This window comes from Algoriphagus sp. UBA3586 (assembly GCF_002376385.1).
GTDB classification, from domain to species: Bacteria; Bacteroidota; Bacteroidia; order Cytophagales; family Cyclobacteriaceae; genus Algoriphagus; species Algoriphagus ornithinivorans.
Genome location: NZ_DFMT01000033.1, coordinates 72,174 through 128,493 on the forward strand (window position 1 = coordinate 72,174; position 56,320 = coordinate 128,493).

At 37.6% G+C, this 56,320-nt stretch carries 39 protein-coding genes; 6 read left to right on the forward strand and 33 right to left on the reverse strand.

From position 1 onward, the window contains the following. Positions 1-589 precede the first annotated feature (589 nt). The 4 genes from B2906_RS12605 to cas6 all read left to right on the forward strand — a co-directional run bounded on the left by B2906_RS12605 (position 590) and on the right by cas6 (position 4,179). Positions 590-919: a DUF3276 family protein gene (locus B2906_RS12605; RefSeq protein WP_286939929.1), complete on the forward strand. Its 330-nt coding sequence runs from the start codon at positions 590-592 to the stop codon at positions 917-919. An 80-nt stretch (positions 920-999) separates the two neighbouring features. Beyond that, a complete protein-coding gene (locus tag B2906_RS12610; protein WP_286939931.1) occupies positions 1,000-2,094 on the forward strand; it encodes an AI-2E family transporter in 1,095 nt (364 codons plus the stop codon). Then, a complete protein-coding gene (ychF, locus tag B2906_RS12615) occupies positions 2,094-3,191 on the forward strand; it encodes a redox-regulated ATPase YchF (protein WP_286939933.1) in 1,098 nt (365 codons plus the stop codon). The genes B2906_RS12610 and ychF overlap by 1 nt, the downstream gene beginning before the upstream one ends. Positions 3,192-3,288: 97 nt before the next feature. Continuing rightward, positions 3,289-4,179: a CRISPR-associated endoribonuclease Cas6 gene (gene cas6 / locus B2906_RS12620; RefSeq protein ID WP_286939934.1), complete on the forward strand. Its 891-nt coding sequence runs from the start codon at positions 3,289-3,291 to the stop codon at positions 4,177-4,179. Between the two features lie 670 nt (positions 4,180-4,849). On the opposite strand, the gene tnpA is transcribed toward cas6, so the two are convergent. From tnpA to B2906_RS12635, 3 genes are all read right to left on the reverse strand, one after another. Next, positions 4,850-5,311, reverse strand: coding sequence for an IS200/IS605 family transposase (tnpA, locus tag B2906_RS12625; RefSeq protein ID WP_144603020.1), 462 nt, complete (start codon positions 5,309-5,311; stop codon positions 4,850-4,852). A 659-nt stretch (positions 5,312-5,970) separates the two neighbouring features. Then, a complete protein-coding gene (locus tag B2906_RS12630; RefSeq protein ID WP_286939936.1) occupies positions 5,971-7,242 on the reverse strand; it encodes a DUF5103 domain-containing protein in 1,272 nt (423 codons plus the stop codon). A gap of 38 nt (positions 7,243-7,280) precedes the next feature. Further along, positions 7,281-9,212 carry an ABC-F family ATP-binding cassette domain-containing protein gene (locus B2906_RS12635; protein ID WP_286939937.1) on the reverse strand — a complete coding sequence of 644 codons (1,932 nt, stop codon included), beginning with the start codon at positions 9,210-9,212 and terminating at the stop codon, positions 7,281-7,283. Positions 9,213-9,299: 87 nt separating this feature from the next. Here B2906_RS12635 and B2906_RS12640 point away from each other — a divergent pair, with 87 nt between their 5' ends. Next, the gene (locus tag B2906_RS12640; protein WP_286939938.1) at positions 9,300-10,493 is read left to right on the forward strand and encodes a PQQ-dependent sugar dehydrogenase; all 1,194 of its coding nucleotides are present in this window, start codon (positions 9,300-9,302) and stop codon (positions 10,491-10,493) included. A gap of 357 nt (positions 10,494-10,850) precedes the next feature. Here B2906_RS12640 and B2906_RS12645 read toward each other — a convergent pair whose 3' ends face one another. The 30 genes from B2906_RS12645 to B2906_RS12790 all read right to left on the reverse strand — a co-directional run bounded on the left by B2906_RS12645 (position 10,851) and on the right by B2906_RS12790 (position 53,800). Beyond that, the gene (locus tag B2906_RS12645; RefSeq protein WP_286939939.1) at positions 10,851-12,230 is read right to left on the reverse strand and encodes an exonuclease domain-containing protein; all 1,380 of its coding nucleotides are present in this window, start codon (positions 12,228-12,230) and stop codon (positions 10,851-10,853) included. A 60-nt stretch (positions 12,231-12,290) separates the two neighbouring features. Next, positions 12,291-13,871 carry an NAD(P)/FAD-dependent oxidoreductase gene (locus B2906_RS12650; RefSeq protein ID WP_144603005.1) on the reverse strand — a complete coding sequence of 527 codons (1,581 nt, stop codon included), beginning with the start codon at positions 13,869-13,871 and terminating at the stop codon, positions 12,291-12,293. A gap of 437 nt (positions 13,872-14,308) precedes the next feature. After that, positions 14,309-16,219, reverse strand: coding sequence for a polysaccharide biosynthesis protein (locus B2906_RS12655; protein ID WP_144603003.1), 1,911 nt, complete (start codon positions 16,217-16,219; stop codon positions 14,309-14,311). A 575-nt stretch (positions 16,220-16,794) separates the two neighbouring features. After that, the gene (locus tag B2906_RS12660) at positions 16,795-17,424 is read right to left on the reverse strand and encodes a sugar transferase (RefSeq protein WP_339816477.1); all 630 of its coding nucleotides are present in this window, start codon (positions 17,422-17,424) and stop codon (positions 16,795-16,797) included. Between the two features lie 4 nt (positions 17,425-17,428). Beyond that, a complete protein-coding gene (locus B2906_RS12665) occupies positions 17,429-18,565 on the reverse strand; it encodes an aminotransferase class I/II-fold pyridoxal phosphate-dependent enzyme (protein ID WP_286939941.1) in 1,137 nt (378 codons plus the stop codon). Positions 18,566-18,694: 129 nt separating this feature from the next. Further along, positions 18,695-19,852: a glycosyltransferase family 4 protein gene (locus tag B2906_RS12670; protein WP_286939942.1), complete on the reverse strand. Its 1,158-nt coding sequence runs from the start codon at positions 19,850-19,852 to the stop codon at positions 18,695-18,697. Between the two features lie 1,110 nt (positions 19,853-20,962). Next, positions 20,963-22,669, reverse strand: coding sequence for a capsule assembly Wzi family protein (locus B2906_RS12675; protein ID WP_144604272.1), 1,707 nt, complete (start codon positions 22,667-22,669; stop codon positions 20,963-20,965). Continuing rightward, positions 22,656-23,765 carry a glycosyltransferase gene (locus tag B2906_RS12680; RefSeq protein ID WP_144604273.1) on the reverse strand — a complete coding sequence of 370 codons (1,110 nt, stop codon included), beginning with the start codon at positions 23,763-23,765 and terminating at the stop codon, positions 22,656-22,658. The genes B2906_RS12675 and B2906_RS12680 overlap by 14 nt, the downstream gene beginning before the upstream one ends. After that, positions 23,765-25,021, reverse strand: coding sequence for a hypothetical protein (locus tag B2906_RS12685; protein WP_286939946.1), 1,257 nt, complete (start codon positions 25,019-25,021; stop codon positions 23,765-23,767). The genes B2906_RS12680 and B2906_RS12685 overlap by 1 nt, the downstream gene beginning before the upstream one ends. Positions 25,022-25,027: 6 nt before the next feature. Continuing rightward, on the reverse strand, positions 25,028-25,774 hold the full coding sequence (locus B2906_RS12690) for an acyltransferase (RefSeq protein ID WP_144604275.1): 747 nt from the start codon (positions 25,772-25,774) through the stop codon (positions 25,028-25,030). Positions 25,775-25,901: 127 nt separating this feature from the next. After that, on the reverse strand, positions 25,902-27,170 hold the full coding sequence (locus tag B2906_RS12695; protein ID WP_144604276.1) for an O-antigen polymerase: 1,269 nt from the start codon (positions 27,168-27,170) through the stop codon (positions 25,902-25,904). After that, positions 27,160-28,479: a hypothetical protein gene (locus tag B2906_RS12700; protein ID WP_144604277.1), complete on the reverse strand. Its 1,320-nt coding sequence runs from the start codon at positions 28,477-28,479 to the stop codon at positions 27,160-27,162. The genes B2906_RS12695 and B2906_RS12700 overlap by 11 nt, the downstream gene beginning before the upstream one ends. Beyond that, positions 28,476-29,519, reverse strand: a complete 1,044-nt coding sequence (gene pseI, locus B2906_RS12705; RefSeq protein ID WP_144604278.1) for a pseudaminic acid synthase — start codon at positions 29,517-29,519, stop codon at positions 28,476-28,478. Before pseI ends, B2906_RS12700 begins: the two co-directional genes overlap by 4 nt. Next, positions 29,503-30,525 (reverse strand): GNAT family N-acetyltransferase, encoded by a 1,023-nt coding sequence (locus tag B2906_RS12710; protein WP_144604279.1) that lies wholly within the window; start codon positions 30,523-30,525, stop codon positions 29,503-29,505. Before B2906_RS12710 ends, pseI begins: the two co-directional genes overlap by 17 nt. Beyond that, on the reverse strand, positions 30,526-31,833 hold the full coding sequence (locus B2906_RS12715; RefSeq protein WP_222116009.1) for an aminotransferase class III-fold pyridoxal phosphate-dependent enzyme: 1,308 nt from the start codon (positions 31,831-31,833) through the stop codon (positions 30,526-30,528). A gap of 2 nt (positions 31,834-31,835) precedes the next feature. Beyond that, positions 31,836-32,606, reverse strand: coding sequence for a cytidylyltransferase domain-containing protein (locus tag B2906_RS12720; RefSeq protein ID WP_186300034.1), 771 nt, complete (start codon positions 32,604-32,606; stop codon positions 31,836-31,838). Next, positions 32,594-33,463 (reverse strand): aldo/keto reductase, encoded by an 870-nt coding sequence (locus B2906_RS12725; RefSeq protein WP_144604280.1) that lies wholly within the window; start codon positions 33,461-33,463, stop codon positions 32,594-32,596. The genes B2906_RS12720 and B2906_RS12725 overlap by 13 nt, the downstream gene beginning before the upstream one ends. Then, positions 33,456-33,998, reverse strand: a complete 543-nt coding sequence (locus tag B2906_RS12730; RefSeq protein ID WP_144604281.1) for a GNAT family N-acetyltransferase — start codon at positions 33,996-33,998, stop codon at positions 33,456-33,458. The genes B2906_RS12725 and B2906_RS12730 overlap by 8 nt, the downstream gene beginning before the upstream one ends. Further along, positions 33,988-35,196, reverse strand: coding sequence for a UDP-4-amino-4,6-dideoxy-N-acetyl-beta-L-altrosamine transaminase (gene pseC, locus B2906_RS12735; RefSeq protein ID WP_144604282.1), 1,209 nt, complete (start codon positions 35,194-35,196; stop codon positions 33,988-33,990). The genes B2906_RS12730 and pseC overlap by 11 nt, the downstream gene beginning before the upstream one ends. A 4-nt stretch (positions 35,197-35,200) precedes the next feature. After that, positions 35,201-36,211 carry a UDP-N-acetylglucosamine 4,6-dehydratase (inverting) gene (gene pseB / locus B2906_RS12740; RefSeq protein ID WP_144604283.1) on the reverse strand — a complete coding sequence of 337 codons (1,011 nt, stop codon included), beginning with the start codon at positions 36,209-36,211 and terminating at the stop codon, positions 35,201-35,203. A gap of 379 nt (positions 36,212-36,590) precedes the next feature. Further along, positions 36,591-37,589 carry a mannose-1-phosphate guanylyltransferase gene (locus tag B2906_RS12745; RefSeq protein ID WP_286939957.1) on the reverse strand — a complete coding sequence of 333 codons (999 nt, stop codon included), beginning with the start codon at positions 37,587-37,589 and terminating at the stop codon, positions 36,591-36,593. Between the two features lie 96 nt (positions 37,590-37,685). Further along, entirely contained in the window at positions 37,686-38,099 is a 414-nt protein-coding gene (locus B2906_RS12750) for a four helix bundle protein (protein WP_286939959.1), read from the reverse strand. A 379-nt stretch (positions 38,100-38,478) separates the two neighbouring features. Further along, positions 38,479-39,084 (reverse strand): hypothetical protein, encoded by a 606-nt coding sequence (locus B2906_RS12755; RefSeq protein ID WP_286939961.1) that lies wholly within the window; start codon positions 39,082-39,084, stop codon positions 38,479-38,481. Positions 39,085-39,289: 205 nt separating this feature from the next. Continuing rightward, the gene (locus tag B2906_RS12760) at positions 39,290-40,567 is read right to left on the reverse strand and encodes a hypothetical protein (protein ID WP_286939963.1); all 1,278 of its coding nucleotides are present in this window, start codon (positions 40,565-40,567) and stop codon (positions 39,290-39,292) included. A 2,030-nt stretch (positions 40,568-42,597) separates the two neighbouring features. Beyond that, positions 42,598-45,042, reverse strand: coding sequence for a GumC family protein (locus tag B2906_RS12765; RefSeq protein ID WP_286939965.1), 2,445 nt, complete (start codon positions 45,040-45,042; stop codon positions 42,598-42,600). A gap of 2 nt (positions 45,043-45,044) precedes the next feature. Further along, positions 45,045-45,854, reverse strand: coding sequence for a polysaccharide biosynthesis/export family protein (locus tag B2906_RS12770; RefSeq protein WP_286939967.1), 810 nt, complete (start codon positions 45,852-45,854; stop codon positions 45,045-45,047). An 882-nt stretch (positions 45,855-46,736) separates the two neighbouring features. Further along, entirely contained in the window at positions 46,737-48,293 is a 1,557-nt protein-coding gene (locus B2906_RS12775; protein WP_414631666.1) for an alpha-amylase family glycosyl hydrolase, read from the reverse strand. A gap of 423 nt (positions 48,294-48,716) precedes the next feature. Then, positions 48,717-49,778, reverse strand: coding sequence for a class II fructose-bisphosphate aldolase (gene fbaA / locus B2906_RS12780; RefSeq protein ID WP_286939969.1), 1,062 nt, complete (start codon positions 49,776-49,778; stop codon positions 48,717-48,719). 14 nt (positions 49,779-49,792) lie between these two features. After that, positions 49,793-52,591: an alpha-amylase family glycosyl hydrolase gene (locus B2906_RS12785; protein ID WP_286939970.1), complete on the reverse strand. Its 2,799-nt coding sequence runs from the start codon at positions 52,589-52,591 to the stop codon at positions 49,793-49,795. Positions 52,592-52,765: 174 nt separating this feature from the next. Next, positions 52,766-53,800 (reverse strand): SusE domain-containing protein, encoded by a 1,035-nt coding sequence (locus B2906_RS12790; RefSeq protein WP_286939972.1) that lies wholly within the window; start codon positions 53,798-53,800, stop codon positions 52,766-52,768. A 344-nt stretch (positions 53,801-54,144) separates the two neighbouring features. On the opposite strand from B2906_RS12790, the gene B2906_RS12795 reads away from it, so the two are divergent. Beyond that, entirely contained in the window at positions 54,145-55,182 is a 1,038-nt protein-coding gene (locus B2906_RS12795) for a LacI family DNA-binding transcriptional regulator (protein WP_144607061.1), read from the forward strand. The last annotated feature ends 1,138 nt before the right edge of the window (positions 55,183-56,320 follow it).

Genomic DNA, 56,320 nt, shown 5'->3' on the forward strand with positions numbered 1-56,320 from the left:
ATCTCGGGCCAGCGCTGGGGAATTTGTTGCTCATATCTTTACCCCGAGTTGCACTCGGGGCTAAAATATTGTCGCTCCTTTGGAGCTTTTGCTATTAGTTTGACTTGAGGTCTATCTTACCAAATGCTTTTCTTGGTAATATCTTAAGGAATATTCTTTCAAAATATCGAGAGTTCTGTAGTATTTCGCCGAAGGCGTATTTCTATCTATTTCTACTGTTTTTCTTTAGATAAATATCTCGCCGAAGGCGTATCTTAATCATATCTTGAAAAGTATCTTTTTAAATATTTCGCCGAAGGCGTATTTCTATCTATTTCTACTGTATTTCTTTATCCATTTCGCCGCAGGCATATTTCTATTTATTTCAATTTTTATTTCTTTAAAAAAATACCTTTCAAAGTGATTAATAAACTTCAAATCAAGCCCTCTTTTATCATCCAATGTCTTTTTTCATAACTGATTTTTAACCACTTATCCTCATAATTTAACTTTTTCTTGAAAATATTCCTTTTTCAGCTTGAAATCTAAAAATGATTTATGCTATCTTAGTTTTCAAATAAAATACCCCAGCAACTAAAACTAAAGCATTGTGGAAGATCGAAGAGGATACGACAGAGATGAAATTTTCTCTAAAAAAGTGAAAGCAGGTAAACGCACCTATTTTTTCGACATCAAATCTACCAGGGCAAATGATTATTATTTGACCATCACTGAGAGCAAAAGAAAAGTAAATGGAGATTCATTTACTTACGAGAAGCACAAAATTTTCCTTTATAAGGAAGATTTTCACAAATTTGTGGAAGCATTGAATGAATCTGTCGAGCATGTCAAAACTGAATTAATGCCGGAAGTGGATTTTACTCAGTTTGAAAATGAGGATTCAGAAAACGAATATCGGGATGAATTAAAATGGGAATAGAAAATTTCCGAAAATTCAAATCACGTTGAGTAAATAGTATATTAGAGGAGGCCATTTAGCCTCCTTTTACTTTATCCGCTATGCAGAGGTTTTTTATTTATTTATTCTTATTCATTGGCGCCTTCCTACTATTTGGTTGGTACTTTTCAAATATTACTGCTTACCTAATTTTATCCTTAATTCTAGCTGCATTGTTGCGCCCTTTAACCAATCGATTGAATGATTTCCACATTGGCGGACAACATGTGCCACGTTGGACAGCAATTCTTATTTCATATTCTGCGATTGTTATACTTCTGATTCTTTTAGGCTTGCTCTTTTTCCCTTTGATCAATAATCAACTGATCATTCTGAGCAACTTAGACTTAGAAGGTATTTACCAACAAATTCAAATTCCAATAGCTCGGATTGAAAATTTTCTGCTGAAATATCAGTTAATCGAGTCACAACCTGGTTACCTATTTGAAGAATTTAAGTCATTTATCGTGAGGGCCATTACCGGTTTTGATTTTGGTTCCTTTATCAGTCAGGTATTCAGTACCGCCAGCTCCTTATTTATAGGATTGATTGCCGTAGCATTCATCACCTTTTTCCTGCTTCTGGAAAATGGTTTATTAAGAAGGAATTTACTCAACTTGATTCCCAATCCCTATTTTGAGCTATCTGTGGCAACTTTCACCAAGGTAGAAAAGCTATTATCCAACTACCTATCAGGGCTTTTATTACAGATTTTGGCCATCTTCACAATTGCAAGTTTAGGGCTGTCTCTAATGAGAATAGAATACGCACTCACCATTGCGCTATTTGCAGCAATTGCCAATTTGATTCCTTATGCAGGACCTATATTGGGTGCTATGTTTGGAATTATTGTCGGAATTTCTACGGGCAGTTACTCTCAGGATTCAGAACTCACCTATTTATTAATCAAAATTCTTTCGGTTTTTTCCATTGTTCAGATCATAGATAATATCCTTTTACAGCCAATGATTTTTTCGAAATCAGTAAAAGCGCATCCCCTTGAAATTTTTGTTGTTATCTTTGCCGGGGCAAAAATCGCCGGAGTACTGGGGATGATTTTTGCGATACCGGTTTATACCATTTTTAGAGTTTCTGTAATGGAATTTTATAAGGGGTATAAATCCTATAGAATATTTAAAATAAAAACATCTAATTAATGGCTTTACAATGTGGCATAGTTGGACTCCCTAATGTAGGAAAGTCCACTTTGTTCAATTCCCTTTCCAGCGCGAAAGCTGAGGCGGCAAATTTCCCTTTTTGTACGATTGAACCCAATGTGGGTGTGGTGACTGTTCCGGATAAAAGACTCAAAGCTTTGGAGCAACTTGTAAATCCTCAGCGGGTTTTACCAACAGTCATCGAGTTTGTTGATATCGCCGGATTGGTAAAAGGAGCTTCTAAAGGAGAAGGTTTGGGAAATAAGTTTCTGGCAAATATCCGTGAAGTCGATGCAATCATCCATGTAATCAGATGCTTTGAGGATGATAATATCGTCCATGTCGCAGGAAGCGTTGACCCCATTTTCGATAAAGAAGTAATCGATACTGAGCTCCAATTGAAGGACCTAGAATCAGTAGAGAAAAAAATCCTTAGAATAGAAAAGGTAGCCAAATCAGGGGATGCCAAAGCCAAAAAGGAGCTTGAAGTTTTGGTTAGATTCAGAGATGGATTGAAATCCGGTTTGAATGCCAGAGCGATCGAAATCGAGAAGGAGGATCTAGAAATTATCCGTGACTTACAACTTTTAACCATCAAGCCCGTGCTATATGTAGCCAACGTGGATGAAGGAAGCATTCAAACTGGCAACAAGTACGTAGAAGAGCTTAGAAATAAAGTTCAGGAAGAAAATGCTGAGGTCATTGTTTTATGCGCAGCATTAGAATCTCAAATTGCTGAATTTGAGGACCCTGAAGAAAAGGAATTATTTTTGAGTGAGTACGGTTTAGAAGAAAGTGGTCTTAATAAACTGATTTCTGCCGCCTATTCCTTGCTGGATTTAATCACCTATTTTACAGCGGGACCGCAGGAGGTAAGAGCTTGGACCATTAAAAAAGGTTGGAAGGCACCTCAGGCTGCCGGGGTAATCCACACTGATTTTGAACGTGGATTTATTAAAGCAGAAGTAATCAAGCTTGCGGACTATCAGCAATTCAAAACAGAAGCTGCATGTCGAGAAAATGGAAAAATAGCGATAGAAGGGAAAGAATATATCGTAAAAGATGGAGATATCATGCATTTTAGATTCAATGTTTAAGATATTATCAAAATTTAATGTAATTTTACCTCGCTTATCCACCCAAAAACGTTATCTGTTTTCAATAATTTATTGTCTCATTTATTTTTAATTTATCGTGAGAGTTAGACTAATATTTTCATTAAAAAACAAAGGTTCTTATTTACCTTTCCATCATCAGTACATCCTTGCACAATTCCTTAAAGGTTTAATTGTCAAAGGTGGAAGAGAAGAGTTCTTCAACTACAACTTCTTTAATTTTTCTGGTCTTAAAGGTCAGACGAAAGTAAGTAGAAGCGGTTTGCACTACTACTCTAGCTTAGTAACTCTTGTGTTATCTTCCCAAAGTGAAGATTTCATGGATTACTTGTTGGAGCAGGTATTTGCAACTCCCAAAATTGAGTTGGGAAATTTGATTCTCTCTCCAGAGTACACTGAATTGGAAGTAGAGCCTGAGTTGGAAACTTCAAACAAATTTGTTTGTATTTCCCCGTTGGTTTTAATCACCCCTGCATTCAACGAGGAGATTGGCAAAAGATTCATCAGCCCAGATAGCGATGAATTTTCAGACTTATTGTATGAGTCTACCCTAACTAGAATGGAGCGATCCGGCTGGTATACACCAGAGCAAATGGAAAGTTTCTACAAGTTTCAGGTAGTTCCAGACATGGTCTATGTCAATAAACTCAAAGAACAACAGAAAAAATTCGCAAGAATCTATGCCGTCTATGACATGGATGTGAAATATGAAGTAAGAGGTTACACCCTTCCTTTCACTTTGTATGCCGCTCCGGAAGTTCAAGACTTCGTATTTAAATGCGGGTTGGGTGCCTTTACACACAAAGGTTTTGGTATGTTGGACTTGGCAAATCACCCTGCCGGTAACAGAACAACTACTTACAAATTCAAGAGAGAAGGCTTTGTGCCTTACAGACCTACTGAAAGAGTTCGTCAAAATGTAGCTCCAGAGGAAACAGAAGGTTCCTCAGACGAGAGCACAGAAGATTAAAACATAAAATCCCCGCTAGCTAGTGGGGATTTTTTTTGACCTTTGTTTTTATTCCTACTTTTTATAAAAAAAATTAACAAGAATTTTCATCTCTGATAATTCTGTTGGTAAAATCGTCCATGCCTATGGCATTTTTAACCTAATTAGCTATTCGGCATCCCAGCCATTAAAATGGCTGGCTAGGAAATCATTCATGCCTACGGCATTCTGAGCCATACCATAAACTTCATATTTATTTTTTGAAATTGAGTTTTTTGTAAAATGCCTCACACTTTGGGCATTTTGACCGCACCTAAAATATTTGAATTAGCAATTAGTCGCGTAGCGATGATAGATATCCTAGCTCCACCGCGGTGGGCGGGCAAAGATTTTAATCTCTGGATATTTTAGCGATCTACTTTTAAATCATAGAAGTCCCATAGGGACGATCCATTTGAAATCCGTCATTTCGACAGAATTCTGACCCACGCCATAAACATAATATTCATCTTTTGAAATTGAGCTTTTTGTTACAAGCCTTAATCAAACGGCGTTTTAGTGGAACCATCTTTATTAGGGAAATAGTCGCGTAGCGACGATAGATGTCCTAGCCAGAGATTTTAATCTCTGGATATTTTAGTTATTTACCTTTTAATCATAGAAGTCCCATAGGGACGACCGATTTATTCAATCATTCCAACTCCTTAAATAAATATTCAGGCAAAAATTCAATTTGATGAGCTTTTAACAAATTCAAATATTCCTCCCTGAAGGTTATTTTTTCATGATGTTCATCTTGATTTTTTATATAATCAAATAGTTTCCCAATCTGATTCTGGCTATTGGTGAAAGAACCAAATCCTGTTTGCCACTCAAATCTATAATTCAAAAAACCATTCTCATTTATCCATTTAGAGGATTTAGCCTTCACGCCTTTCATTACTTCTGAAATAGAGTTCTTCGGATAAAACTTAAATAAGGCATGAACGTGATCTGAAACCCCATTTACAATTACGGTACTACATCCCGATTCATTTATAAGGTTTCCTAATACACCAAATAACTCTTTTTTAAAAGAGTTTTGGATGGCAGCATGTCTAAACTTAACCGCGAAAATGGTGTGGCAATAAAGAGAAGAATATGTGTTTGGCATAAAAATTTAGATTAAAAATTTAAAATTCAAATCAAACTAACGATTATTTATGTTTTTGGTTTCATTAGTATCGGCCATGCCTACGGCATTTTTAACCTAATTAGCTATTCGGCATCCCAGCCATTAAAATGGCTGCCTGTCTGTCGAAGACAGGGCTAGGATATACTTCATGCCTACGGCATTTTGGCCGAACCTAAAATATTCGAATAAGCCATCGGTCGCGTAGCAACGATAGATATCCTAGCCCCACCCCGGCGGACGGGCAGAGATTTTGATATATGAGAATAAAAATCGAATGAACTGAAGTCCTAAATTCAAAAAGAAGTCCATATCAAAATTGGTCATGCCTACGGCATTCAAAACCCTTTCGATATTTCTAATTTCCAGCCATTAAAATGGCTGCCTGCCTGTCGAAGACAGGGCTAGGATATACTTCATGCCTACGGCATTCTGGCCGCACCAAAATATTTGAAAAAGCGATTAGTCGCGTAGCGACGATAGATATCCTAGCCCCACCCCGGCGGACGGGCAGAGATTTTAATCTCTGGATATTTTAGCGATCTACCTTTTAATCATAGAGGTCCCATAGGGACGAAAGATATAATCAATCAATGGTATGATATGAGGAACTAACATGGACTATCGGTTTTCAATCCCAATTACAATCTTCTTCTATTGGGATGTAAATACACATAGCCTACCAATTGATCATATCTAGAACCCAGATTTCTGAAGTAAATCAATACTTCGTATTCATTTTCTGTTTCAAAATGGGCTCCTTCAAATGCCTCGGTTGAGAACTGGTTTCCATCTTTGTAACCATATTGGTAATCATACCATCCTTGCTTCAATAACAACGTAGTTTCATAAACTCTCATTTCGGCATTCCACTGCATTTTAGCTTCCGGATTTTTTCCCCAATTGGTTAGGGCTCCCAACAAATAAACAGGATTGGAGCTTTGAGGATGATACAATCGAAAAGTGGTCAGCATATACTCACTTTCTATCTCGGGATTACCACCTGGTCTATCATTGGTATTTACCAAGTATTGCCCATTGAGATCTAGGTATTGAGAGTAAATCTCAGCAGGTCTAGGTCTATCCACTTGTGCTTCTGCATAAATAATATCGTCCAGCACCTCCACAGAAGCCACATTCACCCCTGTTGCCCGAATAAATCTCAAATCCACAAACCTGAATTCATTCCCGGCACTAAAAGCATTTTCTCCATCAAAACTCTCGAATCGCATCGTTTTTGAGCTCTCATTAAGAAATGTTGGCCTACTTAAAAATCGGGCATTATCCCAACGCTGATTTTGTCTGATGACCACTTTAACCTGAGAGTTAGGATCCATCACCTCCCCTTTTGAGTAATTGACTGCTAGGTTTATCTGCTGTGAATTTCTTCTTTGAGAAGTTTGGGATGGCGGTACAATAGAAGCTCCTACCGCAAATAATTCCTCATAAACCATGAATCGCTTGGTGAGAACTACATTGTTTTCATCACGATTTGCATAAACTTTGACTACATAATTCCCTGACTTGGTAACTCTTGGAATTTGAAAATAATAATGGATAAAAGGTACTCGGGTATTATTGGAATAATCAAAATCCTGGATATTGAATTCATTGAAAGTGGGTAAAAAATCATTGTCTTTCAGTTGACTTGGCTGCCAATCCGCATCACAGTGAATCAGTTTAGCAGCATACAATTCCGGATCATAGGCCAAATCATCAAAGAACAACATCAAAGGCCGAGAATCCGACATGGATATTACCGACGCATCCAACTGACTGTCAAAGGCAGCACCAACAGGAAATATCCTTACTGACTGAATATGATCTTTGTAAACTTTGTCCTCTACCTGTCCAAAGGCATGAATGGATATGAAGCAAAAAAGTAAAAGCGTATATTTAAAGAAATTAAGCATCTTTCAAAATAGAGATTTTAGCATCCAAAACGAAAAGCTCAGCTGAGAGTTTCCTGCAATTTTGAAATCTCATCCACCAGCTCTTCCCATTCCGCATTTTTCTGGTCCAATTGACCCTTAACCGACTGGTATTTATCCTGTACTTTTGCAGCCTTCTCATCATCATTGTATAGCTCGGGGTCAGCCAACTCTTTTTCTACTGTAGCCAGATTTCCTTCTAACTTCTCCACTTCTTTCTCAACCGACTCCAACTGGTTTTCTAATTTCTTTAGGTTCTTTTTAGCCTGCTGAACTTCAGGATCCTGAGGATTGACAGTTTTTTTCTGTTCTTTCTTTACTGCCTTTTCCTGGGCCTGATTCGTTCCCTCCTCTTTTACCTGCTGGCTTTTCCAAAATTCATACTCTTCGTATGTTCCAGGGTATTCTTTTATCTGATTATCCTCTATGTACCAGATTTTGTTTGCTACCCCTTTGATGAAATGCCTATCGTGAGAAACTGTAATAAATGTGCCTTCATATTGCTGCAAAGCTTGGATCAAAATATTAACAGACTGGAAATCCAGGTGGTTGGTCGGCTCATCCAGCAATAGGAAATTCGCTTCCGAAATCAGTGTTTTAGCCAAAGCAACTCTGGATTTTTCACCTCCCGAAAGAACCTTGATTTTTTTAAAAACTTCCTCATTTGTAAACAGAAAGCAACCCAAAACATTCCTTAATTCAGTCTCGGTTTTGGCACTTCCTGCCTGTGACATCTCTTGGATAATTTCATTATCCAAAGTCAAAGCTTCCAACTGATGCTGAGCAAAAAAGGACTTGATAACATTATAGCCTTCGGTTCTCTCACCCTGGATTTTTTCAGTACCATCAATGATCCTCAGCAAAGTAGACTTCCCTTTTCCATTAGCACCGATTAAAGCAATTTTATCTCCTCGTTCTATTCTGGCAGAAGTATTCTTCAAAATGGTCAAATCGCCATAACTTTTGCTCACATGATCCAATACGACCACGTCCCGACCCGATTTTTGAGAAAATTTGAACTTGAAATTGACAAATGCCTCATCATCCACCACCTCATGCACCCGTTCCATTCTATCCAATGCCTTTACTCTTGATTGAACCTGATTGGACTTGGAAGCTTTCGCACGGAAACGCTCAATAAATCGCTCAGTTTGCTTAATCATCTGTTGCTGATTTTCATAAGCATTCTGCTGAATCTCCATTCTTTCTTTCTTTTCTTCCTTGTAGAAAGAGTAATTCCCTGCATAAGTCGTCAAAGTCTGATTGGCTACCTCAACTGTTGTTGAAATGCAATTATCTAGGAAGGTTTGATCGTGAGAAACCACAATCACCGCACCTTCATAGGTTTTAAGATAATTTTCAACCCACTGAATGGATGGAAGATCCAAGTGGTTGGTCGGTTCATCCAACATCAAAAGCGAAGGCTTTTCCAAAAGTAATTTGGCCAGCATCACTCGCATTCTCCATCCTCCGGAGAAAGTTCGTAAAGGTTTTTCCAAATCTTCGGTCTTGAAACCAATTCCTTCTAGGACCTCCTCTGCTTTGGCTTTGATGGTATATCCTTCATTTGCCTCAAATCTATCCTGTAAAAAAGCCAATCTATTGATAATCTCTTCAGAATGGTCAGTTTCCATTTTTTTCAACACTTCATCAATTTCATCCTGGAGAGCCAATGTTTCCTTGAATGCAGCCAGAGCAACATTCAAGATACTTTCGTCAGATTGATAGGAAAGCAAATCCTGATTCAAAAAACCAATAGTACAATCTTTGGCTTTTTGAACTTCCCCGCTGCTAGGCTGGTAGTCTCCGCTGATAATTTTTAATAAAGTTGATTTCCCTGTACCGTTTTGACCCACCAAGCCGATTTTATCTTTTGGCTTGATGTGTAAGTTGGCATTTTCATACAAGGCACGTCCGCCGATGAAATAGGAAAGGTTTGAAATTGAAAGCATGGCGCAAAAATAAGGATTCAACCGTTTATTGAGGAAGACTATAGAAAGTATCTCAAAAGAATTAAATTGTAAGTAAATAATGATACTATGAACTCAATCAATAAAATATGTCTTTTAGCAGCCCTTACTATAGGAAGTTTGGGGGCAAGCTGTCAGCAAAAGGGGAAGCTTAGTGAAATCAAAACACCTGACTCCAGTAATAAAGTAGATATTAGAACTGCCAGTGCGGAAGTTCAGCTCGATAAAATCAAGCTACCAGAAGGATTTAAAATTGATGTTTGGGCAGCAGATGTACCTAATGCCCGATCTATGGCGATTTCAGATAATGGAATCATCTTCGTTGGAAACCGCCAAGAAAATAATGTATATGCCTTGGTGGATGAAAATGCGGATGGAAAAGCTGATTTTAAATTCATTTTGGCTGAGGGTCTTCGAATGCCCAACGGGGTTGCCTACAAAGACGGTGATTTATACGTAGCAGAAGTAAGTAGAATCTTAAGGTTTAAGGATATCAAAAATACCTTGAGCAATCCTAGCTATGAAGTGGTTTATGATGCTTATCCAACGGAAGGACATCATGGCTGGAAATTCATAGCCTTCGGTCCAGACGGGATGTTGTATGTGCCAGTGGGTGCTCCTTGCAATATCTGCGATCCAGAAGATGAGATTTATGCATCCATCACCAGATTAGATGTGAGCAAACCTAACCCTACCCCTGAAGTCTATGCTCATGGAGTGAGAAATACAGTTGGATTTGACTGGCATCCTCAGACTGGTAATCTATGGTTTACCGATAATGGAAGAGATATGATGGGAGATGATATCCCTGATTGCGAGTTGAATAGAGCAACAGAAAAAGGCCAACATTTTGGATATCCTTACTGGCATGCCGGAACTGTCAAAGATCCTGAGTTTGGAGATAGTGGAAAGGCAGCCAATGAATATGTGCAACCTGCAGCAAAAATGGGAGCTCACGTTGCTCCTTTGGGAATCCGTTTTTATGAGGGGGGAATGTTCCCGGGCAACTTTAAAAACAATGCGATCATCGCAAAACATGGATCTTGGAATAGAAGCAAAAAATCAGGTTATGAAGTAGTTCTGGCTGAAATTGATGGATCTGGAAATGTAACCGGTCAAAAAGTCTTTGCAAGCGGATGGTTAGATGATGCAACTCAGGAAGTATGGGGAAGACCAGTGGATGTTCAGGAATTACCAGATGGAAGCTTGCTCATTTCAGATGATATGGCGGGATGTATTTATAGAGTGACTTATGGGGATTAATCTTTGGAGAGTAATTGAGTAACAGGGTAATTGATTAATTGTTATTAGTTATTGGTTATTAGATACTTCGCTATTCAAAGTTCATCATTCGATGTTCGATATTTGTGAGTAATTAAGTAGCTGAGGAGGAGCAGTAATTTGTTATAAGTTATTAGTTAATAAGCACTTCGCTATTCGACGTTCATCATTCGATGTTCGATTGCTGAGTAAAGGGTAATTGATTAATTGGGTGTCCTCGCTCTTCAAATTCTTGCATCTTGCATCCCGTCTCTCGCTTCTCATCTTTTGTTCAAGAGTTCAATGTTATCCCAACCCTAAATAGCTTAGATAAGTTACTGAGCGAGTCCATTTGCGTCTTTAAAACTCAAAGCTCAGTACTTCTTGGTTGTTTCTTCTTGAACCTATGACTTGAATCTGCTGGGCTGAAAACTGATGTAAAAATTGCCTCAGCACGTAGGACGTTTCGGGATATGGCTTAACCGCTTCCAACTTTTCTGATTCATCTTTGATAAATCCATATTCCCGAAGCATTCCTCCCTCAAAAACACAGACAGCTCTTTCATCTTCCGTTCTACCCTCTAACTCTAGTCGAATTGCGCCTTTGCTGTCTTTCACCTTTTGTATAAATACCTGAGCTCTTTGGTTGTATATGAGAGTATCTTCCTTTTCTGCACATGCACCTTGGCAAATTGTATCATTCACCACCTCACAGTTCACCTTTCGAATACCGCACAATTTGGAACAAAGTTCATAGGTCTGAATCGCATCTGTTAAAAAGGCCTTCGCTTCCTCGGAAGAGAAAAAAGTTTCTAATGGCTGTAGGGATTTATTCACTTTTGCGATCTGAAATCTAATGAACCCTCTCCCATCCTGATAGGAAAATAGACCCCAAATATTCCTAGGACTTTTCAGCGCCGCATTGTACTTCGGCCAAATTCGTTTGATTTCCAAAGTTTCCAGAAGCAATGCCATAAACTCCGAACCTGTCAATTTCCATTTTAAATCTACAACTTCAGCTTTCAACTCCTGCTTGATGCTTGGATGGCTCTGACCGGTAAAATGACCTCGGAAACGATCTCTAATATTATTCGCTTTGCCTACATAGATGACCTTTCCCTTTTGATCCAGCATGTAGTAGACTCCGCATTTTTCCGGTATTTCACGAAACCTCTGAGATGAAAAATTTGGAGGCAAAAAACTCTCACCAGAATTCTTCTTTAAACCAGAATAGATAACCTCCGGATTTTCTTCCAGCATCTGACCAAACAATATGGCAGTTGCCTTAGCATCACCCATCGCTCTATGCCTAGCAAGGATGGGAATATTTCTTTGTTCACAAATTCTTCCCAAACTGTAGGAACGCATCCCCGGAAAAATCTTCCTGCTTAACCTGACTGTGCAGAGTTTCGGATTCTTCAATTCATAGCCTGACCTACCTAAAAACTCACGGATAAAACCGAAATCAAAATTGACTTGGTGGGCGACGAAAACCTTTCCTTCCAATAATTCATAAATCTCCTCAGCGATTTCATCAAAAGTAGGTGATTCTCTCACCATGGCATCATCTATCCCTGTAAGACCGGTGATGTAAGCTGGAATATTTTGCTGAGGATTGATCAGGCTTTGGTATTCATGCACGATTTGTTGTCCATCATGGATGACAATAGCAACTTCAGTGATCCCTCCATTTCTGAAGTTTCCTCCTGTTGTCTCAATATCCACAATGGCAAATTCCATGATCGAATTTAGGGAATGATTTTGAAGGAATAGTATTTCTGACGATAAGAGTCAGAAAGCTTAGCGCTTCACGTAGGTTCCAATCAGATGCTCAGCACAGCGTTCACCATCCATAGCAGCCGATACAATCCCACCTGCATAGCCAGCTCCTTCCCCACATGGATACAATCGCTTGATCTGAGGGTGTTCAAAGCTCTCCCTATCTCTTGGAATTCTAACAGGCGAGGAAGTTCGGCTCTCCACCCCTATTAACTGTGCCTCATTAGTCAAGTATCCTCTCATCTTTTGACCAAAAGCCTTAAAGGCCATAGCCAGTCTCTCAGAGATAAAGTCCGGAAGCACAGCATGCATATCTACCGAATTGAGTCCGGGCTGGTAGGAAGTGTCCAAAAGGCTGGAACTAACCCTTTTTTGAACAAAGTCAACCATTCTTTGAGCTGGTGCCACCTGGGTTTCTCCTCCGGCCTCCCATGCCCTTTTTTCAATATCTGCCTGAAAGTGCATGGCAGCTAGAGGACCATATTGATGATAGGCTCCTAAATCTTCCAGTTCCACCGAGGCCACCATTCCAGAATTGGCAAAGCGGCTATCTCTTCGGCTTGGACTCATGCCATTAACCACCAATTCTCCAGGAGAAGTGGCAGCAGGAACAATAAAGCCTCCAGGGCACATACAAAAGCTAAAAACTCCTCTTTGTTTTCCTTTAAATTGGGTTTGCTGAACCAAAGAATAGGAAGAAGCGGGAAGATAAGGTCCGCGGTCAACTTCACAATGGTATTGGATTTTATCGATCAGATTTTGGCTGTGCTCTATTCTGACTCCTAAGGCAAAAGGTTTTGCTTCAATCAAAACCTCTCTCTTATGTAGTAATTCAAAAATATCTCTGGCAGAATGACCTGTTGCCAAAATGACACCCTTACCGGTAATTTTCTCCCCGTTTTGGGTCACTACCCCTTTGATCTCTCCATCATTTAAAATCAAATCCTCAACTCTGGTTTCAAAAGCAATTTCTCCACCTGCGTTGAGAATACTTTGTCTGAGTTCGGCTACTAAAACCGGGAGCTTGTTTGTTCCAATATGAGGATGAGCATCGACTAGGATTTCTTCCGTAGCACCATGTGCCACCAAAATCTCCATGATTCTCCGAATATCTCCTCTTTTTTTGGATCGGGTGTACAGTTTCCCATCAGAGTATGTACCTGCACCACCTTCTCCAAAACAATAATTGGAGTCAGGGTTTACCACATGATGCTTATTGATAGCGGCAAGGTCTCTTCTTCTAGCCCTAACATCCTTTCCTCTTTCTATTAGGATAGGCTTAACTCCCAGTTCAATCGCTCTCAATGCAGCAAATAAACCTGCAGGTCCTGCTCCTACAATGATAATGGCTTCAGCATTTTTGACATTGGGATATTCAGGGATAGCATCCAGTAACGGCTTAGGAGATTCTTTTATAAAAAGTTCTGCCTCCACATTAACCCGCACTCTTCTTCCTCGGGCGTCTATGGATCTTCGGGTTTGCCGGGCAAAGGCCTCTGCTGTTTCGGTTGAAAGTCCAGCTTTATTTAGTAGAACTTTTTTAAAAAGTTCGGGGTCATAAGCCTCTTCCGGGCTCAGTTGCAAGGTGAAATTCTTCTTCATGGTAAGGTATTTATCCTTAAATCAATTGCAAAGGTAGGAAAGGGAGATGGGAATTACGAGGGACGAGGTACGATTAAAGGCGATGAGAGGCGAGAGACGAGAAGCGAGAGACGAGAATTAAAATGGCGGCGACACTCGATTAAACAATTACACAATTACACTTCCAAAAAATATCGAACATCGAATGATGAACGTCGAATAGCAAAGTATCTAATAACTAATAACCAATAACAATTAACTGATCATCAATTACTCGATTACACAATCACCAATGTCGAATAATGAAGTAACTAATAAATATCAACCAATAACAATTAACTGATCCTCAATTACACTTTACACTTCCAAAAAAAAATATCGAACATCGAATGATGAACGTCGAATAGCGAAGTATCTAATAACAATTAACTAATCTTACTTAGTCACACTTCAAAAAATCAATTCATCCTATCCAAAACCTCAAATCGGGAGGAATTGGAAATAAACTCAGGCACTATCACCTTTAAATGAGCCACCAATTCATTTTCTGAATTTTTATTGATTAGCTCTTGAAAAAGCTCCACTTGCCCGTCTATTTTGTGATAAGCGGAAGGAAGTACTTGGGCAATTTTAATCTTAGGATGATGGGTAATCTTCACTGTTTCAAAATCATTCAACAGCTCTTCATAGAGCTTTTCTCCTTCTCTCAATCCTGTAAATACAATACTGATATCCTCATCTACTTTCTTACCGGAAAGCTGAATCATTTTCTTGGCCAAATCGAGAATCTTTACAGGTTCCCCCATGTCAAATACATAAATCTCGCCTCCATGCCCCATTACAGCTGCTTCCAAAACCAATTGGCAAGCCTCAGGAATGGTCATAAAGAATCGAGTAATTTCTGGATGGGTTACCGTAATAGGGCCACCGTGCAAAATCTGCTTCTTAAATAACGGTATAACCGAACCATTGGAACCCAAAACGTTTCCGAATCGAGTGGTAATGAATTTAGTATGGTACTTCTTGTGATTAACTTCCAAATATTCATTTAAAGCCTGCACATACATTTCCGCAGCTCTTTTGCTAGCTCCCATCACGTTGGTTGGGTTCACTGCTTTATCTGTAGATACAAACACAAACTTATCTACCTGAGCCAAAACTGAGAGATCTGCCAGAATTTTGGTTCCTATCACATTGGAATGAATTGCTTCTTCCGGATAGTTCTCCATCATCGGCACATGCTTATAGGCTGCAGCATGGAATACTACCTGAGGTTTGAAGTTTTTGAAGACTTCCTTCATCTTCTTCTTATTCCTCACATCTCCCAAAATGATTTTGATCGGGCAGGATGGATAAGATTCTCTAAACTCGTTCTCCACATCATACAATGCTGATTCAGCAATGTCTAGCATGATTAGAAGCTTCGGTTGATAATAAGAGATTTGTCGGCAAAGCTCGGAACCTATAGAGCCCGCAGCTCCTGTAACCAATACAACCTTGTCTATCAGATCTTCATGTATTCTTGGATTATCCAATTGAATCTGATCTCTGGATAACAGATCTTCGATTTTAATTTCACGGATTGCACCGGCTGTCAAACCTCCATTGATCCATTGATCCACAGGAGGAACGATAGAAACAGAAATCTTTAACCTCAGGCATTCGTCTATAATTTCTCTTTTTCTCTGAACGGATAGATCTCTAACAGCAATAATCAGTTCGGTTACACCATACTGGCTGACTAACTTCTCCAAGTGGGAAAGACCATGATAGATCCTTGTTCCTGAAAGGTTCTTCCCATCCTTTTTTGGATCATCATCCAAAAAGGCTACAGTATTGAAATAGGATTTACTGTCTGTTTTAATAGCCTCCTGCGCTATGATCCCAGCCTCCCCGGCACCAAAAATGACTCCGTTTCGCTGCTCCTTCGCTATAAATCCATTTTTCAAATAAACAAATAGCTCTTTCACAAGCAGTCTATAGAAAACGAGCATGAAGAGCGAGGACAAACTCGCAATAATTAAAACAGAGGTCGGAAGTAGAAATCTATCATTCAGAAAACTTCCATGGAAAAAATTAAGAAAGAGAAATAAAATAAAATTGATAAGAACCGTTTTAAAGATATTGGAACCATCCTTAAAACCGGTATGTCTTACTATTCCTTCATAGCTTCTGGTATTTTGCATAACCAATAGTCCACCTATCATAAAGGTGAAACTTCCGGCTATAGCGTCATTTTGTTCGATTAAGGCTAATTCGAAATTGAATCGTACTAGATAGCCAAATAAAGCACAATAGAAAAGTATAAGAGCGTCTAGCGTGGCGATGATCCATCTAGGAAGGATTTTAAGCCTGGTTAAAAAATTCATAGTAGATATTGTTTCAAATTGATAAGGTTAAAAGGTAGGGCCTCACTAATTCTATCACTTTGCAAAATAAGATTTTTTATCCTGCTAAACCAAATATCCTTGTGTATTTTTCAGTTCAATCCAATTTTATTTTGAATTATTTCAATTGAATGTTAGGTATTTTTGAAATACGATAAAAACAAAGGAATTGGATTTAAGCGGAAACAGTTTTTCTAATTCTTATTTAAATGGGAAAATTTGGAGTACAACAGGTTTAAAAAGAGAAAAACAGTGTAGTCAATTATTTTGATGAAATATACAAATTTATTTGAATAATCTGTTAATTCACAGGAACCCTAAGTTGGAAGTGTGAATTATAAAGTGCGAAAGCTTGAATTAATCTGGAAATCCGGAATTATGCCTGTTGCCATATTTTCTTTGTTTGACCGATTGGATGCTTCGACTTCGCTCAGCACAAGCAACCGAAGACCGGAGCAATCGGATACTGATCATTTGGGCTAATTCAAAGCCATATTTTTCATCCTCAGGGCAAAAATACACTTAAATAATTCCGGGATTGCAGATTCCTTGAGCTATTATGAAAGATGAACCTTTTGCTGCTTACTTCCTTCAAATTTCCCCATACTCACATGCCCTTGTTGAGATACTCCTTTACCTAATAGAACATTAAAAAAAGTAATAATTAGAATTTTACAATCCAGTAGAAAGCTTACATTTTCCACATACCAAGTATCAAATTCAAATTTCTCCTCCCAAGAGATGGTATTTCTACCATTGACCTGAGCCCAACCACTGACTCCGGGCTTGACTAAGTGCCTTTTGATCTGCTCTTTATTGTATAGGGGAAGGTATTCCATCAATAAGGGTCTTGGACCTACCAAACTCATATCCCCTCTGATTACATTGAGCAACTGAGGCATTTCATCCAGAGAAAACTTCCGGATGACTCTTCCAAACTTGGTAATCCGCTCCGAATCTGGAAGCAAGTTTCCCGACGAATCTTTTTTATCCGTCATGGTCTTGAATTTCAAAATACTAAAAGGAATGGTCTGAAATCCTGGACGGGTTTGTTTAAAAATTGGATTACCCCGGAAATAAAGGAATAAGGTTAAATAGAGAAATAGAAAAAGAGGAGATAGCAATAAAAAAAGGGTTCCTGCCACCAATAGATCCAGCAGTCTTTTACCGACTTTTCTATAAATCACAAACTCAGAATGTTTTGGCTAATTCCTTGATGACAATACCTACAATATTTTCCTGATCCTCATAGGTCAAATCAGCAGAACTTGGTAGACAAATTCCTTTTTGAAATAAACTTTTGGAAATATCACCACCGAAAAACTGCACCTTTCTAAATACAGGTTGCATATGTAGAGGTTTCCATAAAAATCTGGTTTCTATTCCGTTCTTCATTAAGGCAACCCTCAGGTTGTCATTAGTGAAACCAGTCACTTTATCGTCGATCAGAATCGTAGTCAACCAATAATTGGAGGTGACGCCTTCGGGCTCATCCTGAAATACTATACCTGGTATTCTACCCAATAATTCTCGGTAATTAGAATTGACTTCCCTTCGTTTCTCTATCCACTCATCCAATTGCTCCAATTGAGCCAAGCCCACAGCAGCAGCCAGATTATTCATTTTATAATTATAGCCAATTTCCAAGTGCTGATAGTAAGGAAGATCTTCTCTTGCTTGGGTTGACAGGTATCTTGCTTTTTCAACCAGAGAACTATCATTTGCGATTAGTGCTCCTCCTCCACCGGAAGTAATGATTTTATTTCCATTGAAAGAGTACACACCGATATCTCCCATGGTTCCGCAATAGCGATCATTTACCGTGCTACCCACAGCTTCTGCAGCATCTTCAAGCACGGGAATATTGTATTTGCCAGCAATTTCCATGATTTCCTGCATTTTGGCAGGCATACCGAAAAGGTGGACTACGATAATAGCTTTTGGTTTTTTACCATGAGCTATCCTATGCATAATCGCATCTTCCAAAAGTTCAGGAGACATATTCCATGTTTCCTTTTCACTATCTACAAAGATGGGAGTTGCTCCAAGATAAATGATTGGATTGGCTGAGGCACAAAAAGTAAATGATTGACAAATCACCTCATCTCCAGCTTTTACACCTAACAGAACAAGTGCCAAGTGTAAGGAGCTTGTGCCCGAATTCAAGGCAACGGCCTGGTGGGTTTTCAGTTGCCGCCCAAGTTTCCTTTCGAATTTATCGATAAAACTGCCTGAAGTTGCCAGTTGCCCGGAACTGATGGCTTCTTGGGTGTAAATAAGTTCATTTCCACCGAAGATTGGAGCGGAAAGTTTATACTGAAATGCCATTTATGGGGTACGCCATACCGTTTACGATGGGAAACTAAATAGATTCTATCAAAAACCCAACCAAACATTAATTTTATTCAAATAAAAAATGCCCCGAAGGGCATTTATAAGTTTTAAGTGGTTCTGAGCTTAGTTTAGATTCATTCTGGATTCTCGAATTTCTTCCATTTCCAATTTGATTTTTCTTCTTTGCTGCTGTGAAAGAGGCCTTACTTCCAGTACTCTTGGCTCGGCATGAACCTTCTTTTTCACATACTTAACAGTGACCTGATCCAGTCTGTATCCGAGGCCTAAGGCAATGACAGAAATCAGAGGTAAAACCAAATGATCTGAATAATCTTTCAATGCGACCACCAAGACCACGAAAGCCAATTGAATGAAGCCAAGAAGCATAGCAACCTGATTATGCTTCAATCCAGACCTCATCAGGAAATGGTGTACATGGCTTTTATCCGGAGTCATGGGACCCTTACCTTGCAAGATCCTACGGGTAAAAACTCTGGCCATATCATACAGAGGAAAAATCATCAATGCTATTCCTGAAGAAAATACAGACTCAAACTTCCAGGCCGCTCCAGTAGGTAAAGCCGCATTGTATTCCATAAAGGCTATGATTAAGGCTCCCATGGTAAAGCCTAGGGTTAAGGAACCCGTATCACCCATAAAGATTTTGGCAGGATGCCAATTATATACTAAGAAGGAAAGTATTCCTCCTAGGAAAGTAAAGCAAAGAACGGCGAAGCTATCCAGTCCATGTACATAAAACCAGACACCCAGAGAACTTAGAACGATTACTGCCATGGTTGAAGCCAAGCCATCCAAGCCATCAATCAAGTTGAATGCATTGGTCAAGGCCAAGATTACAAAGGCAGAGAATCCGTATGAAACATACAAGTTGAGCTCCCCTACTCCCAAGAATCCGTGCAAGTCCTTAATACGGATATCCGCAGCAACAATGACCAGCAACACAGCTACAAGTTGACCCATAATTTTATGGGAGGCTTTCAATTCGACCATATCATCCCGAAGTCCAACAAAGAACACCAGGGCTATAGCACCTAAAAGGTAGCGGATATCAGGAAGTGGAAACTGCCAAGCCCAAATGGACATAGCGATGGAAGCAGCCAAAAAGAAAGCAATTCCTCCCATGGAAGGGATAAATTTCTTGTGAATTTTCCTTCCGCCCGGCAGATCACCTATTTGAGCTTTGTGGAGTAGCTTTATCAGAATCGGTGTGACAAAAAACCCCACCGAAAAAGCTGTGAGTATGGCTAATAAAAAAAACATAATTGGTTGGTTTAATCGGTTAAAATTACAAAGTATGAATTACAAAAGTCTTGCCTTTAATGATTTATTAATGGAAGGCCTGATATAATGAAAAGTATGAAAAACATAATTTAATGTATATCAGGTGTTTAAACTAAGATTAAATTCAATTTTTTGAGTATTAAATTTTTTCAAAAATCATGCATGTAAATAAGGGCTTTTGATTTAGTTTTCAAAATCTGAGGAACACTTCTTCAAAGCGGTGAAAGTTGAGTAATTGAGAAATGGAGTAATCGTGTAATTGAGTAATTGGGTAACTGATTACGTTCTCAAGTCAAGATTCTCGTCTCTAGTCTCTCGCCTCTTGGTTCATTGTCAAGGCTCACATTTGAAAAAGTAATTGATTAACCGTGTAAGGACATAATGAATGGATTTAGGGCCTAATAACAAATAACTATTAACTCCCAACTCTGCTTTGCTACTTCCACTCTTTGCGGGAGCCAAAAAAACCGCCGCGTCGCTGCGCCGCTGCGAGCTATTTTTTTTAACCACATAGAAATTATAGATCACATAGTTTGAATCAAAATAACCCCTTCAATAGACCTATGCCCTAATAACTAATAATCAATAACCATCAACTCTCACCCCTTCTTCGCCTCTTTGCTACTTTGCGGGAGATCAAAAACCGCTGCGTCGCCGCGCCACTGCGAGAAACTTAAATTCTTTCACCGCAAAGCCGCAGAGATCGCAAAGGATATCACAGAGAAAAATTTATTAAACCTCATAGAAATCAGAGATCACATAGCCTAAATCAAAAAAGTCCCTTCAATGAACCTATGCCTATTTAACTAATAACCAATAACTATTAACTCCCATCTATTCTTCGCCTCTTTGCTACTTTGCGGGAGATCAAAAACCGCTGCGCCGCCGCGTCACTGCGAGAGACTTAAATTCTTTCACCTCAGAGCCGCAAAGACCGCTAAGAACTCCACAGAGAAAAATTTATTAAACCACATAGAGAGGATAGAAAACATAGCCTCAGAGCAGATAAACTTGGAATAGGACGACAATCCTAATAACTATTAACTCCCATCCCCTCTTTGCCACTTCCACTCTTTGCGGGAGGCATCTCTACTCCTTCTTCTTATTCCAGAAATAAATCGCCGACACCTGCCCCATCACCGAAGTAAGATTTTTCCCTTTCGGAAAATCTGGGGTACTTGTCGGATCCAACTGCCACTGGTAGTTGCGTGCATGGATCAACTGAAGCTTGGAGCTAAGAAGTAAGTTGTTGAATTGTTTGTCGTACAAGAAACCTAGAGAGAGGTCGACCCAGGGTTTACGCTCAGTGAACTGAAGCAAGGCCTTGTAATAAAAGTCCTGATTATTTGCCAAGCGCTCAAAAAGCAAACCCATTTTATCCACACCCTCAACTAAGGAAACTTCTACAGTTTGCAAATTTGAACCTGTTCCAATTCCCACACCTAGAGGTTGCCCGTAATTCACAAAGCCCCGTGCAGGAAAATGAGTATGCCATGAATTTCCACCGCCTATGTACGGTATTTCTGCTGTTCCATATCGAAGTATTCTATTTATGGATTCTTGTTGATGAGTTACTTCAGATCGAATTTGAATAGTTTTACCGATTTCGGGAATATCAAACAATTGATTGAATCCAAAAATAAAAGCACGAGCATGTTCAGGGTTGAGAATATATTCTCTCCAATCAAATGCATGATCTCTTCTCCCATATTCAAAATACAACTCAGACTTCGTCTTAGGTATAACTAATCTTCCGAATATAGTTACCGTTTGATCTCTCCCGTTTGCATCAAAATCCACTGAGTTTCCATCTGCAAAAAAGTTTTTCTTTTGAAAAGCCTCAAAAATAGGGAACCAATCATAGAAAGTATTCCCCCTACTTGCATTGTATTGTTGGAAAGTTCGACTAAATCCAAAATAAAAGCCTTTTACCCATTTAGGGCTCCAAGTAAATGTGATAGCGTTGGTATAGCGTGAATCCCCCGTAAAGGGAGTAAAATACCGGTCATTTAACTCTTCATTTTGAGAAGGAGCAAACCCAGAGTTTTCTAACCTTCCCATAATCATTTGCAATTCGATATTTCCTAAGAAAGTATTTGCAGGTTTGGTTGTATTGATAGTGAAATGAGGGAAGCCCTGTGCATTATTGGAGAATGTTAGAGCATTAAACTGCCCTGGTCCCCACCAAATATTTTCTGTGCTTCCTCCTATTTCAAAAGCTCCAAATTGAAAAGTAAGCTTAGACTGTCCCCACCATGGTTTGAAATACCAACCAGATCCATATCTTTCTGGATTATCACCAATATTCCATAAAAAAAAACGTCGTCTAAGTTCTAGTTCGTTGAATTCTTCTAAACTGGTTAAAAAACCTGCATTTTGGGCCAAAACAAACTCAGGCCGAAATGTAAAATTAATAAACGTATACTTAGCGTGAATACCACCAGATATATAGGTTTGAATACCTGGGTTTGGAATTAATCCATAATCTGCCCATCCATAGGGTCTCCCTGTAAGAATTCTAGTCATATTAATAAATGGTAAAACTCCAACTTCCAGTTCATTTAACGAAAATGGCAAGTCAATTTCATGAGTAATACCGTATAAACTATCAATTGATTCAATTGGTCGAAGGAAAAATGAAGCACCTACACTATCATTATTAACCAATTGCTTTCTTCTTTGAAATTCCTCGATTAAAGGAAAACCCGATGGCAAAGATTGCCCGAACAAAACCCATGGTATCGTTAAAAGAAAAAATCCAATTACCGATAAAAGAAAACCTCTAAACAGATTCATAAAGTCTTTTAAACTCCTTCACCATTTTATCCTTGGTGAATAACTCAAAATAACGAGCCCTAGCATTAAGACTAAACTCCTCTTTTAAATCAGAGTCATGTAGAATCAAATTTATTGCATTCCCAAGCTTTTCAGAATCATTGACAGGAACCACAAACCCCGTTTTCTTATCTTGGTTTACCCAAGGTACTCCAGAACCTTCGATATTACAACTAACTACTGGACAACCAAAACTCATCGCCTCTATTATTACCACTCCAAAAGCCTCGGATTTTTCATTGGATGGCAAACAAAAAACATCGGCTAGCTTAAAATACTCGCCTAATTCTTCGAAAGGTATTTTACCCAAAAATACAACCCTATCTTTAAAGCCTTTTTCAATAACTTGATCCTTAAGTTCAAAAGAAAGCTCTCCTTCACCACCCAGAAGAACTATGGTATCCTCATCAAAAGTCTCAACAGCATCAATTAGCGTAGAAAAATTCTTATAGTAAATGTGGCGTCCTAAAGCGAAAATGATCTTCTTCCCTGAATAACGCTGCGTAAGCTTTTCTCGCAATGTCGGATTTTCAGGGAACTCCGATTGATCAATGCCAATCGGAATAATTTGTACCTTATTTCTATAATGCTTCAAGTCATCAGAGCCCTCTAAATAGTTAGGGCTGGTTACTACAATCGTTGAAGCAAGAGTTAGCAATCTTTGCTGAAAAGGATTAAAAAAAATTTTAGCAATCTTTTGACGAATTATATCACTATGCCAATGTACAATAATCTTACCCTTGTAACCCACATGCAAAATTGCCATAATCGCTATCGGATTAGGTAAATGTACATGTATGATAGAATACCTGTCCTTAATTTCTTTTAAAGTTTTAAAAAAATCAATTGAAATCGGCGTAGACAATGCATTAATAATAACATCTGACTTAAATACGTGATAGCCTCTCAAAACACACTCTGATCCTCTATTCTCGTTAAAGCACAATACATCAGTACTAACTTCTAAATTATTCAACCCCTCAACAAGGTCGAAATTAACTTTTTCTATTCCACCGAAATAGGGTGGATAAAACTTGCCTAAATGCAAAACTTTCACTATAGTGTAAAAATTAATATGGTAGATATAAAGAACAGAATTCCAATGCCAGTATGAACTCTTGTTGTTAATGAATAAACTATTTGCCTCCTTCTCAAGATATACTGTTGTCCATAAAAGAAAAGCCAAAGTATAACATTATTAATAACAAGAATCATTAACACATTTAGTTGAAACAGCTGACTTATTGTGTACAATGTAAAAATCAATCCAACTACAAAAACAATAAGTAGTAAGATAAATTCTTTAACCTTTTGTTCTCTTTGCATAGAAGATTCAAATAAAGCAGTATTAATCCAAAAAACAACTTGGAAAAGACATAGAATAAAAATCTTTAAATCAGGAACAATGTTAAACTCAAGAAACGAAAATAAGGGTGAAGAAATCCATGTAAAAACGGTTGCAAAAATTAGATTGATCAATAATATCAATAAAATAATTTTAAAATATTTCTTATCCAGAATTTCATGCTTCTCTAAAAAAAAGCCTCGAAACATCAATATCCCAATAAACCTAAACGCTAGTAAGGATAAACCTGCAAATCTAAAATAGAGAGAGTAAGCTGCCACATCCTCAAAACTACCAAAATATTCAATGAAAAGCCTTGTGCTCGAAGATAGCAGTATAATTAGTGGGCCAGAGATCAAAATCAATCCCCCAAATTTATATATTTCTTTAATTGATTGAAATGACACATCTCTATACCCTCTGCAACGCGGAATATGATAAAATACACTTGATAGAAACAAGCTAATCAATATAGAAATATGCCAGAGCCTAATCGAAAATTCAGCAAATCCATTATACATCAGGCAAAGTAAAATACTCATTACAATGTAAACGGATGTATCTGCAATAATCGAAAAACTATTCCTTCCATTTGATTTTAGTATACCTGAAATAACTACTTGATCGGCAAAAGCAACACCGAGAATAAAGGCTCCAAAAATAGGATTCGTCAGAAATGAGGAAATCGTTACCGCGGTTAATATCAAAACAGCAATTAAGAATACGAAATGAAAGTGAAAAACTGGCTTTAAAGAAATTTTATCATTCTTTAAGACATAAAAAGCATAAGATCCAACCAGGCCTGCAGAAAAAACCCCGGTGAGCATTTGACCTAGGTTTAAAGAATACTCAAATTGCCCGTACTCAAATTCTGAAGAAATCAGCGTAGCCACACCTAAAGGAGCCAAGTAACTAACTGATTTAACCAGAGCAAATAAAATCATTATTGGGCCCAATCTTTTTAACATTAAACCCTATCCTTTACTTGGCTTTTCGTAAACTTCTTCCACCAAACCATCCAAATTTATCTTTTTAAGCTTTTTCTTGGAGTCTTCATAATCCTTCTCTATATATCGAAGAGGTTGAGCTACATACATCCCTGATTTCGTCAGATTTTTTGAGATGCAACTACTACTCCCTATAGTTATACCATCAGCTACATAAACTCCAGCATTTATAACACAACTAGAACCTACATAGACATTATTGCCAATATTTATTTCACCATCAATTCTAAACCTATCGGGACCTGTAGGAGCATGTAAATAACCATGAGTCCATAGTTGAGAATGAGAACCAGCAATAATTGAAAAGTCTCCTAAATTAATACTTCGCATCATGTCAATTTTATGACCGGCTGTAATCTTTGCTAAAACACCTAGGTTCAATGCTGATTTACCATAAGATACTCCCTTTCCTGCTCTAGTAATAACACAAGAATTACCTATTGCGCTTTTTTCCTTTAGCAAGACAATAAAATTCCCTCTTAAAAAATTGAATCTACCTATAATGGCATTAGAAGACATTTCTAAATAATCAAATTTAAGAAAATTAAAATTCCCAATACGACTTCCATCACCTATTTTCATTTTACCAATGGCTACGATTGAAAAACCAATTCTAGCTTTCAAACTAATATTATGACCTATTAAATTTAAAAGTACTGGTTTAAGAAAGCTTAAAGGAATTAAACAGATGAGTAAAGTAAGAAACCTAATCATTATTAATAATTTTAATAGTTAAATTACTTAAATGAAATTTTGAATGATAACTTCAGACAATACTCTTAGTATCATATTACTTAATTTAACATCGAAAACAGACCAATACTTTCTTGAATAGAATTTCTCATACAATCTTTATTTTTGAAATAATATAAAATAGTACTATTGATGTCAATATAAATATACCTCCTGCACCGTTGATAAAATTAAATACAGGAGAAAATGCAATAACAATAAAAAAATAAAAATAAAGAATAATAGCCCAATCATAGCCACTTTTTGCTTTGTTATAAATTACTTTAACTATCATACCAAACAATAGCATGAATAACAATGAAAACCATCCAAAGTCGATAAATATTGGACCAAAAAAAGTATTAAATACTCCAGGCCTAGGACTCAATTGCTCTAGATTTTTTGAATCAAAATTTCTACCTGTTACTTTATGCAAAAAACGCGAATAAATAGCAAAAGTATAACTCCCTAATGCATAATCATTTTTGTAATTATCATAAAGATATGAAAACTCAATCATACCATGGGTAAAGTATTGCGTAGTAGTTAAATAAGTAAAGACTAAACTTTGAGTAGTAGGATTCAGGTTGCTAAAAGTATTTTTAAAGGAGTTGCTCGATGTAACTGTATAATTAATGTTAGATTGGTTTAAAACAAGGTCATATGTATTTTCACCAGCAAAAATTTTTGTTCTTTCCACAAAAATGAAATTCATCATCAGCATAAAGGAAAGAATTACCATAACTATACCAAGCCCCTTTAATAAAGTAATTTTAATTTTTTGAAAATAAAATAAATATAAACCAAGAAGAATAAACAAAACAAAGATTATCGAACGAGACCCCAATAAGACTGCATCAAAAATTTGCGCGAAAAATAAAATGAATGCAATTATTTTTACTATCCAATTAGTTGAAATTTTATGCTTCCAAAGTAAAAAAATCGGTATTATACCTAAAGGGGTTAAGAAAGATGATAAAATAGCGATGTAGTTTCCTCCCGCTGCCTCCATAATTTCTCTATTCTCGAAATAATTTGAACTTGAACTGATTCCGCGAATTATAAACCTATCGGTTAGTTTAAGGGCTAATCCTAAAATTGCTAAATACAAAATAAGGAAAAATAATCTCCTCAGATTATTCGCACTTTTGGAAGTACGAAAACCAATTTTATCCTTAACTAGGGCAACTCCAAGTATAAATGATAGAATGCAACAAAAAAGAAAAACATACGCAGTTCCATTTAGTTCAATATTTACAACAAGAGGAGAAAACAAAAACAAAATCGCCCATATAATAAAAGCAAACGCCATTACCTTTGACGGATGTAACCGATTTAAAAAATTCACATTATGATCCTCGTAAAAATTAGAATCCATATAATACCTTGGTATAAGCCGTTTTAAGTTTAGTCAAATTACGGGCATCTTTTAAATAATGTGAGTTATGCAGTCCATCTCCATTAGTTCCTTCAAAACTTGTTTGCATCAGCTCTTGCAAGTATGCCACTTTTTCCTCGCTGGACATCTTAGGGAACCCCCCTTTTTTTATTTGATCAAAAATAGGCTGCATGGATTCATCAGCTTTCAAATGATAACAGTTTTTTTGTCTCGTATGTAATGCTTCTCCAAGCATAATTACAGGCATGTTATCAAATACACATTCAATTGCAATAGTTCCTGTAACTGTAACAACGACATCTGTAATTAACCAAACATCTGCCATTTTAGAGCTATGTTTAAGTACTATAATTCGTTCAGAATTTGACTTGACTAGGTCTAATAATTCCTTTGAGATTTCATACTTCGATTTAGGGTTTGGTTTCAATAAAAGTTTATCGGAACCCTTTAAATCATTTAAGATTCGCTGAATGACTTGTGTTTGATTATTGTTCGGGTAGCCCCAAACATCAATATTTGCTTCGGGCTGCATTTGCATGGCATATAGCACATGAAAGCCTTTCTTAATCTTAGTTGTGTCAACTGCTATTTCTTCCCACCTGAGTACGTTTTTAGCATAATGGGAATTAATCTTACGTTTAACAAATGGAGAAGGAGTATTGTACCGCTCTCCCAAGTAATAAGAAAGTGACAACCGTAATTTGTCTTTAAGCCAATCTAAGCCTGTTAATTTATAGCGCAATACCGTCATGTAATCTGGAAGTGCTTGACGTGCTTGGATTGCTTCAACAGTTTTCAGAGCCATGTCATTTGAAAGCAAATCTTTAGATCCTTTATAAGGCACTTGGGTATCGTACAAATAAAATGAGAATCGATTATTAGGATACCGAGTTGTTGAGGGATTTAAATATAATATACTTCTTCTCTTACAGGCATTTATTACCAGCAACTCATGAAATAAAGTAGCTTCGCCAAAGGCTAAGTCAGGCATAATCACATCTAAGGCCTTCTCAATTTCCTTTTCATACCAAAAAATAAAATTATCAGATTGAATTCCAAAATAATTCATTCCCCTATTTCCATTAATTATTTTTTGAATTTCTGGAGTATAAATTTTTTCAAGTCTTTTCTTTTTAGGAAACGGTAAAACAGTTACATTTTTAAATGAAGGTTTAAATATGGGGTTCTGAACAATCCAAAATATTTCATGCCCCTCCTTTTCATATTCTTTAGCAATAACTTCCCAAAGCCCCGTTTTATAACGGTTCTCTACAAATAGAATTTTCATTTATTATTAACAAAACTTAAATCCATTCGAGCACCATTCTCTAATGATTTTGTAACCTTTTTGCCCAAAATATCAGTTAAATGTTTGGGATGTAAACCAAAACCCGGTCTAATACTTCTAACATTTTCCTCTGTAATCACTCCTCCTTCATTTATATCCTTCACCACATACAGAGACCTAGAAAAATCCTTTCCTTTTTTCTGTTTTTCGGTCAGATTGTAATTAACAACACCAATAGCTTTCTCTGCTTCCCTAACAGCCTTTACCATTTCAGCAAATTCAAGTTCAGTCATCGAAAAAGATGCATCAGGACCACCTATAGTACGATCCAGAATAAAATGTTTCTCTATAATTTTTGCACCAAAGCACGTAGATACCACCGGAACCGTACTGCCCATAGTATGGTCTGATAGCCCAGTTATTACTCTATACCTTTCTGCCATGTCTTTTACCATCACCATATTGGCTTCTTCGATTGGGGCAGGATAACTTGAAGTACATTTTAAAAGCGCAACATCACGATTACCCATTCGATAGCAGGCATCCAATGCCAATTCAATATCTTCTTGGGTTGCTATCCCTGTTGATATTATCACTGGTTTTCCTTTTGACGCTACATATTCAATCAAAGGAATATCAGTGATTTCAAATGAAGCAATTTTGTAAGCAGGTGCATTCAGGTTTTCAAGAAAGTCCACTGCTGTTTTATCAAAGGGAGAACTGAAACAGACAAGTCCCTCTTCTTTAGCTACATTAAACAAAGTTTCGTGCCATTCCCAAGGGGTATAAGCCTCCTGATATAATTGATACAGATTTTTGCCTTCCCAAATAGTCCCTTTGATTATGAAATCCTCTTTGTCGCTATCAATGGTAATAGTATCTGCTGTGTAAGTCTGGAATTTGATGGCATCTGCTCCAGCCCTTTTTGCGGCTTTGATGGTTTCAATAGCAGTCTCTAGACTGCCGTTATGGTTTGCTGAAAGCTCTGCTATAATAAAAACCGGGGAGGTTCTATCTATTTTACTATTTCCTACCTGCATGATTTATTTTCATTCTAAATTCTAAAACATCTTTTTCTAGCTCAATTTTATCAAATCCTAATTTTTCAAATATCTTAATGGAAGCTATATTCTCCTTTTTTACAAGACCTTTGATAGATTTAATATCTTTTCTTTCCTTCTGCAAACCTAAAACAGATAGTTCAAGTAACTTCGTTCCTAAACCCTTCCCAGTTTGATTTGGAGCTACAAGATAGCTGATCAAACCTTCTTCTCCTTTTACGTCATACCTGATTGAACCCACAGGTTCACCTTCACTGATCAATAATTTGAAAATACAGTTTTGGTCTTTTATTTTTTCAGCAAACCACTCGGAATGTTCTTCCAAGGGGATAAATCCCTTTTTGAATGCATATCGCCTTGTTTGAGGATGATTGGTCCAGGTATAGGTAATTTCTAGATCTTCTAAAGCTGCATTCCTTAAGTAAAATCTACTGGTTGTTTTGGAATGAAGGATCACATCAATATAATTACCCTCAAAGAAACAATGTTCCTTTAGCCTTGCCTCCCTTTCATATCCTGATTTTTCCAATACAACATAAAGCCTCGGCCTTAAATCAAAAGCATAAGTAAAAATCTTATGAAGCTGAAGTTCTTCAAATGCAACTTTTTCAATCAAAGTCAAATAAGTCTGCCAATGAAAAGAGAAAAAATCCTTTTCCAAAGCAGTATCCATGATAAAGGATATCTCTGCATTTTTATCTATCCAATTGATATGGACTAATCCTCCATAACCGATGCATTTTTCACCCTCTAGGTACGAAAATAAAATCTGATTAGGTCTTTCCTGGTCAAAAAGTTTAGCAATCACATTCTCAAAATATGCATCCTGATCCGCTTCCGTCAAGAGTCTATTCTGGCGCAGATGGTAAATCTGTTCATTACGCCATTTCATGATGGCATATTTATCCTCTTCTCGGATAGGTACCAGTGAATATTGGTCTATATTAAAAGTTTGATTTGTAAGAACCCTATAAAAGAAACTCATTTAATTCAGTCTTTTGAATCCAGAATGACAAACCGGACCTTCCAATAAGTCATTAATATTTAGATCCCCCTTTATACACTTTGATATAGAATTATATACATCATTCAAACTGTCAAAATATTGATCAAAATACCTATCCTCATGAACAGTGGCAGCATAAAAATTAGTACTCGCCAGAAAGCCTTTCTTCAGCATTTCTTGCGTCAGAAAAGTTTTAAACTTCAAACCATCTTCATACTTAAATGTGTAAGTAGATAGTGAAGGTATCCCTGAAATCTGAATATCAATAGTGTGATTTTCAGCCAGTTCTATCCATCCTTGTTGCATTTTTTTTCCTTTTTCAGTAATAATTTCCCAAGATTTTAATTTCTCCATAACTTCAAGGGTCTTTAATGCTGCCGCGGGACCAATCCTTTCTGTCCAAAATGTGCTACTGATAAAGGTTTTTTGGGCCGCTTCCATTACAGAACGCCTACCGACAACAGCCGTTAGGGCATAACCATTTCCAATAGTTTTTCCATACATGGCAAGATCCGGTTCTACACCGTATTTTTTATATATACCTCCGAAAGTTTCCCTAAATCCAGAAGTACATTCATCAAAAATTAAAACTATTTTCTCCCTGTTAGCTAAATCACGAACTTTTTTCAAAAAATCATTTTCTGGCCCAAAATTTCGGACAACTTCCATTTTGATAACCCCAATTCGGTTATCCCTTACAATTTTTTCAAGTTCCTCGATATTATTATAATGGAAAGGAAATACTGTATTTTTTAAATTCTTTGGTACCCCTGCTGGCTCTAAACCCGGTAACAAATGTCCTGACAAACCATCTCCATCATTATGATTGGTAGAAAGATACCAGTCATGCCAACCATGATAACCGCATATCGCCACTTGATCTCTTCCTGATGCTGCCCTTGCTATCCGGATGGCAATAGCATTAGCCTCACCTCCACTACGAGCATATCTTACCATGTCTGCCCAAGGATTTATTTCAACTAATCTTTCGGCCAAATAAACTTCCTCAGGACAAGAAAGCGTACTCATATTACCCTTTCTGATAGTTTCTAAGACAGCCCCATCGACCTCTTCATGTCCGTAGCCTAGCGTATTAGTCCCAATTCCCATTATGGACATATCTATATAACTGTTCCCATCCAAATCAATCACCTTACATCCTTTAGCTTCAGAAAAATAGGAAGGCCATAAATCAGGTAAAAACATTTCCGGCCTCTTTGAAAGCAACATTGTTCCTCCAGGAATAAGTTGTTTCGCTTTTTTATAAAGTTCTTGTCCAGTTCCCACGGTTATTTTATTTTCTCGTTATCCAAAGATTTTATATACCCTTCATTTCGTTGGATATCCTGATTTTTGAATTCATTAATATGATGTATTATATAATTTGTATAATCCAACCAAGAAGCTTCAAATCCTAGAGTTGCAATAAGAGTTTCAATTCCTTCTAAATCCTTAGGTTCATCAACGGTCATACGGATATGATTGTAATTTGAAGGTGCTGATAGATGAACAGCCTTAAAAATGTTGCCTCCCTTTAAATTTGAATTATTTCTGATGTAAGGAGTTACGTGTTCACGTTCAGAAATCAACTTGGCTTCTTTCCATGCCTTTTCCAAAGCACGAAAATTAAAAACTTCAACATCCTGACCATCAGGAAATTCCTCAATCAAAATATTTGCTCCATAATCAGCTTGATTTTGAATAGTCAATTCTATCACTTCATCGATGATATTGGAGTCTATAAGCGGGCAATCCGAAGTTACTCTTACCACATAGTTCGGCGCATATGGTAAAGCTGCTTGATAGAACCTATCCAGTACATCGTTCAAATCCCCTTGATAAAAATCTACACCTGATTGATTGCTGATTTCAATAATTTGACCTACTCCTTCTTCCTTGGTAGTAGCTACAACCCAATCAGTTACTTTTTTAGACATTTTTACTCTTTGCAGATGTAGCCCTAGCAATGTCGTGTTTCCCAAGATTTTTGTAACTTTCTTGGGAAATCTAGTACTTCCAATCCTAGCCTGAGTTATCAGTAAAATTTTTAAAGATTCCATATTGAAGGATTTAAAAGAGAAGCTTCAGTTACAAAAATTTCATCTATTGCATTTAGTGCCGAAGGTGGAACTTTTGACTCAATTTTTTTTAAGTTAATATTTAACTGATCGACAGAATCCACACCAACCAAAACACAGTCAATATATTGCTTTGAAAGCGCATATTGAATGGCCAATGTAGAGAAATCCAATGAAAAGTGTTCTGCAATAGATTCTAAGTCATTCAGATATCTAACCAACGGATTAAGTTTCAAAGGAATTCTGTCCTTTTTCATAAAAAAAAGCCCCTGTAAAAAAACTGACCTTGTATGAATTTCTAAATTTTTACTTTTCAGTTCTTTTAGAATTTCACCCCTTTGCTGTTCATTGTCCAAAACATTAAATGGAACTTGCACTAAGTCAAAAATTTCTTTTTCTGCAATCTCTTTCATCTGGGCATTAGTGTAAAGAGATATACCCAATTTCTTGTATTTTTTTCCTTTAAGCTCCAAAAGAGAATTTATTTCTTCTTTTTTTGTCGATTTAAAATCTTCAAAACTGTGAAACATCACAGCATCTACTTGATCTATTTTCAAATTGTGTAGTGATTTTTCAAGCGAGTGGATTGGAGTTAAATTTTGTTTTAAATTGAATTTTGTGATAATCCTGAAGTTTTTTTCTTTATTGATACTGAGATAATCTCCTATTCTTTCTTCGGAATTTCCGTAAGCTGCTGCTGTATCAAGAACAGTTAAATTGGATGCGTAGGCTAGATCAAGTATTTTAAACACTTCTTCTTTACTCATTTTGCCCGAAGTATTGTTTATCCCGTAATCTAAACCAAATTGGACCGTGCCCAAAATAATTTTATTACTCATAACTAGGGTTAAAAATAGCCATTCTTAAAATATCATCGTATCCTTTCTTTGTTATTACATGTTTGATGTATCTACCTTCTTCTACAAAACCCAAATTTTTATACAATTTTATGGCTGATATATTCTCGCTGTAAACCCCCAAATTAATTTTTCTCAAGTTTAAAGGAACTGAAAAACAGTATGAAATAACAAGTTGAGATGCCTCTTTTGCAAATCCTTTTCCCCATTCTGCCTTGTCTCCCATCATGATCCCATACTCCCCATATTTATGCTTTAAATTAACGGGGTCAATTTTTATATTTCCTATATGTTTATTGGTGCTCTTTAAATGTATTGCCCAAAACAATATGGGATATTTTTCAATTTGGGTTAAAAATTCTTTTAGTTTTTCAATTGTATAATCTCCGCCCGTTTCTAAATAAGCAATAATTTCAGGATCATTCATCCACTTGACATAGTCAATACTGAGATGTTCCAAACCTAGCGGCATTAACTTCAGTCTCTCCGACTCCAAATAGGGCGCACTATTTGCCATAGAAATGGATAATTGTTTTTATTACAAATTCCTGTTCTTCGTTGGTTAAAGTTGGATACATAGGCAGACTGATACAGTTTTTATAATACTGCTCTGCATTGGGCATATCTCCTTCCTCCCATCCAAACTGTCTGTAATAAGGCATTAAATGAACAGGGATATAATGGATCTGGGCGAAAATATTTTGTTCTCTAAGGTACTGGTAAAGACTTAATCTGTTTTCAACTTCAATTATGTACAGATGGTAGGCATGGCCATCTACTACTCCTGATTGACTTTTGATAAAAGGTTGACCTTGAAAAACCTCATGATATTTTTTTGCTATTTCCTTTCTTCTTACCAAACCTTCGTCTGCTCTCTTTAATTGGCTTAAACCTAAAGCCGCTTGAAAATCAGTCAATCGATAGTTATAGCCAAGTTCCTGCATTTCCATATACCAGGCTGGGAATGCAGAATTATGAGAGGCTAATGAAAAATTATCTTTTCCCCTTGCGAATTCAAGTGAGTTTTGGAATAAAGATTCATCTCTCGTGATTCCGTGGGTGCGAAGCATCAAAAGTTTTTTGTAAAGGTTCTCATCGTTGGTAGTAATCATGCCTCCCTCGCCTGAAGCGATGTGTTTGACAGGATGAAATGAAAAAATTGCCAATTCTGCAAACTTACCATTCCCGCAATGCTGTTTTTGCCCCTTACTATCTATAAAATATCCCCCAGGAGAATGACAGGAATCTTGGATAATCCATAAGCCAAACTCATCAGCCAGTTCTCTAAAAGCCTCTAAATCTACTGCTCTACCTGCAAAATCAACCGGAATAATGCCTTGATAAGTACCTTTTGGTGAAGCTTCCAATAACTTTCTTACTGAATGAATATCCAGCAAATAGGTCTCTGGATCAATATCAGCAAAAACTACCTCACCTCCGCAATAGCGGACACAATTGGCTGAAGCAGCAAAAGTAATTGGAGCAGTGATTACTTTATCGCCAGGCTTTACTCCCAAAGCTAAAGCATTTAAGTGTAAGGCTGCTGTGCCATTGGATACCGCAATAGCATATCTGGAACCGACATAGCTTGCAAAAGCATCTTCAAACTCTTTGATTTTAGGACCTTGCGTCAGATAATCTGATTTCAAAGTTTCTATTACAGCCAGAATATCATCCTCCGTAATATGCTGCCTTCCGTAGGGTATAGGGTTCATCAGATCAATATTCAAAAGTTGAATCAACGTGTTCTTTGATAAGCGATCGAAGTGAGTCTACTGTTTCCCATTCTTCGTTATCCCCTGAATTATATGCAAATCCCTCCTTTACTTTAACCGCACCAAATTCCTTAATAAAATCTTCTAATTTGAACTTTGGTACAGCTGGAAGGATTGTGTAATATTTTCCCAGATCGTAGGTATAAAAAGAGTCTGAGGGAGTAATCATTTCTTCATGAACCTTTTCTCCCGGTCTTATTCCAACGATTTTCTGCTCACATTCTGGCCCTATAGCTTTCGCAACATCAGTAATTCGGTAAGATGGGATTTTGGGGACAAAAATTTCTCCTCCCCAAGCATGAAATAAAGCATGCATCACCATTTCTACTCCACCTTCTAGAGAGATATTAAACCGTGTCATGTTCGGATCTGTAATTGGTAGTACGCCTTCTTTTTTCTTGTTTATAAAAAATGGAATCACTGAACCGTTGGAGCCCATCACATTACCATATCGAACTACACTAAATCTAATTGGATTCCATCCTTTGATATTGTTAGCGGCTACAAAAAGCTTATCAGATGCCAATTTAGTGGCTCCATATAAATTAATTGGAGCACATGCTTTATCGGTTGAAAGAGCTACTACGCGCTCAACATTCGTCTGAAGGCAAGCGTCAACGACATTTCTTGCCCCATCGATGTTTGTTTTAACACATTCTTCAGGATTGTACTCCGCAATGGGAACATGCTTCATGGCAGCTGCATGAATTACAAAATTCACTTCTTTGAATGCTCGAATCAATCGCTCCTTATCCCGCACATCTCCAATAAAAAATCGAATTTGAGGAAATTCATTAGAAGGAAACTCTTGAGCCATTTGAAATTGCTTTTGCTCATCACGTGAAAAAATTATGATTTTTTTCACCTCTGGATGATTTGAAAGAATATGCTTCGTTAGTGCTTTTCCTAATGAACCAGTCCCTCCTGTAATTAAAATAGTTTTCCCTTGTAACATTATTAATATTCTAAATTATTTATCCCTTTTTAGGTTTTATTATGAAATGAAATTTTGAAAAATTTATTTTTGGCATTCAAATTTAAAGGACCCAAAAGTTTTATATGATGTTTTTTTCATTCAAATATACTCTATAAGTCTACCTCTTATACCTCACCGTTTTAAACTTCTCGGCAAATGCAGTGGCTAGAGGTAATCCTACATAGCCCAAACCGATGATGGCTATTTTGCTGTTTTCTAAGTTTTTTAACATCTAAAAAAGTGTTAGTAATTGGTAATTTGTTATTTTTTATCATTTTCTAGACTTCAATATTCACAGTTCAGGGTTCAAAGTTCATTTGCACCTCTGTAACGTTGATCTCTGAACACTGAACCTTTATCAATCCACTAAGCCCTGCTTCTCCTTCTCCAACCTCTCATACACCTTCTTTACATCCTGAGCTTTTTCCTTATTTAAAACCAAAATGGCATCCGCAGTGCAGATCAAAATACTATTAGACAGCCCCACAAACTCAGTATGTAATTCAGAACCAATTACCATATTTCCCATAGAATCTATCGGATAGCCCTGAGCTTGGTTGTATTCATAGATGGCCTCAAAACTTCCCATGTCTGACCAGTCGAAAGCAGAAGGAACCACCTTAATTTTGTCAGTTTTTTCCATCACTGCATAATCCACAGAGATAGATGGGATTTTCATAGATAGCTCCTCATTTAATTTCCCCTCTTCTATCTTTTGATAGGTAGTATAGGAGGTTTCGTAAACGCTAGGCTCCAACTTCTTCAATTCCTGCAAGAAAACTCCAGCTTGAAAACAAAACATTCCTGAGTTCCAGTAAAAATTTCCTTTTTGAATAAATTCCTCGGCAGTTGCCAAATCCGGCTTCTCTCTGAAGCTCCTTACTTCTTCTCCATCTGCTTCTATGTAACCAAAACCTGTCTCAGGTTTACTAGGCTTTAAGCCAAAGGTCACAATAAATCCATCCTTTGCTAGTGCTATAGCTCTCTCCACAGATTTTTTGTAAGCCTCCTCTGATTCAATCAAATGGTCGGAAGGGGTAACAAAGAGTATATCTTCTGGATTGCAGGCAAAGGCTGAAAAGGCTATGGCTGCTGCTGTATTCCTGGGGCAAGCCTCTATAATTTCCTGATAGGATTGAATCCCCGCTTCTTGCAAATCTTTTCGGGAAAGCTGGTAATTATCAATATTCCCCACCACCAAAACCGAATCACAAAACGCAGAATTCCTTAAGGCTGTCTTCTGAAATAAGGTTTTCCCATCAAAAATCGGAAGGTATTGCTTAGGTCTGGACTTTCTGGACAAAGGCCAAAGTCGGGAACCGACACCGCCAGATAATATTACGTTAACTATATTCATTTAATGCTTTATTAGATGTTCCCTCAATTTAAAAAAATGTTTGAGTAATTGAGTAGAGTGTAATTGAGGAACTGAACATAAAACAACAAGTAGAATTTAATCCTCGGTATTCTTTAATTTACTTTTTAAGCCCTCAGTTTTATTGATTTGAAATTTATAGAGAGCATTAAGTTTATTGATTATCTCGTCTAATTTTTTGCGAAAAGAAACATAAACATCATCACTAATATAGCCCATATCAAAGGCATAAATTAAGTGATCAATAGTTTCTAAAGCACTTGAAAATGAAATATTTGTAAAATGAGCTTGATCATTATATGATGATCTTCCTGAGCCTTCAGCAAGATTAGTAGCTATACTCGAGGAAGAGCGCCTTATTTGACTCGTTAATTCAAATTTTTCATCTGACGGAAAGCCTAATGTCAGTTTTTTTATTTCTACACGAAAAACTCTTGAAAGCTGATAGACTTGAAGTTTTTCAAATTGATAAGTAAAAAATCTATTTTCCATAAAACCTAAAAGTTAACTCTAAAATATTATTCCTTTATATGCTTTGAGACTGAATCAATTACTCAGTTAATCACTTACACACTTACTCACCACCGGGTACAGCTTCGCCCTTTCAGTCCCATTTTGAGATTGGTTTGGAGAAGTATAAATGCTGAGAATACTCGCATGGCCTACTTCTCTTTTTCCGGATCTCAGAATGATCTTAGCAATAATCTTTACTGCAAAAACTAGCCTAAGCTAACAGTTTGGTTTTTTGGGCTTTATTGAAAAAAAGGCCTCAAATTTTAAAATTTAAGGCTTTTTGATGGTTTAGACGCTTCAAAGATAATCAAATGAGTAGTTTTAGTACTCATTTTAGACTTAAATTTTTATCATTTTTTTAGTAGCTACTTTTTTGTTTTTCATCAATATTTATTTCCTCGACACCCAACATCAAATCCTGAAATAAAGCCAAATCATTTATCTTCCAGACGTGGGTTTGCCCGAATTTATCCAGGAGCATATTAGAGTTTTTTTCTAACTCAAAAAGAATAGCATAAGAGGACAAATCCACATCCGCATGATTTATCCTTATTTCTTCAGATATTTTTTCAAACTCTTTGCCATAATCGTAAATCCGTAAAAAACTTAGAACACATTCTCCTTTCCAGATAAATTCATACAAGCTTTTTCTGGGAATAGTAGCGCTCATAGCTGTTCTTTTAACCATAAGTTCTTCTCTCCCTAACTTGGTTTTGGCTATGGAATTGGGAACCACAACCTCTTTTTGGAAATGGCGATTCAGAATTTTTTGGGAAATCTCATCAAGCTGGAAATCCAGTCCTTTCACTTGCTTCAACTTGAAATTGAGCTCCTCCAACATGGTAAAGGGGTCAAATACCAAGAGTTTTCCTTTGTATTTGAAATTTACCTGGTGATTCCTAATAAGACGTCCTTTGGATTTGTAGGAAATCCCTCCAGACCTGAAAAAATTAAAAATCTTCATAGCTAGGATTAAATAGTTTGGGTTAAATAGAATTGGGTAATAAAATTTCCTTATTTCAAGCAGTCATAATAATTGAGATATTTTCCTTGAATGAGCGGTTTGAAGACCGAAGACCGAAGACCGAAGTTTCCGGATTCTGATCCACAAGGCAGATATCAAGCCCTATTTTTTTATACAATCATAAAAGGGAATATGCATATAAAACTTATTTAATTTCGTAAAGCAAGCAGCGTTTGTCTTCTGGGCTTCTTGTTCTATTAATCATCTTATAGCCCCTTTTCTCCTCAGCTTGGGTATTAATTTCTTTAATTAATCTGGATCGTTTTACCCTTTTGTTTTCTGGGTTGGGAATCTGATGAATATCGAACAACTCATCCAATTCTTCTACCGTAAACATTTTCCCTTTATTCTGATCCAATATTTCCAGAAGATTTGGACTTTCTTGAGAGTTGTAGGTTTTTGAGAAACTTTCATTCTGAATATGATCCTTTCCTTGCCTTTCATCTGTTCTTTTCAGAGCCGGAGAAGCTATCCGCTTTTTGAATACTGGAAATAATACTAAGCCTATCAATGAGATTGAAACAAGGGATATGATCACATAATCCTGTTTGATCCTATTAACCTCCGTCACACTCATTGGGAGAATTGCGGCTTTACCCACCATTTTTGCTTTCGCATACATGTCTTCCAGATTCCAGGAAATAGAAAGATTCTTTTGATCCTGTAGGTAAACTTGGTTTCCATCTACCATAAAATAAGGGGAGTATTCTAATGGATTATAATCCAACTCCTGAGGAAAGAACCTAAAGTTCAAGTCATGTTTGTCAAAGATTAAAAGTCCTTTGTTTTGCGAGACTGATTCAAAAGCATTGAAAGCCAAGAAATCCTGAGAGTCTAAAGTTCCATCCTGAAATATATAATAGGAAGCGTTTGGGTTCACCAAGGACATTTCAAAATCAAAACCCAGATGCTTCCAAGCCATTGATTCAAAATCCAGAATATAGCCTTGATTTTCCGGAAGTTGGTGAACATCCTCTCTTGGATTATTATGAAAACCCAATAATAGAAAGGCTGATTTTTCGGTAATTCCTAGGTATTCAGAATTGTAATTAGCCGGTTGTGCTTTTACACTCGCCAAGGACCATGAGCCCAATCTTGGATTAAACTCAATTAAATCTGTATGGCTATTCCAAAAACCATAGCCACCGAGAAGAAAAGGATTTCCTTCTTTAATTATAAGCCTGCTTTTGCAGGTATAACCTACATTTTGAAATTGGTAAAGATTTTTCCAGGAATTCTCTTCCCATCGGTAAAGCTCCATCCTACAGCCAGCGAAAAGATAAATTCCTGAATCGTCTTTTAGAATTTGGAACTCTTCATCAATTCCCACAGGTAAGGAATCGAGCTGCTGGATCATTTCTTGGCTGAAATGAGGACCTAACTGTTCAAAGTTAGTAATCTGATGAATTGCCTCTGGATTCAATCGTAAAGATTGAGCATTGAGGCAAAAGAATGAAGAAGAAAATAAGGTTAGGGATAAACAAAAAAGGAATCTCATTTTTTCAAATCTACGAACACGGACAACCAATGCTGAAACAAACCTAAAATTATAAATCATGGAAAAAAAGAAAATCTAGGTAAAAATCGTGTTAAACTATTGCATTTCATAGTTACATAATTGTTACATATATTGATTTTCAGCTATTTCTAGCTATTTAGTAAAATTAGTTTTAAATAATAAATCAGATAAAAGTCCTAATTTCTCCTTGGAAATGGACAAGCATTTTGGGTATTGCTAAATGAGGAATTTGTAATTTTTTATTCCTGAAAACTAATTGTGCTATCAAGATTTAATGCAATCTTAATGAAAATAAATACAAATTAGTTTTTGAGCTGATAAGTGTGACAAAAAATACAATAAGTGTAAGAATTCTGCAATAGATATTAAAAAGAGGACCCTCCAAGGCTTAATCAGAAAAGTGGTCCGAGTATTTTTTTTGATCGAGTCCTTAATTTAAAAAATCCCTTGGAGTGTTAAACCAGACCTTCTCCTCGAATCCACGACAGTAGTCGGGAGCAATTCCGAGGCCCTATCGTAGGATTTGTGATCCGAAAAAATCTCAAAGTTGAATTTCGGTTCCTCGGAATTTGTAATTCCGAGGTCCTATCGTAGGATTTTTAATCCGATAATATCACATCTATGAATGGCTATTGAAAGGAAGAAACCCTCCAAGGGTTGGTTAGATATATGGTTTAGTTTTATTTTATTGACACCTTTACCAGAAAAATCCCTTGGAGGGTTGATTTAAGGCTCTCGATTGTCTTGCTGGCACAAAACCTCATTTCCATAGGGAGATCTCGGGCCAGCGCTGGGTAATTTTCGTTGGCGATTATATCCCTGGGTTTCACCCAGGGCTAATAAATTACGCTCCTTTGGAGCTTTTGATCCGAATTCGACCAAAGGTCTATCTTGCCGAAGGCATATCTTGATAATATCTTGAAAAATATCTTCTCTATTGCAATTCAAAAAATGCGTCGGGAATAAATATTTCGCCTTAGGCGTATTTCAATTTATTTCTACTGTATTTCAACTAAAATCCCCCTTGCCCCCTTTTACAAAGCTTTCGTCCTAAACCTTATTTACATTTTCAAAGGGGGAATTGACCCGTATCTCGCCGAAGGCATATCTTGATAATATCTTGAAAAACATCTTTAGATCTGAGCTCCTCGGAATTTGTAATTCCGAGGCCTTATCGTAGGATTTTTAATCCGATAAAATCTCAAAGTTGAATTCCCTAAGCTTTGATTAAAGGTTTTTAGAATCTCTTGTTCCATACCTACGGCATGGAAAAGAAAACGTGAATCAATTAGCTACCGAGCTATAATCCCTACGGGATTAAAAAAACTTTGCGGTGCTGCTCGCTGCTCCTCGGATCCACGACAGTAGTCGGGAGCAATTCCGAGGCCCTATCGTAGGATTTTTAATCCGATAAAATCAAATTTATGAATGGCTATTGAAAGGAAGAAACCCTCCAAGGGTTAGTAAGGAAAATGGCACGAGGATTTTTTAATGATTGACTCCTTAATTCAAAAGATCCCTTGGAGGGTTAAACCTGTCCTGCGCGCTGGGGAAGGGTTTGGATTTCTTTTCCGTGGGTTAAAACCCACGGCTATTTAATAGCCCGCTCCCAAGGAGCTTTAGAAGCGTCTTCCTTCGAAGGTTTATCTTGCCGCAGGCATATCTTGATAATATCTTGAAAAATATCTTCTGGAAAAATCCCCCTGCCCCCCTTTGATTTTACACGTCTTCCCAACCTTGTGCAATATTCCAAAGGGGGAATTGACCCATATTTCGCCGCAGGCATATTTCTTCTATTTCTACTGTATTTCTTTTTCTATTTCGTCGAAGGCATATTTCTTCTATTTCTACTGTATTTCTTTTTCTATTTCACCGCAGGCGTATTTCTAAATATTTCTACTGTATTTCCCTTTACAAAGGGACCGGCAAGAATATCAACCTCTCCTCCTTAATGCCCTTTTCCACCAAGGAAGAGGGATCTCTTCATGGTATCCATAGGAATTGTTGCCATACCCGTAGCCATAGCCGTAACCGTATCCATAGCCATATCCTTTGTCAATATGAACATCGTTCAGAATACCATACATCTTGGAGACTCCGCCTTTTTCAACCAGATTATTGAGAATTGCGGTATTTCCCTTCATGGAGTAACCTTGACGGAATACAAAGAAGTTGATGTCAGAATAGGCAAATAGCTCTTTGGTTTCAGACACAAGTCCTACTGGCGGACAGTCAAATACCACCACATCATATTCTTCCTTGATCTCTTTGATAATCTGACTGAATTTATCTTGTAAAAGCAATTCAGCAGGGTTTGGAGGAATAGGGCCTGAAAGGATCACATCCAAATCCTTATGTCCAGATGACTTAACTACTTCTCGCCAATCTATATTGGTACTTAATGCAGTACTCATACCCTTATCATTCGGCAAGTTGAAATCCTCAGCGATTTTTGGCTTTCTCAAATCCAAACCTATCAAAATGGTCTTTTTACCCATCAAAGAGAAAACTGAAGCCATATTAATGGACACAAAAGTTTTACCTTCTCCTGAAATACTGGATGTGAACAAAATGGTCAGTTTATCCTTATTAGGGCTCAAATAGGACATGTCAGCACGCAAAGATCGGAATGATTCTGTCACGGTCGATCTAGGGCTATTCAATACTGGAAGGTTGTCTTCTGTATTGCTCCTTCCAACCATCCCAATCAGTGGCACCTTAATCTGGTGTTCCAGTTCTTTAGGATCTTCAATTTTGGTATTTAGGAAATCTTTAATGGTAATAAATCCAATCGGTAAAATCAATCCTAAAATCAATCCTATCAATAAATTTAAGCTAGTTTTGGGTGCTACTGGTTGCTGAGAAGCCTTAGCAAAATCCAAGATTTTATTCTTGGGCATATTGGATGCTTTAGTAATTTCTGCCTCAGCTTTTTTCTGCAACAAATACACATAGATATTTTCATTGATGGTAAACTGACGCTGATAACCTAAGAGGTTTCTTTCAGTCTCCGGCAATGCATTGATATCTCTTTCAATGGATCGAATTCTACCATTAAGATCCGCTAATAAATTTTGGGTATTCCTTATTGCTGAATTCACATTTTCCATCAAAGCCTTGGAAGTACTTTCAATTCTGGCATTGATATCTCTTACCTGAGGCGTTTGATCTGAAAAATTAGCGGTGATTCGAACTCTATCTGCCTGTAATTCGGAGAGGTTTTGCACCAAAGCACTTAACAAAGGGTCATTCGCCCCAATAATGGAAGGAGCTACCAAATCTCCTACCTGATTATTTCCCAAATAGGATTTGAGAGTTTGATAATATTTCAGATTCAATTCAGCCTGGCTCCTCTCCTGTTCTAAGTCATTCAGCCTTTCAAAAATGATAGAACCTTCCTGAGAAAGATTAAAAATCTTATTCTTGGATCTATAATCCTGCAATTGCTTTTCAGAAAACTGCAAAGAATCTGTAATACCGCTTAATTGTTGCTCAATAAATCGAATCGTATTTTCTGAGGCCTGGTTTTTCTCTTCCAACTCCCGCTCCAAATACTTATCCATCAGCGTATTGATGTAATTTTCGCCCAACCTCCTCAAAGGTGTTTCGAGGCTTAGCGTAAGGATTGAAGCTTGCTTATTCAAGGGGTTAACCTGAAGATCATTCTTCATTTTCAAAGCAAGTGAAGGCGTGTCAATCATTTTGAAAAAGAATACCTCACCAGGCAATGCTGAAATTTGACTTATTTTAAACTCATAATATTCCCCCTGAATATTTTCACCAAAAGAATAAATGGATTTAGGCAATTCAAACCCCTCAAAATTACTTTTATAGAATGGGTCCTTTGGTTGAAAAACAGAAAATTGATCATTCTCTACTGAAAGTTCGAAGCTGGATTCATCTATAACCTCCAGCCTAAACATTCCACCTACCAGTTGTGGTTTAGTCCAGTCAACTGAGACGTAAACAGGAACATTTCCATAAACTTGAGTAACTTTTAAAAAGCCTTCTTTATAGTAAGAAACATTCAAATCCATTTGTGAAACAGCGCTTTCTGCCAAAGAGTAGGATTTGATAATTCCTGTTTCATTATCAATATTACTCTTTCCTTGAATTCCCAATCCAGCGGATTCAAAAAGGTCAGCGCCTAGCGTAGGTTTATCATCTACCACCAAAACAGTAGATTCCACTTTATAAATAGGTGTAGTGTATCTATTGAATAAAAAAGCCACTAAAACACCTAAAAAGGCGAAAATGACAATAAGTGGCCAATAGGTCAAATAATTAAAAAGTAGAGCCTTAAGATCTATTTCATCTTCCTGCTGAACCAAAAATGGATTGGGGTTGGGATTGTTTCCTTGAACTTGATTAGGATACATATTTAACGTGTAAAGGTATTGATCAATAGAACCGCAACTGTGATAGCGGAGATAATTAAGGATAAAGATTGGGCCGCATTTTCACCGGCACCCACTTCCCTTACTTTCATAGGCTCCACATACAATTGATCATTTGGCTGAATAAAATAAAAAGGAGACTGTATAATTGATCTGTCATTTAGATTGATTCGATGAAGCTTGGTGCCTTCAGGGTACTGTCTAATCAACAAGACCTCATCTCTTTTAGCTACAGTTGTCAAATCACCGGCATTAGCGATTGCTTCGAAAATCGTCATTCTGTCCTGCAAAACCACAAATTTACCAGGTCTTCTAAACTCGCCTAGTGCAGAATAACGAATACCTCCAAGTTTAACTTTCACATAAAGCTCATTTTTGAGAAACTCTCTCAATTTGCTTTCAATTATGACTCTGGCTTCATCAATGGTTTTATCTTTTACCTGGACTTCACCGATAATTGGAAGCCTGATAAAACCATTTTTATCTACTGTATAACCCGTCATGTAATAAATATCGCCACCTGATTGTGCAGCCATTTGCATTTGGTTATTTCCAGCAACAACTTTATTACCAAAACCAGATTGAAGCATATCTTCTGCTGTTTGAATATTGACATCAATAATATCATTGTATTGAAGTCTATATTCAGGAATTTCATAGGAGATCAATTCTCCTTCATTGATAGGTTGATTGTTTTCAAGATTTTGAAGGTAAATAACCTTTTCATTGGAAACGCAGCTGATTGCTGCAAAAAAAACCAGGGCATAAACTACCCACGCTCCTATCTTCCGCATATACTTTTTATTAATGGACAGATGTAAAATCAAAGGGCAAACATAGCCAAAATCCCAAAAAATATTACTCTAATTTGGTAGAATAAACTAAAATTAAACCTAACTGCGCTTGCTGCTCGAGGTTTGCAATCTCGAGCTCCTATCGTAGGATTTTTAATCCTGGGAAAATTTACTTGCTCCTCGGAATTTGCAATTCCGAGGCCCTATCGTAGGATTTGTAATCCAAAGAAACCTCAAAGTAAAATTCCCTAGGCATTGAATAATTGTTTTTTTGAATCTCTTGTGCCATACCTACGCCATGGAAAAGAAAACGTGAATCAATTAGCTACCTATCTTGAATCCCTCCGGGATTTAGGGAATTTTGCGGCGCTGCGCCCTTGCGAGATATTATTCCCTTTGGAGGGTTAAAATGAGGCTTTCGATTGTCTTGCTGGCATTTTGATTTCATTTCCAAACGTTGATTTCAGGCCAGCGCTGGGGGAGGGTTCGGATTTCTTTTCCGTGGGTTAAAACCCACGGCTATTTGATAGCTCGCTCCAATGGAGCTTTTGATTCGATTACAACCAGTGATTAATCTTGCCAAAGGCATACCTTGATAATATCTTGAAAAAGATCTTTAAATCTTATCGAGTTATTCCAATTATTTCGCCGAAGGCGTATTTCAAAATATTTCTACTGTATTTCTCCTATTGTAGGATTTGTAATCCGAAAAAAACCAAAATTAAATCTACTAGATTTAAAGTCTTTGATTTCTTGAATCTCTTGTTCCATACCTACGGCATGGCAATGGTTCCCTTTGGATATTTTACTACCTAGCTTAAATCCCTACGGGATTTAAAAAAACTTTGCGTCGCCGCGCCTTTGCGAGAGATTATTCCTCAATTATATATTTTTCAGATAAACCCTCGAAGCAAATCCTTTCAAATTTAAATTACCATTGACATTGATTCCATCGCCCAAGCCAAATATGACCTCTTTGTAACCTTCTGGAAGCTCTACATCTACCTCATTCGAACCAATGTTATGAATAACAAAAATCTCTTGATCGCCGGACTTTCTAAAGTAAGCCATCACAGATTTAGGGAATTCTTGTTCAGGTAGAATCATCTCTCCTATTGCTAAAGCCGGATGTGAATTTCTCAAAGCAATCAAATCCTTATAATGATTGAAATAGCTTTTTGGATCTTCTCTTTGCAAAGCCAAAGGGGTAACAGTCTCATCAGTACTGTATTTAGGCTCTATCCAAGTAGCCCTCCACTGATCTTTTTCTTTCACATCCCATAAAAACGGTTCTCGAATATGCTCATCGGGCTTCAAACCCAACATTCCTATCTCCTCCCCATAATAAATATAGGGTGCTCCTGGCATGGTTAATAAAATGGCTGCCGCCTGCTTCATTTTGGATGGATCCGACCCCAGTTCATTCAGCAAACGAGGCTGATCATGATTGGATGATATGGTAGCATCAATAAAGTTAGGCGTGATATTTTGGTAAAAGTCAATGATCTCTTTCTGCTTTTTCGCCAAAAGCATCCCATCTTCTTTCTCAAATGCTTCTAAAAGTGTGTAGTGAAAATCAAAATTGAATAATGCAGGCAAGCCTGGCAAATAAGGAGCAACAACCTCTTTCTTATCATAAACCTCCCCTACCAAGTACACATCGGGCTTGATAGCCTCCATTTTTTCTCGAAACTCTTTCCAGAAAGCATGATTATCTAAAGGTCTATCGTCAGGGAAAATATGCTTTGCAGCATCTAATCTAAACCCATCCACACCGACTTCTTCTAACCAAAATCTACCTATATCATAGATTTCCTCTCTAACCTTAGGATTATCAAAATTCAAATCCGGCATTCCTCCCCAAAAAAATCCATAATAATAATCCTCTCCTTGCCCCGGATCATGCCATTGACGGATATTGTCAGAATCAAGTGTAATGACCTTTTTATCTAAAAAATCAGCAATGGTATCTTTTTGAGCCCACACATAATAATCTCTATAAGGATTATCTCTTCCAGACTTAGATTCCAAAAACCAAGGGTGCTGATTTGAAGTATGATTGATAATCATATCGATCACAATCTTAATATCCCGCTTATGGGCTTCTGCCAATAATCTCTTAAAATCCTCCAGTGTACCATAATCAGGATGCACAGCTTTGTAATCCGTAACATCATATTTATGATATGTCGGTGAAGGCATGATTGGCATAAACCAAATTGCATCGGCTCCTAATTCCTTGACATAATCGAGTTTTTCCGTTACTCCATTGAAATCCCCAATTCCATCCCCATTGGAATCTGCAAAGGACTGAACAAAAATCTCATAGGTCACTCCTGCTTCTGGCCAATAGTTTTTCACTTCAGGCTTTTCGTTTTGAGTACAAGCAGAGGCTATCGCAATTGATACCATGGAGGTTAATAAGATGGATGATTTCATCTGTTTATAATTTGTTTTTTAGAGGTCAGATGGAATGCCCCGAATAGTCATCCCCCTGTGTGAGATTTTTACTCATGGGCATTTCATGGGATTAATGATTCAAAGTTCAGAGTTCAAGGTTCATGAGCAGCGTCTCTTAACTCTGAACAATGAACACTTTGATATATTTCGATTGATTTTCTTTTATATGGATATCCGCTTTCTTACAAGAAACAATAAAATATGGCTTATTGTCAGCTAAATGGATCAGAATCCCGAAGCTTCAGTCTTCGGTCTTCGGTCATCGGTCTTCCAATCGGTCAAGCAAAGAAAATAAGGTAACTGGCATGATTGCGGATAATCACATTCTTTTATTTCCTCCAATTCAGTCGGAGCAGATCAATAAAAAAGTCACCGATTAAAGTGACTTTTTTGAGGTCTATTTTAGTTTTTATTGACCGCGTTGAGCATGTCAAAGGCCATTTCCAGGCGTTTCACAAAGTTCTCTTCGCCTTTTCTCAACCAAACACGTGGGTCATAATATTTTTTGTTAGGGCTATCAGCACCTTCTGGGTTGCCCAACTGGGTTTGAAGATAGCCTTCGTTCTTTTTGTAATAATGAAGAACACCTTCCCACATAGCCCATTGCATATCGGTGTCAATGTTCATTTTGATAGAACCATAAGAATTAGCTTCTCTGATTTCCTCTACTGATGAACCTGAACCTCCGTGGAACACAAAGTTCAATGGCTTCCCGTTTGTCCCGTATTTCTCATTGATATAGTCCTGAGAGTTTTTCAAAATAATTGGTTTCAGGCTGACATTTCCTGGCTTGTATACACCATGAACATTTCCAAAAGCAGCAGCAATAGTAAACAAGTCACCAATTTGTTTCAAATGCTCATAAGCATAAGCCACTTCTTCAGGCTGAGTATATAGTTTGGAGGAGTCCACATCCGTGTTATCAACTCCATCTTCTTCCCCGCCAGTTACCCCAAGCTCGATTTCGATAGCCATTTGAAGCTTTTCAAACTCTCTGAAATACTTGCAGGAGATTTCCACGTTTTCTTCCAAAGGCTCTTCTGAAAGATCCAGCATGTGGGAAGAGAACAATGGTTTCTTGTGAGTTGCATAATAGGCTTTCCCTGCTTCCAGCATTCCATCAATCCAAGGCAATAACTTCAAAGCCGCATGATCTGTGTGCAAAATCACAGGCACACCATAAGCTTCGGCCATCTGATGCACGTGATGCGCACCGGATACAGCACCTGCTATACTTGCCTGCTGCTTTTCATTTGCTAATCCTTTTCCTGCGAAAAATTGTGCTCCTCCATTGGAAAACTGAATGATCACCGGGGAATTCACTTTCTTGGCTGTTTCCAATACAGCATTCACTGAATTGGTACCAATTACATTTACCGCCGGCATTGCAAACTCATTTTCCTTTGCATAAGCATACAAATCTCTGAGCTCCTGTCCGTATTTTACTCCTGGTTTAAATTTCATGTTATTAGGTTTGGTTAATCCTTAATAAAGCGCTGATGCAGCACCCGTCTGTTGTCAAACGCTTCAAAGATATAAATACCCGACTTAAAATTACCCAAATCGAATTCTAAAATCTGATCAATTCCCCTACTTTCTCCTGAATACATTACTCTTCCGCTCATATCTACTATGCGAAAATTGGCAGCAGTCATTCCTTCAGGCAACTGCACATTCAGCTGTTGTGCTGCCGGATTTGGATAGAGTTTGAACTCACCGGCCGGGATTATTTCCTTAGGAACTGAAGTCACAAAATCTTCCTGAACAATTCCCGGGTTAGGCTTAGGGAGCTTTTTGCTAGTGAAAAGCACAAACTCAGAAGGTCTAAGATTAAAGTTTACTGTAGTACTGCTCACATTGAATTCCTCTCCGGTAAAATAATTGTACCATGTTCCAGTCCTAGGAAAAGAGAGGCTAACATTTCCTGCATTGGAAAGCCCAAAATTCCCGTGAAGAACCACATCCATATCCGGATGCTCTAGAATAATGGATTTTACCGCTCCGCTTAGACTCAAACTGGATTTATTGGGTTTGTTGAAAGCCTGATGATCCTTTTTCAACTTGATCATTTCCTGATATAATTTGAAAAGGCGCTGTCTTTGTGGCTGATCCAAATAATTCCATCGGGTAGGTTTGATTCCTAATCGATCATTATTCAGCTCCAGATCATAGCCAAACTCTCCAAACTGCCAGATCATTTTAGGCCCGGGAACAGCAAAGTAAAAAGCAGTCAATAATTGATTTCTGTTGACGGCATTTTCCAATTGCTTGATATTGATGGGAGAAGTTTTCCCAAAATTTAAAGATTCCCACATTACTCTTTCCTCATCATGGGATTCCATGTAAGCAACTAAGTTGGGCTCGTTCCAATTTCGGTTTTTATGGGAAGCCCAGGAAAAGTCCTTGTTTTCCCCCTTTGCCATTTCACGAAAATCGAAATTCATATTTCCCCAAAACATCATCCCATAATCCGCCAGCTCTTTTTCCTCTTCATTGACTGCCAAATGCTCCAAAATCACATAAGCATCGGGGTGATTGGCTTTTATTTTATCGTAAATATGCTTCCAGATCTTGACTCTGCTAGGGTCATATTGAGACCAAAGCCCAACATTGTCTCCTGTGTTGACTTGGGTGAATCCTTTGGATAAATCAAAACGGAAGCCGTCTACCTTGTATTCCGTCAACCAATAATTGTTGACCGAATCTACAAAAGCCTGGGTGTATTTACTTTCATGATTGAAATCGTAGCCTACATTAAATGGGTGTTTTGCCACCCGGTTAAACCAAGGATTGTCCTCAGTTGGAGCTCCATAATCTCCATCATTAAAAAGTCGAACCATGGGATTTTGACCAAAGGCATGGTTTAACACCATATCCAAAATGATCATGATTCCTTTTCCATGAGCTTCATCTATTAGGCGTTTCAAATCATTTTTGGTTCCGTAATATTTATCAGGTGCAAAAAAGAAAGAAGGATTGTAGCCCCAGGATAAATTCCCTTCAAATTCCCCTACAGGCATTAATTCTATGGCATTGACACCCAAGTCTTTTAGATAATCCAATCGATCAATTACAGCCTGATAAGTTCTTTTCTCATCAAAATCTCTGACCAAAAGTTCATAAATGACCAATTTCTCGGGAGATGGCTTTGTATAGGTGGTGTTCTTCCAAGCATACTTATCCTGGGCAGTTTGTAGATAGGTAGCTTGAAATTCTGTTTTTCCAGTTGGATAAGGTTTTAAACCAGGATGCCTATTTTGTTGAATAATTTCCTGGTCATTGAATGGATCTGAGGTTTTGTCAGCATATGGATCTCCTATTCTAATACTTGCATCCACCAAATACTGAAAAATGTATTCTTGCTTTGGGGTCAAACCTTCCAATTTTAACCAGAATATTTCCCCATCCGGGGTTCTTTTCATTTGATACTCAGGCAAAACTTTCCAGTCGTTAAAATCTCCTATTACATGGGCTAATTTTTTCCCAGGCGCCTGCAAAGCCAAAATAACCTCCGTGTCAGAAATATAATTGATCCCTAATCTCGCTCCACTTGGCAAGGCTGCTACCTCTGAAGCTCCAAAAACTACGATATTTACAGACTCTGTATCTGTATTCGAACCCTGAACAGCCTTTGCCGTCAAAGTATAATTTCCCGCAGTCGTGGCTGTGTAAGCATACTCCAATACTTCCACATTACTGGCTTTTTTTACCTCGGTGCCATTCAATTCAAAACTGATATCAGCAGGAGCAGAAGTTTGTGCTTTAAAAGTGAAATTTTCGCCTTCTTCCAAAGAAATGGAGGGCCCACTTGGATTGGTAATCTGAACAGTAAATCCTTGCGCCAGGTCAACAAAAAAGTCTCCATTTGCGGAAGTTTTCCCTTCCTTGGTACCATCTACATTTCTAAAAACCAGCCCCAAACGATAAATGGTTAGACCATTTGGATTGTCAAAAAAAGTATCCGGTGTTAGTTCATAAGTGTAAATATTGGCCTGCCCAGCTACCTTAGTCATTTTGGCTTTTGGGTCATTGGTTCCCCACTGAAAAGGAACTATAGACCATGTTGTCGAAGCGGGACCTTGAGTAACCGCTCCTATGTGTATAAAAACATCGCAATTACAATCTTTTAAACCGCTTGTACCTTTTGATGCATCATAAATGATTTTGATTTTTTGAGACGCATTGGGTACAGCCGGCTCGGTAGTAACCTGAGCAAACAGGCCAGGATTAAAGGCAAAAAATACTAGGGAAACGAGAAAGAGTAGACTTTTTTTCATTGGGGAATTAATTTCTATTCAGCGGCAAAATAGCCTGTATTAAAAGGTGATTATAATTTATCCTGAGACTTCAAAATTCAAACTTTAATCTTCAAGGTAATGATTTCCTGAAATGGAAATAACCGACTAGAGTAGAAAATGACTCCAGTCGGTTTCTTAGAATAAAATAGCCTTTTAGTTCTTAGTCAATGTGTAAGTCACAGCTCCCGGCTCGGTAAAGTTAAGCGTCACAGTGTATTTACCCGCTTCAGCTACCTGAATGTTTGCTCCATCTGCAGTTAATTCACCATTAGCGCCACCATAATTATGGCTCCAGCTTTGATTGGCTCTAAATTTCATTTCGCCTTTCTTTAAATCAGCTGTGATTTTCAAAACATTGTTTTCTCTGTCAAACTGCATTTTGGTTTCAGAGTCCCAACCACCTGCAGTGGCGTCGCCGATGATTCCCCAGTAAAGTGGTTCACTTAAAGTATAGGTTTTAGCAGCCAAGTCTACTTTCATGAAGAAAGTCCCGAACTTGGTAACTTTGATATTATCACCATCCCTATCCAGCGTACCGTTGGCACCATTGTCTCCGTAGTTGACATCCCAACTATTGGTCTCATTTACTTTGAATTCACCAGTACCTCCAGGTAAAATGTGTACATATCCTTCATAAACATCATCGAAATTCACAGATTTCAATACAGTCATTTCATTTTCTGGATTCCATCCCTGATAATCTCCAGGTACATACATTACAGGAAATTCTACATCTGTATTGAAGGGAGTAACAGCAAGAGTTACTACTTCTCCGAAAATTGGAGAAAGAGGCTGATTGATCGTAGACTTTACGCGGAAATCCACATTTACAGGTACATCAAAAGCTGCACCTTTAGCGATTAATTCATCGTTGATCTTGGATGTAAGTACCTCGATAATATTGGAAGTACTACTTCCCAATGCAATTGGCTTTGCGAAATTTGCTCCAGCCAAATCCATTTCCAAAGAATAAGTTACTGTGCCTTGCATTCCAAAATCAGCGGCAGTAACAGTAAATGGAATTAATTCCTCAGGGTCTTGGGAATTTAAAACTAAACTTGATCCATTCGCAGGGCTGCTCAAAGTTGCTCCCGTTTGTGGAATAATTGGAGGCATTTCGTAATTGTCACATCCCCAAATCACAGGAATTATCGCTGCAATAAGGCTTAATCTTTTGAATGCTTTCATAGCGTGTAAGAGTTTGTAAAAGATTTTGGTGTTTTTGTTAATGTTTTATGAATTCTTGGAAAAAGACAATTTCAACTCTTTAATTCTGGGTTTTTCAAAAGGAGTTATGTCTTAATCCTTTCAAATAATAAGTGAGTAAAAAAAAGAAAACAATAGACTGAGTCTTGAACCCACCTAATTTTTTATTGCAATCGTTTGCGTCAACGTTTGCATTTCAAAAGATTTTTTTCACTTAATTCCTTTGGTTTCAGTATTTTGCTGAAAATCAAAAAAAATGGCTGTTATTTACTTATCCATTTTGGATCAAATAGCCATATATTCAATTCTGGGAATATTATAATTTTATGAAGATTGAACAAGCCACTATCAAGGATATCGCAAGGGAGCTAAATGTCTCTTCCTCTACTGTTTCGCGAGCTTTGAAAGACTATCCGGGAATCAGTGATGAGACCAAGCGTAAGGTAAAAGAGCTTGCTAAGAAACTGAATTACAGGCCCAATGCCATTGCACTTTCCTTAAGAAAAAGTCGGTCTTTTACCATAGGCGTGATTATTCCTGAAGTTGTGCATTTCTTTTTTTCCACTGTAATTTCCGGAATTGAGGAGGTGGCTTACTCCCGGGGATATAATGTGATTTTGACTCAAACCAATGAGAAATTAGACCGGGAACAATCAAGTATTGACACCATGCTTTCCAATCAGATTGATGGTTTTTTGGTGAGCTATTCAAAGGAAACAAAAGATTTCAACCACTTTTCAAGATTATTGGATCAAGGATATCCCATAGTCTTTTTCGACCGAGTTCCAGAAATTCCAAATGCTATCAATGTGATGGTGGATGATTATCAGGGTGCCTTTGATGCTGTTTCCCATTTAATCACCCAAGGATATTCCAGAATTGTCCATTTAGCTGGTCCCAAAAATCTAAAAATCAGCCAAGAACGGGAAAGAGGATATAGAGATGCATTAAAAAATTATGGAATTGCCATTAACGAAGAACTGATTGTGGAATGTCCTATCGGAACTAGTGATGAGGGGCAGAAAATCACCAAATCACTACTGGATAATCTCAAGCAAAAGCCTGATGCCTTCTTTGGAAATAATGACATGGCAGCTGTAGGAGCCATGCTAGCATGCAAAGCGGCGGGATTACGAGTTCCAGAAGATGTAGGAATCGTTGGTTTCAGCAATTGGCAGTTTTGTTCCATGATAGAGCCAAGCCTATCCTCTGTGGCCCAGCCAGGATTTAATATGGGTGCCAAAGCAACCGAGATGCTACTCGACATCATCGAAAAGAAAGTGAATCCTGAAGAGGTGAAAGATGCCTTGACTTTGGAAACAGAGTTATTGGTTAGAAAGTCCTCTGTGAGATTGAGGGGGTAATTTGATAAGATACTTTTTAAAGATATTATCAAGATATGCCTGCGGCGACATATTTATCTAGAGAAATACAGTAGAAATAGATAGAAATATGCCTAGGCGAAATAGTAGAAAAGATACTTTTCAAGATAATTTGAAGATATGCCTTTGGCAAGATACGGGTCAATTCCCCCTTTGAAAATGTAAATAAGGTTTAGGACGAAAGCTTTGTAAAAGGGAGCAAGGGGGATTTTATTTGAAATACAGTAGAAATATTTAGAAATACGCCTTCGGCGAAATACGGGTCAATTCCCCCTTTGAAAACATAAATTCAATTTAGAACTTGATCTTTTGGAAAGGGGGCAAGGGGGATTTTAGTTGAAGTACAGTAGAAATAGATAGAAATACGCCTGCGGCGAAATACGGGTCAATTCCCCCTTTGAAAACATAAATTCAATTTAGAACTTGATCTTTTGGAAAGGGGGCAAGGGGGATTTTTCCAAAAGATTTTTTTCAAGATAATATCAAGATATGCCTTCGGCAAGATAGACCTTCGATTGAACACGCTGCAAAAGCTCCATAGGAGCGGACGATTAAATAGCCGTGGGTTTTAACCCACGGATCTTGATACACCGACCCCTTCCCAGCGCTGGCCCTTAATTTCAAATCGGAAACGATGACTCAATGCCAGCAAGACGGAAAGAGAACCTTAAATCAACCCTCCAATGGATCTTTTGAATTGAAGAGTTGGCGTAAATAATATCCATTTCCACTTTCTGACTAACTTTTGGAGGGTTCTTCGGATTACAAATCCTACAATAGGAGCTCGAGATTGCAAATCTCGAGCAGCTTAGAAAGATATTTTTCAAGATAGATTAAGATATGCCTGCGGCAAGATTTACCTTCATTCGAATTCGCAGTAAAGCTCCATATGAGCGGACGATTAAATAGCCGTGGGTTTTAACCCACGGATCTTGATACACCGACCCCTTCCCCGCGCTGGCCCTTAATTTCAAATTAAATACGATGACTCAATGCCAGCAAGACGGAGAGAGAACCTTAAATCAACCCTCCAATGGATCTTTTGAATTGAAGAGTAAGCGTAAATAATATCCATTTCCACTTTCTGACTAACCTTTGGAAGGTTCCTCGGATTACAAAT

Bases quoted from the DNA above. Each gene is read 5' to 3' on its own strand.
- B2906_RS12770 (WP_286939967.1), bottom strand. From the start codon at position 45,854: ATGCGGAAGATAGGAGCGTGGGTAGTTTATGCCCTGGTTTTTTTTGCA.
- B2906_RS12775 (WP_414631666.1), bottom strand. From the start codon at position 48,293: ATGAAATCATCCATCTTATTAACCTCCATGGTATCAATTGCGATAGCC.
- B2906_RS12710 (WP_144604279.1), bottom strand. From the start codon at position 30,525: ATGAGTTTCTTTTATAGGGTTCTTACAAATCAAACTTTTAATATAGAC.
- B2906_RS12650 (WP_144603005.1), bottom strand. From the start codon at position 13,871: ATGAAGAAGAATTTCACCTTGCAACTGAGCCCGGAAGAGGCTTATGAC.
- B2906_RS12700 (WP_144604277.1), bottom strand. From the start codon at position 28,479: ATGAAAATTCTATTTGTAGAGAACCGTTATAAAACGGGGCTTTGGGAA.
- B2906_RS12670 (WP_286939942.1), bottom strand. From the start codon at position 19,852: ATGTTTTTTTTATTAGCCATACTCACAGCTTTTTCGGTGGGGTTTTTT.
- B2906_RS12765 (WP_286939965.1), bottom strand. From the start codon at position 45,042: ATGTATCCTAATCAAGTTCAAGGAAACAATCCCAACCCCAATCCATTT.
- B2906_RS12630 (WP_286939936.1), bottom strand. From the start codon at position 7,242: ATGCTTAATTTCTTTAAATATACGCTTTTACTTTTTTGCTTCATATCC.
- B2906_RS12610 (WP_286939931.1), top strand. From the start codon at position 1,000: ATGCAGAGGTTTTTTATTTATTTATTCTTATTCATTGGCGCCTTCCTA.
- B2906_RS12675 (WP_144604272.1), bottom strand. From the start codon at position 22,669: ATGAATCTGTTTAGAGGTTTTCTTTTATCGGTAATTGGATTTTTTCTT.
- pseI (WP_144604278.1), bottom strand. From the start codon at position 29,519: ATGCAGGTAGGAAATAGTAAAATAGATAGAACCTCCCCGGTTTTTATT.
- B2906_RS12645 (WP_286939939.1), bottom strand. From the start codon at position 12,230: ATGGAATTTGCCATTGTGGATATTGAGACAACAGGAGGAAACTTCAGA.
- B2906_RS12745 (WP_286939957.1), bottom strand. From the start codon at position 37,589: ATGAATATAGTTAACGTAATATTATCTGGCGGTGTCGGTTCCCGACTT.
- B2906_RS12695 (WP_144604276.1), bottom strand. From the start codon at position 27,170: ATGGATTCTAATTTTTACGAGGATCATAATGTGAATTTTTTAAATCGG.
- B2906_RS12755 (WP_286939961.1), bottom strand. From the start codon at position 39,084: ATGAAGATTTTTAATTTTTTCAGGTCTGGAGGGATTTCCTACAAATCC.
- B2906_RS12720 (WP_186300034.1), bottom strand. From the start codon at position 32,606: ATGGAATCTTTAAAAATTTTACTGATAACTCAGGCTAGGATTGGAAGT.
- ychF (WP_286939933.1), top strand. From the start codon at position 2,094: ATGGCTTTACAATGTGGCATAGTTGGACTCCCTAATGTAGGAAAGTCC.
- fbaA (WP_286939969.1), bottom strand. From the start codon at position 49,778: ATGAAATTTAAACCAGGAGTAAAATACGGACAGGAGCTCAGAGATTTG.
- B2906_RS12665 (WP_286939941.1), bottom strand. From the start codon at position 18,565: ATGGCATTTCAGTATAAACTTTCCGCTCCAATCTTCGGTGGAAATGAA.
- B2906_RS12785 (WP_286939970.1), bottom strand. From the start codon at position 52,591: ATGAAAAAAAGTCTACTCTTTCTCGTTTCCCTAGTATTTTTTGCCTTT.
- B2906_RS12790 (WP_286939972.1), bottom strand. From the start codon at position 53,800: ATGAAAGCATTCAAAAGATTAAGCCTTATTGCAGCGATAATTCCTGTG.
- B2906_RS12725 (WP_144604280.1), bottom strand. From the start codon at position 33,463: ATGAGTAATAAAATTATTTTGGGCACGGTCCAATTTGGTTTAGATTAC.
- B2906_RS12685 (WP_286939946.1), bottom strand. From the start codon at position 25,021: ATGTTAAAAAGATTGGGCCCAATAATGATTTTATTTGCTCTGGTTAAA.
- B2906_RS12640 (WP_286939938.1), top strand. From the start codon at position 9,300: ATGAACTCAATCAATAAAATATGTCTTTTAGCAGCCCTTACTATAGGA.
- B2906_RS12635 (WP_286939937.1), bottom strand. From the start codon at position 9,212: ATGCTTTCAATTTCAAACCTTTCCTATTTCATCGGCGGACGTGCCTTG.
- B2906_RS12655 (WP_144603003.1), bottom strand. From the start codon at position 16,219: ATGAATTTTTTAACCAGGCTTAAAATCCTTCCTAGATGGATCATCGCC.
- B2906_RS12795 (WP_144607061.1), top strand. From the start codon at position 54,145: ATGAAGATTGAACAAGCCACTATCAAGGATATCGCAAGGGAGCTAAAT.
- pseC (WP_144604282.1), bottom strand. From the start codon at position 35,196: ATGAACCCTATACCCTACGGAAGGCAGCATATTACGGAGGATGATATT.
- tnpA (WP_144603020.1), bottom strand. From the start codon at position 5,311: ATGCCAAACACATATTCTTCTCTTTATTGCCACACCATTTTCGCGGTT.
- B2906_RS12730 (WP_144604281.1), bottom strand. From the start codon at position 33,998: ATGGCAAATAGTGCGCCCTATTTGGAGTCGGAGAGACTGAAGTTAATG.
- pseB (WP_144604283.1), bottom strand. From the start codon at position 36,211: ATGTTACAAGGGAAAACTATTTTAATTACAGGAGGGACTGGTTCATTA.
- B2906_RS12690 (WP_144604275.1), bottom strand. From the start codon at position 25,774: ATGATTAGGTTTCTTACTTTACTCATCTGTTTAATTCCTTTAAGCTTT.
- B2906_RS12750 (WP_286939959.1), bottom strand. From the start codon at position 38,099: ATGGAAAATAGATTTTTTACTTATCAATTTGAAAAACTTCAAGTCTAT.